At 71.9% G+C, this 43,542-nt stretch carries 16 protein-coding genes (1 of these 16 running past the window's edge); 5 read left to right on the top strand and 11 right to left on the bottom strand.

Annotation, left to right across the window (positions count from 1 at the left end; genetic code table 11):
• Window positions 1-137 precede the first annotated feature (137 nt).
• From ACFWPA_RS06990 to ACFWPA_RS06980, 3 genes are all read right to left on the bottom strand, one after another.
• Complete coding sequence (locus ACFWPA_RS06990) at window positions 138-962, bottom strand: sugar phosphate isomerase/epimerase family protein (RefSeq protein ID WP_378569927.1); 825 nt, start codon at window positions 960-962, stop codon at window positions 138-140.
• A gap of 62 nt (window positions 963-1,024) precedes the next feature.
• Window positions 1,025-2,347, bottom strand: coding sequence for a hypothetical protein (locus tag ACFWPA_RS06985; protein ID WP_378569904.1), 1,323 nt, complete (start codon window positions 2,345-2,347; stop codon window positions 1,025-1,027).
• Window positions 2,344-3,294, bottom strand: coding sequence for a hypothetical protein (locus ACFWPA_RS06980; protein WP_378569903.1), 951 nt, complete (start codon window positions 3,292-3,294; stop codon window positions 2,344-2,346). The genes ACFWPA_RS06985 and ACFWPA_RS06980 overlap by 4 nt, the downstream gene beginning before the upstream one ends.
• A 66-nt stretch (window positions 3,295-3,360) precedes the next feature.
• On the opposite strand from ACFWPA_RS06980, the gene ACFWPA_RS06975 reads away from it, so the two are divergent.
• Complete coding sequence (locus ACFWPA_RS06975; RefSeq protein WP_378569926.1) at window positions 3,361-4,164, top strand: hypothetical protein; 804 nt, start codon at window positions 3,361-3,363, stop codon at window positions 4,162-4,164.
• 31 nt (window positions 4,165-4,195) lie between these two features.
• On the opposite strand, the gene ACFWPA_RS06970 is transcribed toward ACFWPA_RS06975, so the two are convergent.
• From ACFWPA_RS06970 to ACFWPA_RS06950, 5 genes are all read right to left on the bottom strand, one after another.
• Window positions 4,196-5,236, bottom strand: a complete 1,041-nt coding sequence (locus ACFWPA_RS06970) for an alpha/beta hydrolase (protein WP_378506204.1) — start codon at window positions 5,234-5,236, stop codon at window positions 4,196-4,198.
• A 3-nt stretch (window positions 5,237-5,239) separates the two neighbouring features.
• On the bottom strand, window positions 5,240-32,899 hold the full coding sequence (locus ACFWPA_RS06965) for a non-ribosomal peptide synthase/polyketide synthase (RefSeq protein ID WP_378569902.1): 27,660 nt from the start codon (window positions 32,897-32,899) through the stop codon (window positions 5,240-5,242).
• Window positions 32,900-33,150: 251 nt separating this feature from the next.
• Window positions 33,151-33,840 (bottom strand): winged helix-turn-helix domain-containing protein, encoded by a 690-nt coding sequence (locus tag ACFWPA_RS06960; protein WP_378506202.1) that lies wholly within the window; start codon window positions 33,838-33,840, stop codon window positions 33,151-33,153.
• Window positions 33,837-35,126 carry a sensor histidine kinase gene (locus ACFWPA_RS06955; RefSeq protein ID WP_378506201.1) on the bottom strand — a complete coding sequence of 430 codons (1,290 nt, stop codon included), beginning with the start codon at window positions 35,124-35,126 and terminating at the stop codon, window positions 33,837-33,839. Before ACFWPA_RS06955 ends, ACFWPA_RS06960 begins: the two co-directional genes overlap by 4 nt.
• A gap of 157 nt (window positions 35,127-35,283) precedes the next feature.
• Complete coding sequence (locus tag ACFWPA_RS06950) at window positions 35,284-36,030, bottom strand: phosphoglyceromutase (protein WP_378506200.1); 747 nt, start codon at window positions 36,028-36,030, stop codon at window positions 35,284-35,286.
• Window positions 36,031-36,193: 163 nt separating this feature from the next.
• Between ACFWPA_RS06950 and ACFWPA_RS06945 the strand changes: the two genes are divergently transcribed.
• The 4 genes from ACFWPA_RS06945 to ACFWPA_RS06930 all read left to right on the top strand — a co-directional run bounded on the left by ACFWPA_RS06945 (window position 36,194) and on the right by ACFWPA_RS06930 (window position 40,472).
• A complete protein-coding gene (locus ACFWPA_RS06945) occupies window positions 36,194-37,987 on the top strand; it encodes an FAD-dependent oxidoreductase (RefSeq protein WP_378506199.1) in 1,794 nt (597 codons plus the stop codon).
• A gap of 164 nt (window positions 37,988-38,151) precedes the next feature.
• Complete coding sequence (locus ACFWPA_RS06940; protein WP_378569901.1) at window positions 38,152-38,679, top strand: MmpS family transport accessory protein; 528 nt, start codon at window positions 38,152-38,154, stop codon at window positions 38,677-38,679.
• Between the two features lie 57 nt (window positions 38,680-38,736).
• Complete coding sequence (locus ACFWPA_RS06935; protein WP_378569900.1) at window positions 38,737-39,774, top strand: DNA polymerase IV; 1,038 nt, start codon at window positions 38,737-38,739, stop codon at window positions 39,772-39,774.
• Window positions 39,775-39,869: 95 nt separating this feature from the next.
• Window positions 39,870-40,472 carry a transglutaminase family protein gene (locus ACFWPA_RS06930; RefSeq protein WP_378506196.1) on the top strand — a complete coding sequence of 201 codons (603 nt, stop codon included), beginning with the start codon at window positions 39,870-39,872 and terminating at the stop codon, window positions 40,470-40,472.
• Window positions 40,473-40,482: 10 nt separating this feature from the next.
• On the opposite strand, the gene ACFWPA_RS06925 is transcribed toward ACFWPA_RS06930, so the two are convergent.
• From ACFWPA_RS06925 to ACFWPA_RS06915, 3 genes are all read right to left on the bottom strand, one after another.
• Window positions 40,483-41,334, bottom strand: a complete 852-nt coding sequence (locus ACFWPA_RS06925) for a 3-hydroxyacyl-CoA dehydrogenase (protein WP_378506195.1) — start codon at window positions 41,332-41,334, stop codon at window positions 40,483-40,485.
• A gap of 25 nt (window positions 41,335-41,359) precedes the next feature.
• Window positions 41,360-41,995 (bottom strand): TetR/AcrR family transcriptional regulator, encoded by a 636-nt coding sequence (locus ACFWPA_RS06920; RefSeq protein WP_378506194.1) that lies wholly within the window; start codon window positions 41,993-41,995, stop codon window positions 41,360-41,362.
• Between the two features lie 140 nt (window positions 41,996-42,135).
• Window positions 42,136-43,542, bottom strand: partial view of an AMP-binding protein gene (locus ACFWPA_RS06915; RefSeq protein WP_378569899.1) — the 3' portion only. Its footprint extends 183 nt past the window's final position; the window shows 1,407 of its 1,590 coding nt (coding positions 184-1,590); its start codon lies beyond the right edge, outside the window; the stop codon is at window positions 42,136-42,138.

Raw genomic sequence — 43,542 nt, 5'->3', positions numbered from 1 at the left:
CCGGGCGGGTGGTGGGCCGCCCCTCCCCCCGGCTCATCTGCTCAACACCAAGCAAGGGCTGGGGCTCGCCCTTGCGGCCCCGGCGCTTCAACTACCCCCCCCCGGGGTACAAATCCCCCCACGGTCCGCGGCAGCGGCTATCTCGCGAGGTACTCGCGGGCGAACGCCAGCGACTGCGCCAACATCGACCTGCGTTCGGCCCTGGTGCGCGCGTTCTGCGTGTTGATCTCGAGCACCACGTGCCCGTCGAACGCGGACGCGGCCAGCGACCGGCACATCTGCGCGCAGGGCTGGCTGCCGTGCCCCGGGATCAGGTGCTCGTCCGCGGACGCACCGCGGCCATCGGCCAGGTGCAGGTGGGTCAGGCCCTCCCCCATCCGGCTCGCGAGCGCGGCCGCGTCCATCCCGGCGGTCGCGGTGTGCGAGAGGTCAAGAGTGTAGTGCGCGTGCCCGACATCGGTCGGGTCGTAGGACGGCGCGAACGCGGACACGCCGGGTCCCGGACCGCCCCGCTTCTCCAGCCGCTCGGCCGACTTCGACTTCGCGCCCCAGAATCGGTCGGCGCGCATCGGGAACATGTTCTCCACGGCGACCGCGACATCACTGCGCTGCTCGAGGTCGTGCACCTGATCGGCGAACCCGTCCGCGTACCGGCGTTGCCACCGGAACGGCGGGTGCACGACGACGGTCCGCGCGCCGAGGGCCTCCGCGGCCCGCACCGACCGTTCCAGCTTGGCGACCGGGTCCGCGCCCCACACCCGCTGCGAGATCAACAGGCACGGCGCGTGCACGGCCAGCACCGGGACCGCGTACTTCCGGACCATCCGCGTGACGGTGGCCAGGTCCTGACTGGCCGTCTCCGCCCACACCATCAGCTCGACACCGTCGTAGCCGAGTTCGGCGGCGTACTCGAACGCCGCCTCCGTGTTCTGCGGGTACACCGACGCCGTCGACAGACCCACCAGGATCCGGTGACCCCGGCCCGCCGCCCGGTCCACCGGACCGCCGCTTCCCGCCGCCACCGTCAGCTCGAACTGAGCACGAACACGAGGGGGCCGATCGTCACGAATACGCCGACGATCACCGCGATCAGCAGGCTCAGCAGATCCTCGGTCTGACGCAGGATGCGGACCACCGCGACCAGCCCGGCGATCACCAGCACGGCCAGTACCAGCGCCACCCACGGCAGCGATTCCCACAGCTTCTCGAAGCCCTTGAACAGCAGCGCGCCCGCGACGATCGCGACGACGGCCTGCCCAACGAGCACTGCCCACTGGCGGAGCGCGCCGCCGCGGGTGGTGCTCGCCTGCTCCGCAGGGCCGTCGTCCTCGTCGTCAACCGCGGGGGCGGGGCCGGTGTCGTCGCGTCCTGCCGGCTTCGCGGCAGGCGCCACCGTCACATCGGTGGCCTCGGCGGCCCCCGGCGTGTCCGTGACCCGCGGGAACTCGCCCGTGGTGTGCACCAGCGCCCGCGCCTCGTCGAGCGACTCGGTGCGGGCACTGCGGGCCTGACGCAGCAGGTCCGCCTCGAGGCTCGAGCCGGACAGCAGCGCGGGCTCGCGGACGGTGGGCGTCCCCGTGTAGGGCTTGGCCTTCGACCCGGCCGACGCGTCGGGCGCCTCCGGCTCCGGCTCCGGCCGGAACCGGCGCCCCGTGCTCGCCGCGGGCACCACCGTGGTCTTCTCGGCCGGCGACTCGGAGCCGAGGCCCGCCGACGGCACCGAACCGCTGGCGACCGAGCCGCCCGCGGCTGGCGTCACGGCGTCGACGACGGTCGTCTTCTCGACCGCCGACGCGGGCGCCGGGGTTGCGGTGCTGGCGGCGGCCGGTGCTGGCGAGGGGATCGGCCCCGACACCGTCGGGGGCACCGTCGCGGCCGGGGCCGCGGTCGACAATGCGCTGTCCTGCGCGGACCGGTCGGCCGCGGCCTTGCGGTCCGCGTCCGCCTTCGCGAGCACCGCCCGCCGCAGCGCCGGGATCGCCTGGGTGTGATCGACCTCGGCGGGGACGCCGGGCGCGACGGGCAGCGACGGCGGCGTTACCTCCGGAGTCGTGCTGACCGACGGGATCGGGTCCGGGGCCTCCGGGCGCGGGGCCGGGGCGGCAGGGACCGCACCGGCACCGGAGGCGCCTGCGATGTCGTCGTCCGGGTCGGGTGCGGCGCGCCGGTTGCGGGGCCGGACATCCGCGTCCGACACCACCGGCAGTTCACCGGTCAGTTCGGCAACACTGATCCCGCCTGCTGCGCCGCGGCGCCGCCGCCCGCCCCGCGACTCGACCTGCTGACCGTTGCGGGCGAGCAGCTCCGCGACGGAGATCTGCCCGGTGTCCTCGGGCTTGCCACTCATCGCGCCACCACCAGTTCGCCGCCCATATCCGTGTCCAGTTTGCGCAGGATCAGACCCTCCCGCAGCGCCCACGGACAGATCTCCAGCTCGTCCACCGACAGTGCCCGCATGCTCGCCTCCGCAATCAGTGCGCCTGCCACGATCTGTTGTGACCGGTCCGCGCTCACACCCTCCAGCTCCGCGCGGTCCGACGTCGTCATCCGCGAGATGAACGCGATCAGCTGGCGCAGCCCGCTCGCGGTCAGTGTCCTCCGGACCCGGGGGCCCGCGGCGGAGGGCGCGGCCCCGGTGAGTCGCGCCAGCGACCGGAACGTCTTGGACGTGCCGACCACGCGGTCGGGGGAGCCCGCGGCGCGCAGCGCCTTGGCCGGCTCAACCAGTTCCGCGTCGAGCCAGTCCCGCAGCACCGCGACCCGACGCTTACCCGGCGGGTCGGACTGCAACCAGTCCCTGGTCAGTCGCCCCGCGCCGAGCTGCAGCGAGAACGCGACGTCCGGGTCCTCGTCCCCGCCCGCGGTCATCTCGAGGGACCCGCCGCCGATGTCGAAGTTCAGGATGCGGCCCGCGCTCCATCCGTACCAGCGGCGCACCGCGAGGAAGGTCAGCCGGGCCTCGTCGACCCCGGACAGCACCTCCAGGTTCACCCCGGTCTCGGCCCGCACCCTGGCGAGCACCGCCTCGGAGTTGTTGGCGTCCCGGACCGCGGACGTCGCGAACGCCATCAGCTCGCCGCACCCGGACGTGGCCGCGATCGACGCGAAGTCGCCGACGGCCGCGACCAGCCGGTCGGCGCCGCCGACGGTGATGTCGCCCGCCGCGTCGGTGTTTTCCGCGAGCCGCAGCGTCGCCTTGGTCGAACTCATCGGGGTGGGATGCGCACCCCTGTGCGCATCGACCACCAGAAGGTGGACGGTGTTGCTTCCGACGTCGAGTACCCCTAACCGCACGTGACCACGGTACTGGGTCTACCGTCTGGCACTGTGACAGCAGGCGCCGCCCCGAACACCGCGAAGATGACGCCCACTCCGGAGGTGGACCTCGACTTCCCCCGCGAGTGGATCGAGTTCATCGACCCGGCGAATCCCGACCACCTCATCGCCGCCGACCTGACCTGGCTTCTTTCCCGGTGGACCTGCGTGTTCGGCACCCCGGCCTGCCAGGGGATCATCGAGGGCAGGCCCGACGACGGCTGCTGCTCGCACGGCGCCTTCCTCTCCGACGAGGAGGACCGCGAGAAGCTGGACCGCTGCGTGAGCATGCTCACGCCAGCCGACTGGCAGTTCATGGAGAAGGGCCTCGGCAAGAAGGGCTACGTCGAGGAGGACGACCTCGACGACGAACCGGCACTGCGGACCCGCAGGCACAAGGGTGCGTGCATCTTCCTGAACCGCCCCGGCTTCGAGGGCGGTCTCGGGTGCGCGTTCCACATCATGGCGGTGCGCGAGGGCATCGAGCCGCTCGAGGTGAAGCCGGACGTGTGCTGGCAGTTGCCGATTCGGCGCACGCAGGAGTGGGTGGACCGGCCGGACGGCGAGCAGATCCTGCGGACCACGCTCACCGAGTACGACCGGCGCGGCTGGGGTGAGGGCGGCGCGGACCTGCACTGGTACTGCTCGGGGTCGCCGGACGCGCACGTCGGCACCCGGCCGGTGTGGCAGTCGTACGGCCCGGAGCTGACCGAGCTTCTCGGGGCCCCGGCGTACGCGGAGTTGGTGCGGCACTGCAGGCGACGGGCCGGGTTGGGCCTGATCGCGGTGCACCCCGCGACGTCCGCGGCCCGCGACGCAAGGGCGGCAGCGCGGCCCGCCGAGGCCTGACGACACAGCCCTGCCCGCCGAGGCCTGACGGCTACGCCTCGTCGACGCCGAGCGCGCGGGCCAGCGTCGGCCACGACCGGCGCAGCGTGTCCTGCCAGTACCCCCACGAGTGGGTTCCGGTCGGCTGCAGGTCGGTGTCGACGGGAATGCCGAGCTCACCGAGGCGCGCCACCAGCCGGTGGGTGCAGTAGTTGGCGGCGGCCTCAATCGCCCCGCCGACGACGATCTGGTCCGGCAGCGGCGGCGACAGCGCGGGCCGCGGCGCCTCGGGACGTTCGAACTCGCCGGGCAGCCCGGTGCCGCTGGAGACGAACAGCTCGAGCCCGCGGAGCTTGTCGGCGTTGACGTACGGATCGTGCCGGACCCATTCCGGGTCGCCGGGCGGACCCCACATGTTCCGGGTGTCGCCCCGGCCTGCGACCTCGACGACGGCCCGCACCATCGCCTGCCCGATCGGGTCGCTGGTCATCGCGCAGCCGCTGTACGAGGCGACCCCGCGGTACAGGCCGGGGGCTTGGATGGCGAGGTCGAGGACCGAGCTCGCGGACATCGACAGACCGCCGATCGCGTTGACCCCGTTGGCGCCGAGCGCCGCGTCGAGGACCGGCGGCGCCTCCTCGGTGAGGAACGTCTGCCACTGGTTGCGGCCGAGCTTCGGGTCGTCGCGTCGCCAGTCGGTGTAGTAGCTGATGTAGCCGCCAACCGGGATCGCCACGTTCACGTTCTTGTCCGCGAAGAAGTCCTCGATGTCGGTCTGCCCGATCCAGTTCGCCCCGTCCTCGCCGCCCCCGGCCCCGTTGAGCAGGTACAGCGTCGGCCGGGGGGCGCTGGTGTCGGCCGGGCGCAGCACCTGGAACTCCACCACCTCGTCCATCGACGGCGCGTACACGAAGACGTTCCACCGCGTGTCGTCGATCTTCTCGATGCGGTCGAGCCGGCCAGCCTGCGTGGACTCCCCCGCCGCCTCGGTGGCGGCGGCGGGGGCGGGGGCGGCACCCGCGGCGGCTACGCCGAGCGGGGTCAGCGCCACCGCAGCGACCAGGGCGGGCAGGATCGTCCAACTGGACCGCATACGTCAGTGTCCGTTTCTCGTCGAGGCTCCGGGCCCACCGTCGGCGACGGCGAGGTGCGCCCGCGTCACCGGGCCGATCGTGTCGAGGGACGCGGGCACGGTCATGTGCCAGTGCGTGCTCTCGACCTGATGGTTCTCGATGCCTCCGCTGACGAACGGACGCCACGTCCGGGCACCTCGTGATCCCGTGGAATCATCCAGTGCCGCGGTGAAGTACAGCAGATCGCCCGCGAACACTCCCGGCCGATGACGCTCCATGAGGTCGGAATTGTGTTGGGCGCTCGCGATCATCCGCTGAACGTGCTCGGCAGTCAAGACCGAGAGCGGTCCACCGATTGCGGGCAGCAGCGTCGACGCCGCCTCGGTGAGGGCCTCCGCGGACAGGGTGTCCAGGCCCGCGGGAAGCTGCCCGTCGAATCCGAGTCCCGCCAACAGATCTGCGGCACCGACCGGCGCGGCCGGTTCGGTCCGCTCGATCCGCTCGGCGATGCTGTCGAGCATGGTCAGCGACTCCACCCGCTCCCCGACCTGCTGCAACTGCACCGCCATCGCGTGTGCGAGGACCCCGCCGAGCGACCACCCCAGCAGGTGGTACGGGCCCGACGGTTGGATCCGCCGGATCTCGGCGACGTACCGCGCGGCGAGCTCGTCGAGCGAGGCTGGCGCGTCTCCGTCCGCCACGATCGCCGGCGACTGAATCCCGTAGACCGGCCGCGAGGCGTCGAGGTGCTGCGCGAGACCGGTGTAGCACCAGGACAATCCGACGATCGGATGGATGCAGAACAGCGGGCTATCGGTGCCAGCGGTGCGGATCGGGTAGAGCACCTGCAGCGCGGACTCCGCATCGCCGTGACCGGCCGCCATGCGCGCCGCGATGGACGCCGGGGTGGGGTCCGTCATGAGCAGCTGCAGCGACACCTCCGCTCCCGTCAGCTCCCTGAGCCGGGTCACGACGCGCACCGCCACCATCGAGTTGCCGCCGAGTTCGAAGAAGTTGTCGTCGGCACCGACCCGCTGCACACCGAGCAGTTCCTCGAACACCGATGCCACCGCGCGTTCCCCGTCCGTCCCCGGCCTGCGGTATTCGGTCGGTGTGAAGACCGGGTCCGGCAACGCCTTCCGATCGAGTTTGCCGGTGACGCCAAGCGGCAGCGCGTCGAGGGGGACGATCACCGCAGGCACCATGTAGCTGGGCAGCTCCCGACCGAGTGCGGAGCGCACTCCGGAGGGATCGAGGTCGGTCCCCGGGTTTGGTACCACGTAGGCGACCAGACGACCGCCGAGCGTCGGGTCGTCGACCGCGGCGACGGCCGCCGCGTCGACACCGGGGCACCGGCGCAGCGCCGCCTCGATTTCGCCGAGCTCGATGCGGAAGCCACGTACCTTCACCTGGAAGTCGGACCGGCCCAGGTACTCGATGCGACCGTCGGCACGCCACGCGGCGACGTCGCCGGTCCGATACATCCGTTCGCTGGCATCGCCGAAGGGGTTCGCGACGAACCGGTCCGCGGTCAGACCGACCCGACCGTGGTAGCCGCGGGCGAGCTGCGTACCGGCCAGGTACAGCTCGCCACGGACACCGACGGGGACGGGCCGCAGCCGCTCGTCGAGGACGTAGGTCCGGGTGTTCCACTCCGGCACGCCGATCGGGATGGTGACGCCGTCCTCGTCGCTCGTCCGGTGCGCGGTGACGCTGACCGCGGCCTCGGTTGGCCCGTACAGGTTGACCAGCTCGGCTCGGTTGCCTGCCCGGAACTCGCGTGCGGTCTCCGCGGGGAGGGCCTCGCCGATCGCCAGCACCCGCCGCAGCGACGACGGCAGCGTGCCGCCCGCCGCTGCGAGCAACATCGACAGCATCGACGGCACGGTGTGCAGGGTGGTGACGCCCTCCTCCTCGATCAGCTCGAGCAGGTGGTCCGGGTCGCGGTGCCCGTCCGCGGCCGCGACGACGAGGCATCCACCCGAGGTGAGCGCGGACCAGAATTCCCACACCGACAGGTCGAAGGTCGCGGCGGTCTTGAGCAAGGCCGAGTCGGTCGAATTGAGTCCGAATTCTGCTTGCTTCCAGAGCAACTGGTTGACGATCGCGGCGTGCCCGACGGCGACGCCCTTCGGAGTTCCGGTCGACCCGGACGTGAAGATCACGTAGGCGGTGTTGGCACCGCGCAGCGGCGCCCGACGTTCCGCCGCCTCGATCGGCGTGTCCGGGTATCCCGACAGGTCGAGGTCGTCGATGTCGAGCACGGGTGCGACGCCACGCACGGCGACCCGATCGACCGAGGTGGTGAGCACGCACACCGGTGCCGCGGTGGCGAGGATGTGCCCGATCCGGTCGGCGGGATGATCGGGGTCGATCGGCACGTAGGCGCCGCCCGCCTTCGCCGTCGCGTACATGCCGACCACCAGGTCGATCGAGCGGCGCATCGCAAGGGCAACCGACGACTCCGGACCGACACCCAGCGAGATCAGGTGCCGCGCAAGCCGGTTCACACGAGCGTCGAACTCGACGTAGGTGAGCCGGTGGTCCTCGAACACCAGTGCCGGGTGGTCGGGTGTGCGAGCGACCTGCTCGTCGAACAGATCCACCAGGGTGCGATCCGCGGGGAGCGGGCGGCCGGTGTCGTTCCAGTCCACGAGCATCAGGTCACGTTCGCTGCCGTCCAACAGGTCGATGTCACCGACGGTCGTCGACGGGTCGGCGGCGACGGCCGCGACGAGCCGACCGAACCGGTCGGCGAGGGTGCGCACGGTGGCCTCGTCGAACAGCGCCGCGGAATAGGTGAACGCCGCCGACATGCCGAGCGGCTCACCGGACGTGCCGTACCGGTCGGTGGCAACGAGGTGCAGATCGAACTGTGTGAGGTTGGAGGTGTAGTCCACTCCGCTGACGGTGAGGCCGGGAAGCTCCAGGCTCGCCGCTTCCTGGTTCTGGAAGGAGAACCCGATCTGGAACAGCGGGTGCCGGGCGGTCGACCGCACCGGATTGACGACCTCCACCAGTCGCTCGAACGGCACGTCCGCGTTGCCCATCGCCGCCAGGTCCGCCTCCCGGACCCGAGCGAGAACTTCGTCGAACGCCCACCCCGGACGGATCGCGGACCGAAACACCAAGGTGTTCACGAACATGCCGACCATCCCGTCGAGGGCGTGCCCGCCGCGCCCCGCGATCGGGGTGCCCACCGCAATGTCGTCGGTGCCGGACATTCGCGCAAGGAAGGTCGCGAACGCGGCGTGCACCACCATGAACAGTGAGGCACTCGCGCTGGCGGCCAGGTCGGCCAGCAGCCGGTGGGTGTCGGCGTCGATGTCGAAGCCGACCTTCCCACCAGCGGTCGACGCGACCGCGGGCCGCGGCCGATCCGAGGGTAGTTCGAGCAGGTCGGGCTGTCCGGCCAGTGCCTGGCGCCAGAAGGAGATCTGCCGGGACACCGCCGAGTCGGGGTCGTCCTCGGACCCGAGCACCTCCCGCTGCCACAGCGCGAAGTCGGCGTACTGCACGGGCAGCGGCTCCCACCCGGGAGCGGCTCCACGCCGTCGTGACTCGTAGGCGACGACGACGTCACGGGCGAGCGGTCCGACGGAGAAGCCGTCGCCGCTGATGTGGTGGATCGCCAGCACCAGCACGAAGGCGTCCGGCGCGGTGCGGAGCAGCCGGCCGCGGACCGGTACCGCGGTGGTCACGTCGAAGCCCCGACCGAGCACGTCGAACATCCGCGCGGTCAGCTCGGCCTCGGTCACCTCCACCGGTGTGAGGTCGAGACCGACCTCGGTCGCGGGCACGATCACCTGGACGGGGCCGTCCCCGTCCTCCGGGTACACCGTCCGCAGCGACTCGTGCCGGTCGAGTACGTCGTCGACCGCGGCCCGCAGCGCCGCGACATCGAGGTCGCCGTCGAGCCGGATGGCGACCGGGATGTTGTAGGCGGCCGACTCCGGGTCGAAGCGGTTGAGGAACCACATCCGGGACTGCGCGAGCGAGAGCGGGATCCGCGCCGGACGCGGGCGCGCGACGAGCGCGGGGAGCGCCGATCCGGTCGAGTTCTCGACGCGCAGCGCGAGCGCGGCGACGGTGGCCGCCTCGAACACGTCCCGAACCCCGATTCCCGCACCGACCGCCTCGTTGACCCGGGCGACGAGACGCGTTGCGGTCAGCGAGTTGCCGCCGACGGCGAAGAAGTCGTCGTCGGCGCCGACCCGCTCCAGCCCGAGCAGTTCGGCGTAGACGGCCGCGACGAGCAGCTCGGTGGCGCCGACCGGTTCGCGGTAGTCCGCCGCGCCGGACCCGAACTCCGGTGCGGGCAGTGCCCGGCGGTCCATCTTCCCGGCGGGTGTGGTCGGGATCGTGTCCAGCACCACGACCGCCGACGGCACCAGTGCCCGCGGCAGGTGCCGCGCCGCCTCGGCCAGCACGGCGGCGGCCTCGGCCACCGCGTCGACGACCGGGACCACGTACCCGACCAGCTGGTCACCGAGCGTGGGGTGCCGGTGCACGGTGGCCGCGGCGACCGCGACCGCCGGGTGCCGGGTCAGCGCGGCCTCGACCTCACCGAGTTCGACCCGCAGCCCGCGCACCTTCACCTGCGCGTCGGCCCGGCCGACGTAGTCCAGCAGGCCGTCCGCTCCGAGCCGCACCAGGTCGCCGGTGCGGTACATGCGGGAACCGTTGTCGCGGTAGGGGTTCGCGACGAACCGTTCCGCGGTCAGCGCGCCGCGTCGGTGATATCCCCTGGCCAGCGCCGCGCCCGACAGGTACAGCTCACCCGTCACCCCGACCGGCACCGGCCGCAGCCGGGTGTCGAGGACCATCACCTCGGCGCCCTGGATCGGCGAGCCGATCGGGATACGCCGCGGCGAGCCGCTCGGAACGTTCTGCTTCGGACGGGTGGCCGGGTGCAGGTCGTCGCCGATCGTGATGACGATTGTCGTCTCGGTCGGCCCGTAGCTGTTGAAGAAGCGGCGACGCACCCCTGCTCCGTCGCCGACGAACTGTTCGACCAGCATCGGCGGGCACACGTCACCACCGACGATGACCGTCGCCAACTCGGGAAGCCGGTCCGCGTCGACGGTGCCGAGCGCGGCTGGCGCGGTGAGGATGTGGGTGACGCGTTCGCGTGCCAGCAGGTCCGTGAGTTCCGCGCCGCCTATCACGTCGGGCGGCGCGACCACCATCGCGGCGCCCGCGCTGAAGGCGTGGATCATCTCGAACATGGACGCGTCGAAGCTCGCCGACGACAACCGCAGCACCCGGGAGGCCGCGGTGGCGCCGAGCTCGGGGCGGGCCGTGGCGGTGAAGGCGGCCAGCCCGGTGTGGGTGACGACGACGCCCTTCGGCACGCCCGTCGATCCGGATGTGTAGATCACGTACGCCGCGTGGTCGGGACGCAACGCTGTCGTGCGCTCGGCGTCGGTCACCGGCTCTGCCGTGAACGGATCGGCGTGGCCGGGGGTCACCCAGTCGACTCCTGCGGGCAGTGCCGCCGTCCCGACCTCATCGGTGATACCCAGCCGCACACCGGAATCGGTGATCATGTGCGCGATTCGTTCGGCCGGGTAGGCGGGGTCGACGGGCACGTACGCGGCGCCGGTCTTGGCGACCGCCCACAGGGCGATGATCGACTCCACCGACCGCGGCAGGGCAACGGCGACCGCCTGTTCGGGCCCGGCTCCGCGGTCGATCAGCGCCCGCGCCAACCGATTCGACCGAGCGTCGAGGTCCGGGTACGACAGTTCGGCGTACGACGAGCCACCGCCGTCGTACACCACCGCGACGTCTCCGACACCGACACCGGCCGTCAGCAGGTCGGGCAGCAGCGCGGTGGCTGGCGCATCGGCTCCCGCGCGCACCGGCAGCGTCACCCGCTCGTCGGCGTCGAGGATCTCGATGTCCCCGACCGCGGCGTGCGGCGTCGTTAACGCGGAGTCGAGGACCCGAACGAAGCGGGCCGCGAGGGTTTCGATGGTGACGCGGTCGAACAGGTCGGTCGCGTAGGTGATGGCGGCGGGGAGCGCACCGTCGGCGTCCGCGCTCTCCGACACCGTGACCGCCAGGTCGAACTTCGCTGTCACGACATCGGATTGGAGCGGGGTGAGGGTCAGGCCCGGCAGTTCGAACGGCGTCGATCCGAAGTGCTCGAACGAGAGCATCACCTGGAACAGCGGGGTGAACGCACTTGAGCGGACCGGTGCCAGGATCTCCACCAGCCGCTCGAACGGCAGGTCGGCGTTGGAGAAGGCCGCGAGGTCGGCGTCCCGCACCTCGGTCAGCACGTCCCGGAACGAGCGGCCCGGAGCGATGTCGGTCCGCAGCACGAGGGTGCCGACGAACATGCCAACGAGGTCGTCGAGGGCCCGCTCGCCGCGGCCCGCGATGGGGGTGCCGACCGCAATGTCGGTGCCGCCCGTCATTCGGCTCAGCAGCACCGCGAGGGCGGCGTGCACGACCATGAAGACCGTCACCCCGCGCTCGGCGGCGTGGTCCCGCAGCCGGGTCGCGAGGTCGGCACCGATGGTGAAGTGGACGCGGTCGCCGTGCCCGGTCCGGGTGTCCGGGCGCGGGCGGTCCGTCGGCAGGTCGATTACCTCGGGCAGCCCGGCCAGCACCCGTCGCCAGTGGGCGATCTGCCGGGACACCGTCGAGTCGGGGTCGTCCTCGGACCCGAGCACGTCCCGCTGCCACAGCGTGAAGTCGGCGTACTGCACGGGCAGCGGCGCAACGGCCGGGGCCGTGCCGTTCCGGCGGGCCTCGTAGGCGACGACGACGTCCCTGGCGAGCGGGCCTGCCGAGAATCCGTCGGTGGCGATGTGGTGCACCGACAGCAGCAGCACGTGGTCGTCGGCGGCGACGCGGAGCAGGCGCCCGCGGATCGGGACGTTGGCCGCGACGTCGAAGCCCGCGCCGAGGACGGCGACCACCGCCGCGGCCACGTCGGACTCCGCGACGTCCACCGGGTCGAGGTCGAGGCGCACCCGGTCGGCGGGCAACACCACCTGGTGCGGGCCGTCCGCGGCGTCGGGGAACACCGTGCGCAGCGACTCGTGCCGGGCCAGCACGTCGCGCACCGCCGCCTGGAGCGCGCCGGTGTCCAGCCCACCGGTCAGCCGGACCGCGAACGGGATGTTGTACGCGGCGGAGGTGGTGTCGAATCGGTTGAGGAACCACATTCGGGATTGCGCTGCCGACAACGGGATCCGGTCCGGGCGTGGCCCGGCGACGAGCGCGGGCCGGGACGGGGCGGCCGCCGCGGCCGCGGCGCGGGTGGCGAGGCCCGCGACGGTGGGTGCCTCGAACAGGTCGCGGACGCCGAGGGTGATGCCGAGGTCGGCGTTGATCCGGGCGACGACGCGGGTGGCGGACAGCGAGTTGCCGCCGATCGCGAAGAAGTCGTCGTCGGCGCCGACCCGGTCGGCGCCGAGCACCTCGGTGTAGGCGGCGGCCACCGCATGCTCGGACCCGGTGGACGGTTCTCGGTATTCGGCCGCACCGGAGCCGAACTCGGGTGCGGGCAGCGAACGCCGGTCGACCTTTCCTGCCGGTGTCATCGGGATCGACTCGAGCACGATCACCGCCGCGGGCACGAGTGCCCGGGGCAGGTGTCGTGCCGTGTCCGCCAGCACCTCCGCGACATCGACGTCTGCGCCGTCGACCGGGACCACGTATCCGACCAGTTGGTCACCGCGCGCGCCGTCCCGGTGCACGGTCGCCGCGGCGACCGCCACCCGCTCGTGCCGGGCAAGGGCGGCCTCGATCTCGCCGAGTTCGACCCGCAGTCCGCGCACCTTCACCTGCGCGTCGGCCCGTCCGATGTAGTCCAGCAGGCCGTCCCCGCCGAGCCGCACCAGGTCACCGGTGCGGTACATGCGGGAACCGTTGTCGCGGTGGGGGTTCGCAACGAACCGGTCGGCCGTCAGCGCGCTGCGGCGATGGTAGCCGCGAGCCAGCGCCGGACCCGACAGGTACAGCTCACCGACGACCCCCACCGGAACCGGGTGCAGTCGGGTGTCGAGGACCATCACCTCGACGCCCTGGATCGGCGGACCGATCGTGATCCGGTCACCCACCGCGAGCGGCTGGGTCAGCGTGACGATGATCGTGGTCTCGGTCGGCCCGTACCCGTTGAGGAACCGACGACCCGGAGCGAACTGTTCCACCAGCGCCGGCGGGCACACGTCGCCGCCGACGCCGACCATCTCCAGGTCAGGAAGCCGGGCCGGGTCGACCGTGCTCAGGGCCGCGGGGGCGGTCAGCACGTGCGTGACCCGCTCCCGTGCCATCAGCTCGGTCAGTTCCTCGCCGCCGAGCACGGACGGCGGCGCGACCACCATGGTGGCGCCCGCATTGAACGCCTGCAGCATCTCGCTGAGTGATGCATCGAAGCTCGCCGACGACAACCGCAGCACCCGGGACGAGGCCGTCACCGCGATCTCCGGGCGAGCCTGCGCGGTGAACGAGGACAGGCCGGTGTGGGTGACCACGACACCCTTCGGCATGCCGGTCGAGCCGGACGTGTAGATCATGTAGGCCGCATGCTCGGGCAGCACCGGACCGCGGCGGTCCGCATCGGTCACCGCCGCGGCGGAGACGCCGTCGACGCGGGCCGCATCGAGGGTCAGCCACTGCACCCCGGCGGGCATCGCGGCGCGTCCGGCGGCGTCGGTGAGGCCGAGCGTCACCCCCGAATCGGCGATCATGTGCGCGATCCGGTCCTCCGGGTAGGCCGGGTCGACGGGCACGTACACCGCACCCGACTTCGCCACCGCCCACAGCGCCACGATCGACTCCATCGACCGCGGCAGCGCGACCGCCACCGGACGTTCCGGGCCTGCGCCGTGACCGATCAGCACCCGCGCCAACCGGTTCGACCACGCATCCAGTTCCGGGTAGGACAGCTCGGAGAACGACGCACCCCCGCCGTCGAACACCACCGCGACGTCCCCGGCCGCGATGCCTGCGGTGAGCAGGTCCGGCAGCAGCATCGTCGGCAGGGCAGGAGCGGGCAGCGACACCGCGGCACGCTCGTCGGCGCCGAGCATCTCGAGGTCGCCGACGGCGAGGCCCGGATCCGCGGCGACGGCCCGCAGCAGCCGCGCGAAGCGGTCGGCGAAGGCGCGGATCGTGTCCTCGTCGAACAGTGCCGTCGAGTAGGTGAACACGGCACCGAGCCCGAGCGGGGCGCCGGACTCGTCGGTGCGGTCCCGGATCGTCAGCTGGAGGTCGACGGGCGACAGCGCGATGCCCGGGTCGACCGGCTCGATCCGCAGGCCGGGCAGCTCAAGGCTGCCGGGACGATGGTTCTGCAGCGCGAATCCGGCCTGGAACAGCGGATGCCGCGCGGTCGAGCGGATCGGGTCGAGCGCCTCGACGATCCTCTCGAACGGTACGTCCGCATTGGCGAACGCGGCTAGGTCCCGATCGCGAACCTCGGCGAGCAGGTCGGTGAACGAGCCGTCCGCGCGAACCTCGGTGCGCAGCACCAGGGTTCCGACGAACATGCCGATCACGTCGTCGAGGTCGGCGTGGCCGCGCCCCGCGACGGGGGTGCCGACGGACACGTCGTCGGTGGTCGCCGTTCGGGAGAGGAATACCGCGAACGCCGCGTGCAGGACCATGAAGAGGGTGGCCCGGTGCCGGGACGCGAGGTCGGTGAGGGCGCGGTGTTCCGATGCCCCGAGGTGGAACTCGACGGTGGCCGCGGCCTGCGTCATCGTCGCGGGTCGGGGCCGATCGGTGGGCAGTTCGAGCTGGTCGGGTTGCGCGGCGAGGGTGTCGCGCCAGTAGGCGATCTGCCGCGCCATGGTCGACTCGGGATCGTCCTCCGATCCGAGGGCGGCGCGCTGCCAGAGCGCGAAGTCGGCGTACTGCACGGGCAGCGGCTCCCAGCCGGGTTCCTGCCTCGAGGTGCGGGCCGTGTACGCGAGCATCAGGTCGCGGATCATCGGCCGGGTGGAGAACCCGTCGCCGCTGATGTGGTGCAGCGCGAGCGCAAGAACGTGCACCGGCTCCCGGTCGTCGGTGGGCGTGAGCCGGAAGACGGTGCCGCGCACCGGGATCTCCGCGGTGACGTCGAATCCTTCGGTGAGCACCCGAGCCAGGTCGGCGAGGAGCGTCTCCTCGGTGGTCGGCACCGGGTCGAGGACCAGTGCCACCCGCTCGACCGGGAGCACCACCTGGATCGGTCCGTCCTCGGTGTCCGGGTAGACGGTGCGCAGGGCCTCGTGTCGCGCGAGCACGTCCCGCACCGCGGCCTGCAGCGCGTCGACGTCGAGGGTGCCGGTCAGGCGCAGCGCGTACGGAATGTTCTGTGCGGCCGAGGTGACGTCGATCCGGTTGAGGAACCAGATCCGGGATTGGGCCAGAGACAGCGGAATCCGGTCGGGTCGCGGACCCGCCACCAGCGGCGGCCCGGCGGCGCGGTCCGACGCGTCGGCGCGGGCGGCCAGTGCCGCGACCCCGGGGGCCTCGAACACGTCCCGGATCCGGATGGTCGTGCCGAGCGCGGTGTTCACCCGGGCCACCAGCTGGGTGGCCACCAGCGAATTCCCGCCGAGCACGAAGAAGTCGTCGCTCGCGCCGACCCGATCCACGCCGAGCAGGTCGGCGACGATGCCTGCGACGGCGACCTCGGCGGGCGTCGACGGGGCCAGGTAGTCGGCGACCGCGAGCACCGGCTCGGGCAGCGCCCGGCGGTCCAGCTTGCCGGTGGGGCCGAGCGGCAGGGCGTCCAGCACGGTCAGCGAGGACGGCACCATGTACGACGCGAGGGACGCGGCGACGGCGGATCGCAGCCGCTCGGTGTCGATCGGGGTGTCGGGGGTCGGGACGAGGTAGCCGATGAGCCGCTCCCCGACCGCCGTCGAGGCGACGACCACGACGGCCTGACCGACCGACGGGTCGGCGAGCAGCGCGGCCTCGACCTCACCGAGCTCGATCCGCTGTCCGCGCAGCTTCACCTGGAAGTCGGTGCGCCCCACATACTCCAGTTCGCCGTCCCGGTTCCACCGCACCAGGTCGCCGGTGCGGTACATCCGTTCGCCCGCCTCATCGAACGGGTTCGCGACGAACCGGTCCGCGGTCAGGTCCGCCCGGCCCAGGTAGCCGCGGGCCAGCTGGATGCCCGTGAGGTACAGCTCACCCGCGACACCCACCGACACCGGCCGCAGCCGGGCATCGAGCACCCGGACACCGGTATTCCACAGCGGTGCACCGATCGGCACCACCGACGTGTCCGCGTCGTCGACGCGGTGGTACGTCACGTCGACCGCGGCCTCCGCCGGGCCGTACAGGTTGTGCAGCACCGCCCCCGGCAGCGCGCGACGCACCCGCGCCGCGACCTCGGCGGGCAGCGCCTCCCCGCCGGAGAAGATCCGCCGCAGGCCGGTGCAGTCGGCAAGGCCCGCGGTCGGCGCGGCGACGAAGAGCGCCAGCATCGACGGAACGAAGTGCACGGTGGTGACGTTCTCGGCGACGATGAGGTCGACGAGCCGGGCGGGGTCGCGGTGCGCGTCGGGTTCGGCGACCACGACGCGGGCGCCGGACAGCAGCGGCCAGAAGCATTCCCACACCGACACGTCGAATGTCACCGGCGTCTTCTGCAGGACGACGTCGGTGCCGTCGAGTCCGTATTCGCCCTGACGCCACAGCATCTGGTTCACGATCGCCCGATGCGTCACGACGACGCCCTTCGGCCTGCCGGTCGACCCGGACGTGTACACGACATAGGCCGGGTGGTCGGGATGCAGCGGCGCGAGACGATCCGCGTCGGTGACCGGGCCCGCCGGGACGGCGTCGAGGTCGAGGCCGTCGATCGGGAGGGCCGCGACCGCACCGGTCGGGACGTCCACCGGACCCGCGGTCAACACGCACAGCGGCGACACGTCCGCGACGACGAGCGCGTTGCGGTCGGCCGGCTGGTCGGGGTCGACGGCGACATAGGCCGCACCGGCCCGCACCACCGCGTGCACCGCGACGAGGAAGTCGACCGAGCGGCGGATCGCGACCGCGACGACCGTGTCCGGGCCAGCGCCCGCCGCGATCAGCAGCCGCGCCAGCCGGTTGACCCGCGCGTCGAAGTCTGCGTACGACAGGCACCCGTCGGCCGCGGTCACCGCGCGCGCGTCCGGCGTCCGATCCGCCTGCGCGGACACGAGATCCGACAGGGTCCGGTCCGGAACCGGCACCGTGGTCGCGTTCCACAGCTCGGTGGACGCGATCTCGTCGGGGGCACGCAGCTCGACCTCGCCGACCGCGCGGTGCGGGGCGTCGAGGCAGGCGGCGAGCACCCGGACGAACCGATCGGCGAGCGTCGCCACGCTCGCGCGGTCGAACAGGTCGGTGGCAAACACCATGGTGCCGGACAGCGCGCCCGCGGCGTCGGCGCGCTCGGACACCGTCACCGACAGGTCGAACTTCGCGGTGGCGACCTCCGTGTCGAGGGGGGTCAGCGTGAGGCCGGGCAGGTCGACCGGTGCCGCATCGAAGTTCTCGAACGAGAGCAGCACCTGGAACAGCGGCGTGTACGCGCTCGATCGGGTCGGGGCAAGCACCTCCACCAGCCGCTCGAACGGCAGGTCGGCGTTGGACAGCGCGGCAAGATCACCGTCCCGCACGCCGCCGAGCACCTCCTCGAAGGATGCGGCCGGGTCAATTCGGGTGCGGAGCACGAGGGTGTTGACGAACATGCCGACCAGATCGTCGAGGGCACGCTCACCACGGCCGGCGACCGGGGTGCCGACCGCGACGTCGGCGGCGCCGGACAGCCTGCTCAGCAGGACCGCGAGCGCCGCGTGCACAACCATGAACACCGTGGTGCCGTGGTCGGCCGCGTACCCGCGGAGGCGCTCCACGACGGCGGCCTCAATCGTGAAGCCGATCCGGTCACCGCGCCCCGACCGGACCGCCGGACGCGGCCGGTCCGTCGGGAGTTCGAGCAGGTCGGGAAGTCCGCCGAGGGTGGTGCGCCAGAACTCGATCTGCCGCGCCGCCACCGACCGCGGGTCGTCCTCCGACCCGAGGACGGTCCGCTGCCACAGCGCGAAGTCCGGGTACTGCACCGCAAGCGGTGCCCACCCCGGTGCGGCACCGTTGCGCCGCGCCCCGTAGGCGATGACGACGTCGCGGGCCAGCGGACCGACCGAGAAGCCGTCGGCCGCGATGTGGTGCACCCCGATCAGCAGCACGTGCTCCCGGTCACCGACCCTCAGCAGCCTGCCGCGCATCGGAATGCCCGCGGTGACGTCGAATCCGCTGCCGAGCACGGCAACCGCCTCCGCGGACACGTCGTCCGGGCGGACCGAGACGGCGGTCAGGTCGAGGTCGACCTCGTCGGCGGGCAGCACCACCTGGTGCGGCCCCTCGCCGGTGTCGGGGAACACGGTGCGCAGCGACTCGTGCCGCTGCAGCACGTCCCGCACCGCCGCCTGCAGGGCGGGGACGTCCAGTTCGCCGGTCAGCCGCAGCGCGAGCGGGATGGTGTAGGCGGCCGAGCCGGGGTCGAACCGGTTGAGGAACCACATCCGGGTCTGGGCCGGGGACAGCGGGATCCGCGCGGGCCGGGCGCCAGCGACCAGTGCGGGCCGGGCGGACGGGTTCCCGGCCGCGGTCGGTGCGGCGGCGACCAGTGCGGCGAGGGCGTGCACGGTCGGCGCGTCGAACAGCGCGCGCACCCCGATGGACGTGCCAGCGGCGGCGTTCAGTCGGGAGACGACCTGGGTCGCGGTCAGCGAGTTGCCGCCGACGGCGAAGAAGTCGTCGTCCGCTCCGACCCGTTCGGCGCCGAGCACCTCCGCGTAGACGGCGGCGACCAGCGCCTCCGTCCCGTCGGCGGGTTCACGGTAGGACGATGCCCCCGAGGCGAATTCGGGTTCGGGCAGGGAGCGTCGGTCGACCTTGCCCGCCGGCGTCGTCGGGATCGTCTCCAGCACGACCAGGGCAGACGGCACCAACGCCCGCGGCAGGCGCCCTGCCGCGGCCTCGAGCACCGCGGTCACGTCGACCGGGGCACCGTCGGCGGGGACGACGTAGCCGACCAGCTGATCGCCGAGGACGGGATGCCGGTGCACGGTCGCCGCCGCAACGGCGACCGCGGCATGCCGCGACAGCGCCGCCTCGATCTCGCCGAGTTCGACCCGCAGTCCGCGGATCTTCACCTGGGCGTCGGCGCGGCCGACGTACTCGAGCAGACCGAGCGCGTCCAGGCGCACCAGGTCACCGGTCCGATACATTCGGGAACCGTTGTCGCCGTACGGGTTCGCGACAAACCGGTCCGCGGTCAGCGCGGCCCGCCGATGGTAGCCGCGCGCCAGTCCGGGGCCCGACAGATACAGCTCACCAACGACACCGGCCGGAACGGGGTGCAGCCGGGTGTCGAGGACCGCCGCGGCGACCCCCTGCAGCGGGGCACCGATCGTGATCCGCTCCCCGACCGCCATCGCATCGGTCAGGGTGACGACGATCGTGGTCTCCGTCGGCCCGTACCCGTTGAGGAATCGACGTCCCGGCCCAAACTGTTCGAGCAGCGCGGGCGGGCACACGTCGCCGCCGACGGCAACCAATTCCAGGTCGGGAAGGTTCGTCGGATCGACCGTGCCAAGCGCGGCTGGCGCGGTCAGCACGTGCGTGACCCGCTCGCGGCGCAGCAGATCGGTCAGTTCGCCGCCGCCGATCACCTCCGGCGGCGCGACGACCATCGTTGCGCCAGCGCTGAACGCCTGGATCATCTCGAAGAGCGAGGCATCGAAACTCGAGGACGACAGCCGCAGCACCCGCGACCGCGCGGTGGTGGCCATCTCGGGGCGCGCCTGCGCGGTGAACACGCCGAGCCCGGCATGGGTGACCACGACGCCCTTCGGCACCCCCGTCGAACCCGACGTGTAGATCACGTACGCCGCGTGCTCGAGCAGCAACGGCATGGTCCGGTCGGCATCGGTCACGGCCCCGGACGGGAACCCGTCGGCGGCCCCCAATGTCAGCCACTCGACCCCGCCGGGCAGCGCGGCGGCACCGGCCGGGTCGGTGAGCCCGAGCAGCACACCGGAATCGGCGAGCATGTGCGCGATGCGATCGGCCGGATAGCCGGGGTCGACGGGCACGTACGCGGCGCCGCTCTTCGCGACCGCCCACAGGGCGACGATCGAGTCCACCGACCGCGGCAGCGCCACCGCCACCGCGCGCTCCGGGCCGATGCCCCGCCCGATCAGCAGGCGCGCCAGTCGATTCGACCGCTCGTCGAGTTCCCGGTACGACAGCTCGACGCCCGCGCACGCGACGGCGACACCGCCGACATCGACGCCCGCGGTCAGCAGCTCCGGCAGCAGCGCGGCGGGCACCGCCGCCGACGCGGCGACCGGCAGTCCGGCCCGCTCGTCAGCGGACAAGATCTGCACGTCGCCCACCGGCACCGCGGGGTCCGTCGCCACCGCGTCGAGCAGCCGCACGAATCGCTCGGCGAATCCCAGCACCGACGCCCGGTCGAACAGGTCCGTCGCGTACGTCCACGCCACCGAGGCGCCGCCGGGACGCGCCAGCAGGGTCACCTGCAGGTCGGCCTTCGCGGGCACGATGCCGAGATCGACCGTGTCGATGCGCAGGCCGGGCAGTTCGAGGCTGCTCACGTCCTGGTCCTCGATGGACAGGCCGACCTGGAAGATCGGCGAGTGGGACTGCGACCGCACCGGCCGGAGCACGTCGATGAGTTTCTCGAACGGCAGGTCCGCGTTGTCGAAGGCGGCGAGATCCACCTCACGGACCGCGGCAAGGTGGTCGGTGAAGCTCGCGGCGGGGTCGATGTCGGTCCGCAGCGCGAGGGTGCCGACGAACATGCCTGCGAGATCGGCGAGGTCGCGTTCCGTGCGACCCGCGATCGGTGTACCCACCACGATGTCGGTGCTCGCGCTCAGCCGGGCGAGCAGCACCGCGAGCGCCGCGTGCAGCACCATGAACCGGGTTGCGTCGTGCCTGCGCGCCAGCACGTCGAGGCGCCCGAGCAACGCCGGGTCGAGGTCGAGGTCGACGACATCGCCGCGCATCGAGGCGACCGCGGGCCGCGGCCGGTCCACCGGCAGTTCCAGCAGTTCGGGTGCACCACGCAGCTGTTCGCGCCAATAGGCGATCTGCCGGGCGGCCCGGCTGCCCGGGTCGTCGTCGGCTCCGAGCAGTGTGTGCTGCCAGAGGCTGAAGTCGGCATACTGCAGCGGCAGCGGCGCCCAGCCCGGTGCGTGTCCGTCGGTGCGGGCGGTGTACGCCAGCATCAGGTCCCTGGCCAGTGGCGCGACCGACGCACCGTCGGCGCTGATGTGGTGGATGACCAGCACAAGAACGTGCTCCCCCGCGCAGCGGAACAGGCTGCCCCGCAAGGGGACCGAGGTGGTGACGTCGAACCCTTGGGACAGTTCGGCGAGGATCGCCGATCGCAGGGCCGCGCCATCGGCCACCTCGACCGGGTCCCGCAGCACCGTCGCCTCGGCTGCGGGCAGAATCCACTGCGTCGGCCCGGCCGCGGAGTCCGGGTACACCGTCCGCAGCACCTCGTGCCGGTCGACGAGGTCCCCCACCGCGGACCGCAGGGCGGGGACGTCGAGGTCACCGGACAGGCGCAGCACCAGCGGAATGTTGTAGGCCACCGACGCCGGGTCGTAGCGGTTGAGAATCCACATCCGGGACTGCGCGGGCGACAGCGGAATCCGGTACGGCCGGGTGCCCCGCGTCAGCGCGGGCCGGTCCGAGACGCCCGCCGAGTCGACCGCGACGGCCAGCGCGGCAACGGTCGCGGCGTCGAACACCGACCGCACCGCCAGCGCGGTGCCGAAGGCCGCGTTGACGTGTGCGACCACCCTGGTGGCGCTGAGCGAGTTGCCGCCGAGGTCGAAGAAGTCGTCCTCGGCGCCGACCCGCGTCGTTCCGAGCACCTCCACGTAGATGTCCGCGATCAGCGATTCCGTCACCGTCCGCGGCGCCACGTACGGGCGCGCCGCGAACACCGGTTCCGGCAGGGCCCGCCGATCCACCTTGCCCGCCGGGGTGCGGGGCATCTTCTCGAGGACGGTGATCGAGGCGGGAACCATGTACCCGGGCAGCGCCGCGGCCAGGTGTGCGGTCAGGTCGGCCGGCGCGACCGCCCGGCCCGCGGCGGGGACGACGTACGAGGCGAGTGACACCGCCCCTCCGGATCCGGTGTGCCCCACGGTGACCGCGAACTCGACGTCGGCGTGGCCGGCGAGCGCGGCATCGATCTCGCCGAGCTCGATCCGGTGTCCCCGGATCTTCACCTGGAAGTCGCTGCGGCCGAGGTACTCGAGCTCGCCGGTGGCCCGGTCGCGGCGGGCCAGGTCGCCGGTGCGGTACATCCGGTCCCCGGGGCCGCCGTACGGGTTCGCCACGAACCGGTCCGCGGTCAGGCCGGCCCGGTCCCGGTACCCGCGGGCGAGTCCGGGGCCCGCGACGTAGAGTTCACCGGTGGCACCGGCGGGCACCGGGCGCAGTCGCCCGTCGAGCACCAGCACCCCGGTGTCCCGGATCGGGGTGCCGATCCGCACCGGTGCACCGGCGGTCATCGGTCCGGCGAGGGTCGCCATGATCGTCGACTCGGTCGGCCCGTATGCGTTGAACATCCGGTGCCCTGGCGCCCAGGCCGCGACCAGGGCCGCGTCGCAGGCGTCGCCGCCGACCACCACGACCTCGAGGTCGGGAAGGGCGGCGGGATCGAGCGTGGCCAGCGCGGCCGGGGTCACGAACGCATGGCTCACCCCGGCGCGGCGCATCCGCTCGGCGAGGTCCTCACCCCCGTACACCCCGACCGGCACCACGACGAGGCTGGCGCCCGCGGTGAAGGCCATCAGCAACTCGAGGATCGACGCGTCGAAGCTCGGTGACGCGAAATGCATGGTCCGGCAGCGGGAGTCGATGCCGTAGCGCTCGCTCTGCTCGGCGGCGAAGGCGGCGAGGCCTGCGTGGGTGACCACGACGCCCTTCGGGACGCCGGTCGATCCGGAGGTGTAGATCAGGTACGCGGGGTGCTCCAGGCGCAGCGCCGACCGGCGGTCCGCGTCGGTCACCGGCGCCGCGGACAGGTCCGACGTCGCCGCCACGGTGTCGTCGACACGGACCCAGTCCACCTCGCCCGAGCCGGGCAGGGTGGCCGAGGACGCGAGATCCGTCACGCCGAGCACCGCACCGGAATCGGCGAGCATGTGCGCGATCCGGTCCGTCGGATAGGTCGGGTCCACCGGCACGAATGCCGCACCCGACTTCGCAACCGCCCATACCGCGACGATCGATTCCACCGACCGGGGCAGCGCCACCGCCACCGCCAGCTCCGGGCCTGCGCCCCTGCCGATCAGCAACCGCGCCAACCGGTTCGACCGTGCGTCGAGCTCCGCATACGACAGTTCACCGTCGTCGCTGACGATCGCGGTGCCCCCGCGGGCGAGTCCCGTCCCGGTCGCAAGCAGCTCCGGAAGCGTTGCCTGCGGAACCTGGGGTTCGGCCTCGGCGGTCACGGCCGCGCGCTCGCCAGCATCGAGGATGTCCACGTCGCCGACCGGGACGGCCGCGTCCGTGACCACCGACTCGAGGACCCGCACGTACCGCTCGGCGAACGCCTCCACCGATGCCCGGTCGAACAGGTCCGTCGCGTAGGTCCACGCCACCTCGGCGCCACCGGACCCGGTGGGGGTCACCGCCACCTGCAGGTCGAACTTGGCGATCGCGGCGTCGACCCGCTCGGGCGACACGATCAGGCCGGGCAGGTCGACGCGCGGCGGCGGCGCATCCTCGACCGAGAGCATCACCTGGAACAGCGGATGGTATGCCGACGACCGGGTCGGGGTGAGGACCTCGACCAGCCGCTCGAACGGCAGGTCCGCATGGGCGTAGGCGTCGAGATCCGTTGCGCGCACCCGCTCGAGCAGGTCGAGGAAGGACGCGTCCTGGTCGATCCGGGTGCGCAGCACCAGGGTGCCGACAAACATGCCGACGACGTCGTCGAGTGCCGCGTCGCCACGGCCCCCGACCGGGGTACCGATCGCGACGTCGGCGGTCGCCCCCAGCCGGGCCAGCAGGACGGCCAACGCCGCGTGCAGCACCATGAACGGCGTCGACCGGGTCCGGCGGGCCAGGTCGTGGACGGCACCGAACAGCGCGGAGTCGATCGTCGTCTCGACCGCCGCGCCCCGGTGGGTGGGCTGCGTCGGATGGGGGCGGTCGGTGGGCAGGTCGAGACGCTCCGGGAGCCCCGCCAGCGCCGCGGTCCAGTAGCCGAGCTGGCGGGACGCGACCGAGTCGGCGTCCCGGTCCGATCCGAGGGCGTCGAGCTTCCACAGCGCGTAGTCCGCGTACTGCACCGGTAGCGGGGTCCAGTCCGGCGCCGACCCGCGCATCCGGGAGGTGTACGCCACCATCAGGTCCCGTGCCAGCGGCCGCATGGACCAGCCGTCGGCGCTGATGTGGTGCACCACCATGACCAGGACGTGCTCGGTTGTGGTGAGCCGAAGCAGCGCGGCCCGCAGCGGCACCTCGGTGGTGACGTCAAAGCCGTCGGCGACGAGGCGGATGACCGCGGCGGGCAGGTCGGCCGGATCGACGTCGACCGGCGCCAGGTCCGGTGTCGCGTATCCGACCGGGAGGACGAGCTGTTCCGGCCCGGCCGTCGAGTCCGGGAACACCGTCCGCAGCACCTCGTGCCGCTCGAGGACGTCGAGCATCGCGGCGTGCAGCGAGTCGAGGTCGAGGTCCCCCGACAGGCGCAGGGCCGCCGCGATGTTGTATGCGCCGGACGCGGTGTCGAGCTGGTTGAGCAGCCACATCCGGGACTGCGCTGGCGAGAGCGGCAGCCGGTCGGGGCGCGGGCCTGCGACCGGCGGCAGCGGTGCCAGGGCACCGGGATTCGCCGCCTCGGCCGCGGCGGCGAGCGCGCGCACGGTCGGAGCCTCGAACAGCTCGCGCACCCCGATCGCGGCACCGAGCTCGGCGTTGATCCGGGCCACCGCGCGGGTCGCGGTCAACGAGTTCCCGCCGAGGTCGAAGTAGCTGTCGGTGGCACCGACGTCCGGCACGTCGAGCAGTTCGGCGAACACCCGGGCAATCGCGAGTTCGGCCGCGGTGGCGGGGGCATGGAACTCGGTTGCCGCGCGTTCGGGTTCGGGCAACGCCCGCCGGTCCAGCTTGCCGTTGGCGCTGAGCGGCATCGACTCGAGAATGACGAACGCCGAGGGCACCATGTAGGACGGCAGTTCGGCGGCCGCATGCGCGCCGAGCGCCGCCACGTCGAGCGGTCCCGCGTCCGGTGCCGCCGCTGCGGCGGCGGTCACGTAGCCGACCAGCCGTTCGGATGCGCCCGAGCCGCGGACCGTTGCCGCCGCCTGCGCGACCGCGGGGTGTCGCTGCAACGCGGCTTCGATCTCGCCGAGCTCGATCCGCAGGCCGCGGAGCTTGACCTGGAAGTCGGTGCGCCCCAGGTATTCCAGCTCCAGGTTCTCGCTCCACCGCACCAGGTCACCGGTCCGGTACAGCCGCCGCCCGTGATCGAACGGGTCCGCGACGAACCGGTCCGCCGTCAGGTCCGGGCGGCCGATGTAGCCGCGCGCCAGCTGCACACCGGCGAGGTACAGCTCGCCGGGCACGCCCGCCGGGACCGGTCGAAGTCGGGCGTCGAGCACATACACCCGGGTGTTCCACACCGGTGCACCGATCGGCACCGGGCCCGTGCCCGTGGGATCGGTCGGGTGGTAGGTGACGTCGACGGCGGCCTCGGTGGGGCCGTACAGGTTGTGCAGGTCCGCGCGCAGTCGCTCGTGCCAGCGGGAGACGGTGGTGCGCGGCAACGCCTCACCGCTCGCGAACACCCGGCGCAGCGAGGTGCAGGCGGTGGGGTCGGCGTGGTCGAGGAAGACGTCGAGCATCGACGGCACGAAGTGTGCGGTCGTGACCGAGTGGTCCCGGATCAGTGCGGACAGGTAGTGCGGGTCCCGGTGACCGTCCGCAGCAGCCACCACCAACCGCGCGCCGGCAATGAAGGGCCAGAACAGTTCCCACACCGACACGTCGAAGGTCGCCGGCGTCTTCTGCAGCACCACGTCGCTGCCGTCGATCGGGTAGGTGTCCTGCATCCACAGCAGCCGGTTGACGATGGCGTCGTGGGTGACGGCGACGCCCTTCGGGCGGCCCGTGGACCCGGAGGTGAAGATCGCGTAGGCCGGGTTGCTCCGGCGCAGCGGCGTTCGCCGCCCGGTGACGGGTGCGTCGTCGGTTCCGGTGAGGTCGAGGTCATCGAGGACCACCGCATCGACACCCACCGGAATCGCGGCGGCATCCGCGGCGCCGGTCAGTACCAGGACCGGTGCCGCGGTGTCGAGGACATGCCGGTTCCGTTCCGCCGGATGGTCGGGGTCGAGCGGCACATAGGCGCCGCCCGCCCGGACCACCGCGTGCAGCGCGACGACCTGGTCGATGGAGCGGCGCATCGCGACGCACACCAGCGACTCCGGACCCACGCCGCGCGAGGCGAGGTGGCGGGCCAGCCGATGCACCCGCGCGTCGAACTCCGCATAGGTCAAGGAGATTCCCTCGGCGGTGATCGCGACCGCGGACGGTGTCGCCGCGGCCTGCCGGACGAGCAGGTCCACCAGGGTGACGGCCTCGACGTCGTTGGCGGTCGCGTTCGGCCGGACCAGCGTCGCCGCCCGCTCGGCGTCCGACAGCAGGTCCAGTCGTGCGACCGGGGCGTCCGGGTCGGCGGCCAGCGCGGTAAGGGCCCGGGTCAGTCGCTCGGCCAGTCGATGCACCTCGTCGGCGGAGAACATCTCCGGGGAGTACTCCAGCGTGAGACGCAGTTCCGGCTCGAGCAGGGTGACCAACGCGATCGGATAGTGGGTTGCGTCGGCGACGTCGATCCCGGTGACCCGCAGCCCCGCGATGTCGGTGTTCTCGTCGAGCCCGGCCCGGTCGATCGGGTAGGACTCGAACACGGTGAGGGTGTCGAAGACGGCGCCCGCCCCGACCGCGGCCTGCACCTCGGCCAGCGAGAGGTGGTGCCGGTCGAGCAGCCGCACCTGCTCGTTCTGCACCCGGGTGAGCAGGTCGCTCACCGATTCGACCGGATCGATCCGCACCCGCACCGGGACGGTGTTGATGAACAGGCCGAGCATCTCCTCGACCCCGGCGAGGTCGGCGGGGCGGCCGGACACGGTTGCGCCGAACACCACGTCGTCGCGGGAGGTCGTCCGGGACAGCAGGATTCCCCACGCCACCTGGATCACCGTGTTCACGGTGACACCGCGCTCGCGGGCCAGGTCCGCGAGCGCGGCGGTCAGCTCCGCGGTGATCGGCGCGTCGATGTCCGCGGGCACGGACGCGACCTGCCTGCCTGCCTGGTCCGGTGCGAGCAGGGTCGGCTCCCCCACCCCGTCCAGCGCCCGCACCCACTCGTCGACCGCACCGGCCCGATCCTGTATGTCCAGCCAGGCAAGGTAGCCGCGGTAGGCCTTGGCGGGCACCGTGATCGGCGCATCCGTCGCATACAGCAGCAGCAGATCCTTGACGAACAGCGGCATCGACCACCCGTCGAGGAGAATGTGGTGATTGGTCGCCACCAGGGCTGCGGTGCCGTCGGGCAGCCGGACCAGCAGCCACCGCAGCAGCGCGGGTACCGCCATGTCGAAGCGCCGATCGCGCTCGGCGTCGACGATCCCGGCGAGGTCCGTCTCCGCGGCGTCGAGCTCCCGCCAGTCCACCGTCACCCGATCCTGGATCAGCTGGGCGGGGATGCCGTCACCGTCGTACACGAACGCGGCACGGAGGTTGTCGTGCCGGTCCAGCAGTCGCTGCGCGGCACGGCGCAGGCGGGCGGCGTCGACGGTGCCGCCGAGCCGCAGCACGATCTGTGAGGTGTACACGTCAACGGCGTCGGCCGTCAGGCCAGCGTGCAGCAGCAGACCGGACTGCAAGGGCGACAGCGGCCAGATGTCCGTCATCGACGGGTACTCGTTCTCCCACAGGTCGATTCGATCCTGGGTCACGGACACCAGCGGGACGTCGGACGGGGTGAGTCCGCCCGCGGTGCCGCGCCGCACGTGGGTGACCATCGCCAGCAGCGCGGTCCGCCACAGCTCGGCCAGCTCGGCGACCTCCGCCTCGGTCAGCACGCCGGACGGGAAGTCGACGGTCGCCGACAGGCGCTCCCCCGCATCGGGGTCCGCGGTGACGATCGCGTTGATGTCGAGGGCAACCCGGGTCGGCATGCCCGACCCGCTGCCCCCATTGAGGTCGGCGCGTTCCGGCTCCGGGATCCAGCCGAGTTCCCGGAGCGCATCGGGGATGTCCGCGGCAGCGACGCGGCCGAGATAGTTGAATGCGATCTGCGGTTCGGCGTACCCGGCGAGCACCGGGCGGGTGTCGGCGCGCAGATGTCGCAGCACCCCGAATCCGGTGCCGTGGCCTGGAACCGCGCGCAGCTGCTCCTTGACCCGCTTCAGCGCGCGGCCGGTGGCGGGTCCACCCGCCAGCGCGTCGTCCAGGTCGATCCCGGTGACATCGAGCCGGGCCGGGTGCGCGGTGGTGAACCAGCCGACGGTCCGCGACAGGTCCGCGCCGGTGATCAGGTCCTCGTCACGGCCGTGTCCCTCCAGGGTGAGCAGCACCGACGGTTCCCCGGTGCCGCGGCGCGCGCGCCACTGCACGACGGCGAGGGTCAGTGCGGTCAGCAGCCCGTCACCGACACCCCCGCGGTAGGCGGCGGGCACCGTGGTCAGCAGGGCCTCGGTCGCGTCGGCGGACAGCGTGAGGTGCACGCGCCCGGCGGTCGCACCGGTGTCGAGCGTCGGGTCGAGCGGGCGGGCGCCGATCCGCGGGTCCGGTCCGTCCAGAATGGCCTGCCAGGCCGCCAGTTCGCCGACGATCACCTCACCGGCGGCCATCTCGGTGAGGCCGTGCGCCCACCGCCGGGCCGACGTGCCGACGGGGTCGAGCGCCGGCTGTTCACCGGAGACGATCTGCCCCCACGCGGCGGCGAGGTCCGGCACCAGGATCCGCCACGAGACGCCGTCGATGACCAGGTGGTTGGCGACAACGAGGAGCCTGCCTGCCGTCGACGCATCGGCCGGGTCGAGCCAGACCACCTGCACCATCACCCCGGCCGCGGCGTCGAGACGCCCTGCGGCGGACGCGCACCGGGCGGACAGCTCCGCATCGAAGGCGTCGGTCCCCGGCGCCGAGTCCGTCACCACCCGCTCGATCAGGTCCGCGGCGGCGACCGTTCCCGCGGGCCGCACCACCAGCGCGGGGACGGCGTCGCGGACCAGAACGGATCGGAGCGCGTCGTGGTGATCGAGCACCGATGCCAGGGTCGCCGTGAGGGTTTCGACATCGAGACCTGCGGGGGCGGTGAGCGTCAACGCCTGATAGAAGCGATCGATGTCGCCGCCGCGCTCAAGCGTCTCGGCGGCGATCGGGACCAGCGGCATCGATCCGACTCCGCCGCCCGGCAGTTCGGGCAGCCGCTGCGGGTCGGCGTCGACCGCCAGCGCCACCTCGGCGAGCGCGGCAACCGTCTTGCGCTCGAACACGTCCCGCGGGGTGAACCGAAGACCGGCCGCCTTCGCCCGGGACACCAACTGGATCGCGATGATGCTGTCGCCGCCGAGGGCGAAGAACGAGTCGTCGACGCCGATCCGGTCGAGCCCGAGCACCTCGGCGACCGCGCGCGCGATGGTGGCCTCCGCCGGGGTGGACGGCGCCCGGAACGCGGTGGTGCGCACGCCGGGATCGGGCAGGGCGGCCCGATCCACCTTGCCCGCCGCGGTCAGGGGGATCTCGGTCAGTTCGACGACCGTCGAGGGCACCATGTGGGCGGGCAGGAACTGGCCAGCGAACGCCGTCAGCGCCTCCGCATCAAACGAGTGACCGGCCGCGGTCCGCGCGTAGCTCACCAGGACCGCCGTGTCGCCGCGGCGGTGCGCGACCGTCACCGCGAAGTCGACCCCCGCGTGCGCGGCGAGCACCGCGTCGATCTCGCCGAGCTCGACCCGGAAGCCACGGATCTGGACCTGAAAGTCACTGCGCCCCACGTAGTCCAGGACCGCTGTCGGCTCGCCGTCCGGCCCGATGCGCCAGGTCCAGCGGACGGTGTCCCCGGTCCGGTACAGCCTGCCCCCGACCGCCCCGAACGGGTCGGCAACGAACCGGGATGCGGTGAGCGCGGATCGCCGATGGTAGCCCTGCGCAAGGCCGGGTCCGCCGAGATACAGCTCGCCGACCACGCCGGGTGGCACCGGGCGCAGCCAGCGGTCGAGGACCACCGCGGTGGCGCCGGGGATCGGGGCACCGATCGTGATGTCGCGCGGGTCGCGCAGCGGATCGGTGGTGGTGATGACGATCGTGGTCTCGGTTGGGCCGTAGCTGTTGACGAACCGGCACCGTTCGCCGAACCGGGCGACCAGGTCCGGCGGGCACACGTCACCACCGACGACGACCGCCTCCAACGCGTCCAGCCCCGCCGGATCGACGGTACCCAGCATCGCCGGCGCACAAATGACATGCGACACCCGTTCCGCGCGCATCAGTTCGGTGAGCTCGGCGCCGCCAAGCAGGTCGGCGGGGGCAATCACCAGTGCCGCGCCCGCGCTGAACGCCTGCACCATCTCGAACATCGAGGCGTCGAAGCTGGGGGACGAGAATCGCAGCATCCGCGAGCCCGCCGTTACCCCGAGTTCCGGGCGGGCCGCGGCCGCGAAGGACGCGAGCCCAGCGTGCGTGACGACGACCCCCTTCGGGGCGCCGGTCGATCCGGAGGTGTAGATCATGTACGCCGGATGGGCGGCAGTCAGTCGCGCCGGTCGATCGGCGTCGGTCACCGCCGCCGGCGACAGCGCCGCGCAGCCGCCCTCGACGGCAGCCGTGTCGAGGGCAAGCCACTCGAGGTCACCGGGCAGCCGATCGAGGTGCGACGTGGAGGTGATGCCAAGGGCCGCACCGGAGTCGGTGATCATGTGCGCGATCCGCTCGACCGGATAGCTGGCGTCGACCGGCAGGTAGACCGCACCGGACCTCGCGATCGCCCACAGCGCGACCACCGACTCCGCCGATCGGGGCAGGGCCATCACGACGACGCTGCCCGGCCCGGCGCCCCGCGACAGCAGCAGTCGCGCCAGCCGGTTCGAGCGGGCGTCGAGTTCCCGGTAGCTGATCGTGTCGGGGCCGCGCCGCAGCGCGATCGCGTCCGGGTCAACGGCGGCCCCGGCGGCGAACAGGTCCGGCAACAGCACCGGCTCCGGCGCAGCGCCGCCGACGAACGGCACCAGCGCGGCCCGCTCGGCCGCGTCGAGCACGTCGAGGTCGGCGACCCGGTCGGCGGGGTCCGCGGACAGGAAGCGGTCGAGCAGCCGCAGGAACCGGTCGTGGTGATCGCGCAGTTCGCGGTCGGTGTACCGGTTCGGGTTGGCCTCGAAGTCGATGCGGGTGCTGCGCCCAACCACGCTCGGGTAGATGTTGATTGACAGATCCTCGACCGGACCGGTCGAGAGCACGTTGAACCGTCCGGTCTCGGCGCCGAGGGTGATCTCGGAATGGAAGTTCATGATGTTGATCGCGGGACCGAAGAACCCGCGGTCCCCGCCGGCGCCGAGGCCCTCCGCGAGGTCGCGTCGGATGTCCTCGTGCCGGTACCGCTGGTGCCGCAGGGCACCCGTCATCTCCAGGCCGGCAGCCGAGATCAGGTCACCGACGGTGGTGTCGGGGGTGATCGACATCCGCAGCGGGACGACGTTGGACACCATGCCACCGGACCTGCGCAGCACGGCGGTGGTCCGGGCCGACACCGGCAGGCTCAGCACCACGTCGGTGGCGCCGGTCATGCGCGCGAGGTAGGCGGCCAGCGCGGCGACCGTGATCGCGGTGTCGGCGGACCCGTGCCGGGTCGCCGCCTCCTGGAGCGCCGTCAGGGTCGGGGCGGGCAGTGCCCCGCCCGCCAGTCGCGAGCGGGCGTCGACGGCCCCGGGGCGCGCGGACAGGCTCAGCGGCGACGGCAGGTCCGCCGACCGCGCGAGCCAGTACTCGCGGTCGGTGTGGAACCGGGTCGACTCGCGGTAGCGGTCCTCGGCGTCGGTGACCGCCGTCAGCGCCCCGGCCACCGAGGGCGCCGCGTCCCGGCCGAGGACCGCCGCGGTGTACAGCTCCGCCATCCGGGTCATGAACGTGACGGCACCGAACCCGTCGAGCGCGATGTGGTGGATCGCGAAGTACCAGTAGTAGTGCCGGTCCCCCACCTGCAGCACCGCGCCGCGGAGCAGCCGGTCGGTGAGCAGGTCCATCGGGGCGGAGTGGTCCTGCCGCATCCAGGAGACGGCCGCGGCATGCGGGTCGGCCTCGCCCCGCAGATCGCGGTATGGCAGCTCGTCGTCGAGCGTCTCGTCGACGACCTGGAACGGCTCCGCATCGACTTCGACGATCCGCAGCAGTGGGGTGCCGAACTCGCGGGCGACGATCCGGCCGACGTGTCGCATCACCTCGACGTCGAAGTCGCCCTCGATCTCGATGTACTGGGCGATCGTGACCGGGACGTCCGGGACGAGGTGCTGGGCGAACCACATGCCGCGCTGCGCGGCCGAGAGCGGGAACGGCTCAGCGGGGGCGCCGACGACCACCGGGAAGCGGGCAGCAGGGGACTCCGACGGATTCAGCACAAAAACCCCTTCGTACGACGCGCTCCGACGCGGAGCTGTTGCGCGTTGACGAAGCGGAGCTGTTCCGGGCCATCGGCCGCTCCGAGCAGGAACGATCCGATGATCCGGGGAAATCCTTGAGCGCCGACAATACAACGCGCACCCGCATCATGTTCACGAATCGAAACCGCTTCGCGCTGGTCTTCGTGATCGTGGCGTGCTATGACCCGGCGCTGCCCGTTTCGACCGGTTTCGCGGCGGTCCTGGCGAACTCAGCTCTCGAGCTTGTACCCGAGCCCCCGCACGGTGACCAGGTGCTCCGGCTTGGCCGGGTTCTCCTCGATCTTCGACCGCAACCGCTTGACGTGCACGTCGAGGGTCTTGGTGTCGCCGACGTAGTCGGCGCCCCACACCCGGTCGATCAGCTGGCCGCGGGTCAGGACCCGCCCCGAGTTGCGCAGCAGGTACTCGAGCAGGTCGAACTCCTTGAGCGGCAAGGTCACCGGAACACCGCCCACCTGAACCGTGTGCCGTTCGACATCCATCCGGATCGGTCCCGCCTCGAGCACCCCGTCGTCGACCCCCGATTCGGCCTCGGTGTCGGCGCCGCGGCGCAGCACCGCACGGATCCGGGCGATCAGCTCCCGAGCCGAGTACGGCTTGGTGACGTAGTCGTCCGCGCCGAGTTCGAGCCCGACCACCTTGTCGATCTCGCTGTCCCGCGCGGTGACCATGATGACCGGGACCCCGGACCGGGCGCGCAGCTGCTTGCACACGTCGGTGCCGCTCATGCCGGGCAGCATCAGGTCGAGCAGCACGATGTCCGCGCCGGAGCGGTCGAACTCCGCGAGCGCCGACGGTCCGTCGCCGACGACCGTCGCCTCGAACCCCTCCCGACGGAGCAGGAAGGCGAGCGGATCGGCCAGCGATTCCTCGTCCTCCACGATCAGCACGTTCGTCACCGGTTGGCCTCCATACTGGATGTGCCCTGACGGGCGGGGTTCGGTGCGCCCGGATGGGCGCGGTCTGAGTGAGTGGTCGGCACCGGGGTTCCAGGTGTGCCGGTGGGGCGCCCGAGCGAGTCGGGCGCCGGTGGGTCGTCGGGGGAATCGAGCTCCTCGGCGTGCGCGGGCACGATCAGGGTGAAGGTGGACCCGGTGCCGGGTTTGCTCCACAGGGTGATCGATCCGTTGTGGTTCGCGGCGACGTGTTTGGCGATCGCCAGGCCGAGCCCGGTGCCCCCGGTGGACCGGGATCGGGCCTTGTCCACGCGGAAGAACCGCTCGAATACCCGCTCCTGGTCCTCCTTCGCGATCCCGATGCCGCGGTCGGTGACGGCGATCGCCACGTCACCGCCCCGCAGCGCGCGGCTCACCGACACCGACGACCCCTGCGGCGAGTACGCGATCGCGTTCTCCACCAGGTTCGACAGCGCGGTCACCAGGAGGGTTCGGTCGCCGAGCACCTCGAGGCCGCTCGGGCGGTCGGCGGCGACGGTGATGCCCGCGGTCTCGGCCGTCAGCGCGCTGCGCCGGATCGCCTCGTCGATCACCTCGTCCACCGCGACCGGCTCGAGGTCGGGCAGCTTCTCGGCGCCCTGCAACCGGGACAGCGCGATCAGTTCACCGACCATGTTGCCCAGCCGCCGCGACTCGAGGAGCACCCGCTCCCCGAAGTGCCGCACCGATTCCGGGTCGTCGGCCGATTCCAGGAGGGCCTCGGCCAGCAACCCCATCGCCCCGACCGGGGTCTTCAGTTCGTGGCTGACGTTGGCGACGAAGTCGCGGCGGGTGGCCTCCATCCGCGCGACCTCCGAGTCGTCGTCGGCGAACAGGACGACGAACCGGCGGTCCTGTTCGCTGAGCAGTTGCGCGAGACCCCGCACGGCGATGTGGCCGCGGCCACGGGCCGGGTTCTTGACGCCGAGATCCACCTCGACGGGTTCACCGGTGTCGAGGACCCGGTTGGCGGCCGCCCAGGCGCGCGGCTCGACGGTCCGGTTGTGCACCAGGCCGAGCTCCTCGGCGCGCGGGTTGAACAGGACGACGTCGTGGAATCGGTCGACGACGGCGATGCCGCTCTGGCTGGCGAGCACGATCAGGTCGAGGACCTGGGACATCGTCAGGCCCGCCCGCTCGGCCTCCCGCCTGCTGAAGCGCGCCCGCAGTCGCGGGACGAGCACCCCGCCGACCAGATATCCGGCCACCGCGGCGGCGGCGACCAGGGCGACGACCTGAACAACAGTCACGAGTGAATCGTACGGCCGCGAAAAGGTCGGGCGGCGCCGGGTGGCGGCATTTCACTGCACGTCACGGGCCCGAGAGCCGGTGTTTTCCGGCTGTTCACCTGGCGTTCGACCCGGGCCCGCGGGCAACACGCGGGCCCGGGTCGCGTCACGGTGATGACTACTTCGCGCCCTGGTTGGCGACGGCGGCGGCGCCCGCCGCGGCGGCCTCCGGGTCGAGGTAGGTGCCACCCGGGTTGAGCGGCTTCAGGTTCTCGTCGAGGTCGTAGCGCAGCGGGATCCCGGTCGGGATGTTCAGCGCGGCGATGTCCTCGTCGGAGATGCCGTCGAGGTGCTTGACCAGCGCGCGCAGCGAGTTTCCGTGCGCCGCGACCAGCACGTTCTTGCCGGCGAGCAGCTCACGGGAGATGGTGTCCTCCCAGTACGGGATCAGCCGCTTGACGACGTCGAGGAGGCATTCGGTCAGCGGCGCCTGCTCGAGGTGCGCGTACCGGGGGTCGGCGTCCTGGCTGTACTCGCTGCCCGCGTCGATCGGCGGCGGCGGGGTGTCGTAGCTGCGACGCCACAGCATGAACTGCTCGTCGCCGTACTCGGCCTTGGTCTGCGCCTTGTTCTTGCCCTGCAGCGCGCCGTAGTGCCGCTCGTTCAGGCGCCAGTCCCGCACCACGGGGATCCAGTGCCGGTCGGCGGCGTCGAGGGCGATGTTCGCGGTGCTGATCGCGCGGCGCAGCAGCGAGGTGTAGAGGACGTCGGGCAGCAGGTCGTGCTCCCGGAGGAGCTGGCCGGCGCGCTTGCCCTCGGCGATGCCCTTGTCCGTGAGCGGGACGTCCACCCACCCGGTGAACAGGTTCATCGCGTTCCATTCGCTCTCGCCGTGGCGGAGCAGCACAAGGGTTCCGGTACTCATGTGCCCATCCTGGCATGTGGACCGCGGGTGGTGAGCAGGCCACCGCGTCGCTCCGATCACGCCGTCGGCGGGTCGCGCCCCCGAACCGTCCCGGCTGTGAGATACCTGACATGTGGCAACAGCCGTTGTCACAATCTCGCAGTGTCCCAACCGGGGGTGTGGCATGCGCGAACGGCAGGTAGGCACACGAAGCAATCGGGGCGTCACGCGGCGGGCGGTGCTGGCCGGGGTGGCGGGCGCCGGGGTCCTGGCCACCACCCGGGCGACGACGGCCCGGTCCGCCCCACCACCGCGCCCCGCCGGGCGGACGGTCGCGGTATTCGGCGGCGGCATGGCCGGCCTGACCGCCGCCCACGAGCTCGCCGAGCGCGGCTTCGACGTCACGGTGCACGAGCCGACCGCGCTCGGCGGCAAGGCCCGCAGCATCACCGCACCGGGGACCGGCACCGGCGGTCGCGGCGATCTGCCCGGCGAGCACGGATTCCGCTTCTTTCCCGGCTTCTACCAGCACATTCCGGACACGATGCAACGAATCCCGGTACCCGGCAACGCGAACGGGGTCTTCGACAATCTCGTCGCCGCGGGCGGACTACGGATGTCGATACCCGGTGGACCGGACCTGATGTCGCCGAGCCCCGCCGCACCGGTGCGCCTGGACATGTACGACGCGACGACCCTGCAGGACTCGCTCGGGGCGATGTTCAACCTCGGCACGGCGGTGCCGCCCGCCGAGATGCAGGTCTTCCTCCGGAAGCTGGTGATGTTCCTGACCAGCAGCATCGAACGCAGGGACAGCGAATGGGAGCACGCCACCTGGGCGCAGACGCTCGAAGCGGACGGCAAGTCGGAGGCGTACCAGTCGGTGCTGGTGTCCGCGCTGACCCGGCAACTCGTCGCCGCGCGGCCGGATCGCGCGTCCACCCGGACCATCGGCCGGATCGGGCAGGCGTTCGTCCTCAACGCCGCGGGCCTCGTCCCCGAGTACGGGCACCTCGACCGCCTGCTCAACGGCCCGACCAACGAGGCCTGGATCGACCCGTGGGCGGACCTGCTGCGCGGCATGGGCGTGCGGTTCGAGATGGGATCGCGGGTGGTCGCGCTCGACGTCGACGGCGGCCGGATCACCGGAGCCACGGCGGCCGACGCGGCAGGGAACCGGTCCCGAGTCGAGGCCGACTGGTACGTGCTCGCGGTCCCCGTCGAGCGGGCCGTCGACCTGCTGACCCCGCAACTGCTCGCGGCCGACCCCGCCCTCGCCGGACTGCGGGAACTGGCGGTGGACTGGATGGTCGGCATCCAGTACTTCCTGCGCAGGCCGACCCCGATCGTGGACGGGCACGTCGCCTACCTGGGCTCGCCGTGGGCGCTGACCTCGATCAGCCAGGCGCAGTTCTGGCCGGGCGACTTCGCCGCCCGCTACGGCGACGGCACCGTCCACGACTGCCTGTCCGTCGACATCTCCAACTGGGACGCCCCCGGCATCCTGTTCGGCAAGACCGCCAAGCAGTGCACCCGCGAGGAGATCGCGAAGGAGACGTGGGCACAGCTGCGGCAATGCCTCGACGACGGACCCCGGCCGGTGCTGCGGGACGAGGACCTCGCGCACTGGTTCCTCGACCCCGGCGTCTCCTGGAACTCCGCGCTCGGCGCCAACACCAACGCCACGCCGCTGCTGGTGAACACGGCCGGATCGCTGCGACACCGACCGGAGGCCAGGACCGCGATCGGCAACCTGTTCCTCGCGGGCGACTACGTCCGCACCGACATCGACCTCGCGACGATGGAATCGGCGAACGAGTCGGCGCGGGCCGCCGTCAACGCGCTGCTCGATGCGGCGGGCTCCCCCGCCCCGCCGTGTCGCATGTACCGACTGCACGAGCCGCCGGAACTGGCCCCGTTGCGCGCCATCGACGCGCAGCGCCACGCCGCAGGCCTGCCGCACCTCCTCGCGACGTGAGGACTCCTCCCCCGGCATCCGCCGACCGGGGACCGTAGGTGTCGTTTCGATCTCGGATGCGCGGCGGGCGACATCTGCTCCGGTGCAGACAGTTTCGAACGTGGGATCCTGTGCAGGTCAGCGCCGGCACCGCCCCGGGCCGGTCTTCGACCCGAGGAGCGCCCATGTCCGTTCCCCCGCAAGGCCCGCAGCAGCCCGGCCAGGACCCAACTGCTGGCGGGCAGCCGGGCCAATACCCCCAGCCCGGCCAGTACCCCCCGCCCGGTTACTACCAGCAGCCACAACCCCCCAAGCGCAAGAAGTGGCCGTGGATCCTCGGCGGAATCATCCTGGTGTGTGTCCTGGCATTCGGGGGCTGCATGGCTCTGTTCGGCAGTGCCGTGAACGAAATCGACAAGGAGTTCAACGAGTCCGTCGGCATCACCTACGAGGTGACGAGCGACGGCCCGACGGCGAGCAACATCACTTACACCAGTGGGGATTCCGCGAACACCGCGCAGGACAACGGTGCCGCGCTGCCATGGAGTCGCCAGGTGACGGTATCCGGGCTCAAGATCGCGTCCCTCACCGCCCAGGCCGACGCGAGCGCGACAACGATCACCTGCACGATCCGCCAGGACGGCACGGTAATCAGCGAACAGACCTCGACCGGGCAGTTCGCCGTCGTGTCCTGCTCGGGGACGGCCGAGTAGGCCCCGGTCGGCAGGGCGGACCGGGCGGCCGCGCGCTGACGGGCGCAGACTGAGCCGATGGGCACCTGGGTGCTGCACGTCGACCTCGACCAGTTTGTCGCGGCCGTCGAGGTGCTGCGCCGCCCGGAGCTGCGTGGGCGGCCGGTCGTGGTCGGCGGGCGAGGCGACCCCACCGAACGCGGGGTCGTCTCCACCGCCTCCTACGAGGCACGCGAGTACGGGGTCGGGTCCGGGATGCCGCTGCGGGTCGCGGCCCGCAAACTGGCCGAGGTGCCGGACGCCGTGTTCCTTCCGGTGGACGCCGACGCGTACACGGCGGCGTCGGAGACGGTGATGGCGACGCTGCGCGCGCTCGACGTGGTGGTGCAGGTGCTCGGCTGGGACGAGGCGTTCCTCGGCGCCGAGACCGATGACCCGGAGGCCCTGGCCCGTCGGGTGCAGCACGCCGTGCTCGCGGCGTCGGCGTTGCACTGCTCGGTCGGGATCGGCGACAACACGCTGCGGGCCAAGATCGCGACCGGCTTCGGTAAACCCCGCGGGATGTTCCGGCTGACCGCGGACAACTGGTTCACGGTGATGGGCGACCGGGACACCTCCGCGCTGTGGGGCATCGGCACGAAGACCGCGAAAAAGCTTGCCGCGCTGGGCGTTCACACGGTACGGGAGCTCGCCGTCGCCGACGAGGTCCGGCTCGCCGACGCGCTGGGCCCGACCACCGGACCGTGGCTGGCCCGGCTGGGCCGCGGGCGCGGCTCGACCAGGGTCAGCGACGAGCCGTACATCGCTCGCGGGCACGGCAGGGAGACCACGTTCCAGCACAATCTCGCGGACCGCGCCGACATCGAGGACGCGGTCCGCACCCTGGCCCGGCGGGTGGCGGGCGACGTCCGGGCCGAGGGGCGTCCCGCGACCCGGGTGACGCTCAAGGTGCGCTATGCCCCTTTCGAGACGCACACCAGTTCGCGGGCCCTGCCCGAGCCGACCTTCGACGTTCCGACGATCACCGATGCCGCGCTCGCCCTGACCGAGCGCCTCGATCCGTCCCGCGCGATCCGACTGCTGGGCATCCGCCTCGACATGACCCCTCCCCGGTGACGGCCGCGAGTTGATTGTTTCCCACCGATTCCGCCCGAATCAGCATCAAAACAAACAGCTCGCGCCGCGGGACGGCGCGAGGCTAGGTTCATCGCGTGGCCACACCGATGAACCCCACCCACGTCCCCGACCCCGCGTCCTTCCTCGCCGGGGACGCGATCGTCGAGATCGACCACCCCGCGGTGCTGGCGCTCGGCGACACCCTCCTGGCGCGGTCCACCGACGAGGTCGACTTCGCGCGCCGGGCGTTCGAATGGGTGCGCGACGAGGTCGCGCACTCGTACGACGCGCAGGATCCCCGCGTCACGCTGCTGGCGTCGGAGGTCCTCGCGCAGCGGGTCGGCCTCTGCTACGCCAAGTCGCACCTGCTCGCGGCGGTGCTGCGCGGCAAGGGCGTCCCGACCGCGCTGTGCTATCAGCGCCTCGCGCACGGCGACGGGCACGTCCTGCACGGTCTCGTCGCGGTGCACCTCGGCGGTGCGTGGCATCGGCAGGATCCGCGGGGGAATCGGGAGGACATCTCCGCCGAATTCTCCGTCGACGGGGAACGACTCGCGTGGACGGTCGACCCGACGCTCGGCGAGATCGACTACCCGACGTTCCACCTCGCGCCGGCCGGGGTCGTGGTCGAGGCCCTGCAGCGGACCACCGACGTGCTGTCGATCTACGACGTCGGGCTGCCGTCCGCACTGGCCTGAATGCCGCGAGTCAGTACTTGTAGAAGCCCTCACCGGTGGCGACCCCGAGCTTGCCCTTGTCGATGTAGTTCTCCTTGATGTACTGCGCGAACCGCTGCTGACCGGGCCCGCCCGCCATCGAGATGTTGTATGCGGTGTTCAGGCCGACGACGTCGTAGATCTCGAACGGGCCCGCGGGGGCTCCGGTGCCGATCTTCCAGGTCTTGTCGACCATCTCGGGCTCGGCGATGCCGTCGACGACGAGCTGGCCCGCGGCGGACAGGAACGGCACCAGCAGCGAGTTCAGCAGGTAGCCCGCCTTCTCCTTCTTCATCTCGATCGGCACCATCCCGATCGAGGACGCGAAGTCGGCGACCCGGCGGTACACCTCGGGATCGGTCTCGGTGGTGCCCATCACCTCTGCGGTGTTGTGCGCCCACACCCGGTTGGCGAAGTGCAGCGCGAGGAATTTCGCGGGCCTGCCGGTGAACGCCATCAGGTCGCTCGGCAGCAGCGTCGAGGAGTTGGTCGCGAAGATCGTCTTCTCGGGGGCCACCTCGCCGAGCCGGGTGTAGGTGTCGCGCTTGATGTCGATGTTCTCCGGAATCGCCTCGATCACCAGGTCGGCGTCGGCGACTGCCGCCGCCAGGTCCGCGGAGTAGGTGATCCGGCCCAGCGCGGCGTCGGCCTTGCCGTCGGCTGCGCCGTCGACCTCGGCGCGGTAGGTGTCGGCCAGGCCCGCGAACCGGGACTTCGCGGTCTCCAGAATGTCGTCATTGATGTCGTAGGCGACGACGTCGACGCCGTGATAGGCGGTCTGGTAGGCGATCTGGGAGCCGAGGACGCCTGTCCCCAGCACGGTGACCTTGGTGATGGCGGTCATCTGACCCTTCCTTTCGGGTGCGGTGTCAATCCTGTTGGGCGCGAGCGCGATGGCCCGCGACGATCATGTTCACCTGGCGACGCAGTGCGCCGGAGGCGACGCCGGGCGTGTCCGCTCGGACGACGGGTTGCGCGATCTCCATGTGCAGGACCGCGAAGACGGCGCGCGCGGCGGCGACGGTGTCGTCGTCGTGCCGCCCACCCCCGGCGAGGCAGTCGGCGATCGACGCCTCGAGCCGGGTGACGATCTGCAGGCCAGCGCGGCGGAACGGGGCGTCCGGCGGACCGAACAGCAGGTCCCGCTCGTACGCGACGATGTTCTCGTCGTGGTCGCGGCCGGAGTAGATGACCGGCGCGATCAGCGTCAGCACCCGCTCGACCGGATCCGCGATCCCGGCCGCGTCCGCCTCGCCCCGGGTGACGGCGGCGGCGAACACCTCGTTGTGGACCATCAGCAGCAGTTCGGCCTTCGACGCCGCGTACCGGAACAGGGTGCCGTGCGCGATGTCGGCGCGGTCCGCAACCTGCTGTGTCGTCACGGCCTCGTAGCCGCGCTCGGCGAACAGCTCCTGCGCGGCAAGGCGAATCCGGGTCTGCTTCTCGGCCTTGCCGCGTTCGCGCCGACCGGCTTCCATCGAATCCACCTCCCGAACTTCACTCATTAATGAGTGTACTCCGTTTTGTGGTTCCACACCTCGGCGTGGTCGACGTCACCCCGCCCCCGTACCGAATGGGGCTTTCGGTCACTTGATGTGACCGAAAGCCCCATTCGGTACCGCGCACGCGACGACAGCGCACATGCCTATCCGCGCGCCTCCCCGGCACGCAGATCCTTGCGCAGGATCTTGCCCGCACTGGACTTCGGGACGGTGTCGATGAACTGCACCCGGCGCACCTTCTTGTGCGGCGACACCCGCTCGGCAACGAACGCCATCACCTCGTCCGCGGTCAGCTCGGCGCCGGCCTGCAGCACGACGAACGCCTTCGGCACCTCCTCGCCCTCGGCGTCGCGCACGCCGATCACCGCGGCGTCCGCGATCTGCGGGTGGGTGAGCAGCAGCGACTCCAGCTCGGCGGGCGGCACCTGGTAGCCCTTGTACTTGATGAGCTCCTTGAGCCGGTCCACGATGTACACGTTCAGGTCCGCGTCGACGACCGCGACGTCCCCGGTGTGCAGGTAGCCATCGGCGTCGAGCGTCTCCGCGGTCGCCGCGTCGTTGTTCAGGTAGCCGAGCATCACGTTCGGGCCCTTGACCCACAGCTCGCCGGGCTCGCTGCGCCCCTCGGCGGGGACGGCGATCTCGGCGCCCGTTGCCGGGTCGACGATCTTGTTCTCGGTGTTGGGCAGCGGCTTGCCGATCGAGCTCAGCGACACCTCCAGCTCGTCGACCCCGATGATGTGGCTGACCGGGCTGAGCTCGCTCATCCCGTACCCCTGCAGCACCCGCGTCCCGAGCCGCGCCGCGACCGCGTTGCCGAGTTCCTCGTCGAGGGACGCCGCCCCGGAGACGATGGTGCGCACGCTGGACAGGTCGTGCTCGTCGACCATCGGGTGCTTGGCCAGTGCCAGCGCGACCGGCGGGGCGACGAACACGAAGGTGCACTTCTTCCCGGACACGAGGGTCAGGAACTTCGACAGGTCAAACTTCGCCATCGTGACGAGGCTGGCGCGCTGGTACAGCGACAGGTTCAGCAGCACGGTCAGGCCGTAGATGTGGAAGAACGGCAGCACCGCGAGCACCCGGTCGTCGGCGCGGACCGGGACGGGCAACCCGACCTGGCAGACGTTCGCGACCAGGTTGCGATGGGACAGCTCGACGCCCTTGGGGTTGCCGGTGGTGCCGGACGAGTACGGCAGCACCGCGACCTGGGTGGCGGGGTCGAAGGCGACGGTCGGTGCGGACGCATCCTCGGCGATCAGGTCCGCCAGCGACAGGTGCCCCTCGGCGCCGTCGAGGACGATGACCCGCTCGGCGGGGATGCCGACCTGCTCGGCCGCCGTGACCGCCTGCGCCAGCATCGGCGAGACCGTGAACAGCGCCTTGGCGCCGGAGTCCTTCAGCTGCTTGGCGATGTCGGCGGCGGTGTAGAGCGCGTTGATCGTGGTCGCGGTGCCGCCGCCACGCAGAATGCCATGGAAGGCGACCGCGAACTCGGGCGAGTTCGGCGAGTGCAGGCCGACGACGTCGCCGACGCTCAGGCCGCGGGC

The organism is Rhodococcus sp. NPDC058505, from assembly GCF_042720095.1.
GTDB lineage: Bacteria > Actinomycetota > Actinomycetes > Mycobacteriales > Mycobacteriaceae > Rhodococcus_G.
Note: the sequence above shows the minus strand (reverse complement) of the source record. Positions and strands in the feature narration are given on the sequence as shown.

Coding starts and splice junctions, on each gene's coding strand:
- ACFWPA_RS06975 (WP_378569926.1), top strand. CDS start 3,361: ATGACGCCCACTCCGGAGGTGGACCTCGACTTCCCCCGCGAGTGGATC.
- ACFWPA_RS06945 (WP_378506199.1), top strand. CDS start 36,194: ATGCGCGAACGGCAGGTAGGCACACGAAGCAATCGGGGCGTCACGCGG.
- ACFWPA_RS06925 (WP_378506195.1), bottom strand. CDS start 41,334: ATGACCGCCATCACCAAGGTCACCGTGCTGGGGACAGGCGTCCTCGGC.
- ACFWPA_RS06950 (WP_378506200.1), bottom strand. CDS start 36,030: ATGAGTACCGGAACCCTTGTGCTGCTCCGCCACGGCGAGAGCGAATGG.
- ACFWPA_RS06940 (WP_378569901.1), top strand. CDS start 38,152: ATGTCCGTTCCCCCGCAAGGCCCGCAGCAGCCCGGCCAGGACCCAACT.
- ACFWPA_RS06970 (WP_378506204.1), bottom strand. CDS start 5,236: ATGCGGTCCAGTTGGACGATCCTGCCCGCCCTGGTCGCTGCGGTGGCG.
- ACFWPA_RS06985 (WP_378569904.1), bottom strand. CDS start 2,347: ATGAGTGGCAAGCCCGAGGACACCGGGCAGATCTCCGTCGCGGAGCTG.
- ACFWPA_RS06935 (WP_378569900.1), top strand. CDS start 38,737: ATGGGCACCTGGGTGCTGCACGTCGACCTCGACCAGTTTGTCGCGGCC.
- ACFWPA_RS06920 (WP_378506194.1), bottom strand. CDS start 41,995: ATGAGTGAAGTTCGGGAGGTGGATTCGATGGAAGCCGGTCGGCGCGAA.